The sequence below is a fragment of the Bradyrhizobium sp. Bra64 genome (assembly GCF_024519875.1).
In the GTDB taxonomy this organism is placed as follows: Bacteria; Pseudomonadota; Alphaproteobacteria; order Rhizobiales; family Xanthobacteraceae; genus Bradyrhizobium; species Bradyrhizobium japonicum_G.
Genome location: NZ_JALJRD010000009.1, coordinates 153,306 through 210,123 on the forward strand (window position 1 = coordinate 153,306; position 56,818 = coordinate 210,123).

Sequence of the window (56,818 nt, forward strand, 5' to 3'; positions counted from 1 at the left end):
ACCCCCGCCGATCCGGTCGTAATGATCGCGGGCGATCAAGAGTCCCTGATCGCCGAACGGGCCGACCAGCTTGCGCGTCACGGCCTGGAGGATGTCGCGGAATCCGGTATTGGCGTATGGCGAGCGTGCATAGCGAAATACCGCCGCACGGTCCCTGCCGCTGCTCGAGACGCTCTGGATGAACTGGGTGGTCTCATCGATCCAGCCGGTTTCCAGCACGGCGCCTGCGGGCAGGAACATCAGCCAGGGTGAACGGGCCTGGAGCGCGCCGGCGGCGAGCGCGGCACCCTGCGAGGATCCCTCGAAGCCGATGAAACGGCAGCCTGCGACGTCGGCAACCCGCTCGATGACGCCGTTGCGGGTGCCGTCGACCAGGAGCACTTCCCGGATGATGCCCGCAGCGGCACCGGGCACCAGCGCGGCCAGAGTTGCGACCGCCGTCTGCTCGACGCCTTCGGTCGGAATGATGACGCTCAGCATGATTACGGCTTCGATGTCTGCACTTCGGGAGAAGCGTAGCTTGTTATGATGTTGTCATAAACACGAGGCGTCGCCGAGTGCAACTTTTCGGCCGTGCTTCGGTATTCGATGGTAAACCGCTCGAGCCATCGCATCCAAATATGTCTCGCGCGGGGTGGCGATATTTCCGAATGTTTCGGCGCCCAACGCGTCCTGACCGTATTAATCCGGAGATTTGCCGCGATATTGCGCGCCGCCCGGGGCCGTTCGCAATCCTGCAAAGCGAGGATGCGATAGAGAACGAGCACCGGATCAGGAAAAACGTGCAATCAGACGAGGCTTCGAATGAACGCCGATCAACTTGCTGTCAATGTGCCGGCCGCGTCTCCCAAGCCGGATGGTGCGCCGACCCTGCGGATTCGGGCCGTGATGCTCGGCGAACGCATCAATCCCTCCGGGCTCGAGATCGGTCCGCCCATCTCCTCGACGCCGGCTGCCTTTCGCGTCCATGCCGGCCTCGTTGTGATCTTCCGCTACGGCGTCGTCGTCCTGATCGGTCTCCTCCCTTCGGAGGAGAAGGTGCTGATCGACAGCCTGAAGCCCCGCGTCATCGGCGAGTTCAGCCCCCATGAGGAGGAGATCGCGCAGGCGCAGCTCTGCAAGGACGAAAGCAGTGAGGCGATCCAGCCGGGCGGCCCGATCCGCCTCGCCAAATTCTCCGACGACCGGCTGCTGCTGATCGCGGACGCACTCGCCAAGAGCACCTCGCTCGCGCGCGACGAGCGGCGCGTCGCCGCGGTCTTCGACGTGATCGAGCCCTTTGCGCGCACGCTTGCCGAGCAGGGCCGCACGCCGCCCCGGCGCAAGGGCATTCTGCAACTGATCGGCAATGCGCTTCTGGTCCAGCAGCGCGTCGCCGGCCGTGTCGCGGTGGCCGAGAAACCCGACGTGCTCTGGGAGAAGCCCGAGCTCGACCGGCTCTATGCCCGTCTCGAAGACGAGTACGAATTGAAGGAGCGCCTCGACACGCTCGAGCGCAAGCTCACGGCCGTGTCGGAAACCGCCAACGCGCTCACCGACATCATCGACACCCAGCGCTCGCTCCGCCTCGAAATCGCGGTGGTGGTGCTGATCGTGATCGAGGTCGCGATCGGCTGCTTCCAGATCTATACCGGCATTCACTGAGCCTGCTGCAGCGCCGCCGCGCAATGGCGCGCGATCATCAACTCCTCGTTCGTTGGGATGACGAAGATACCGACGGTGCTGTCGCCCGTGCTGATGCGCTCGCGCGACGCGTCGTTCGCCGCAGCCTCGATGCGGACGCCGAGCCATGCGAGCCGCTTGCCGATCTCGCTGCGGATTTCCTTCGCATGCTCGCCAATGCCGCCGGTGAAGACCAGGCAATCCAGTCCCTGGAGCGTGTTCGCCATCACCGCGACCTGCTGCGCTGCGCGGAAGGTGAAGAGATCGATAGCCTCGCGCGCGGCGGGTTGGCTGCTTGCGAGCAGCGTGCGCATGTCGGAGGAAAGCCCGGACACGCCGAGCAGGCCGGACTCGTGATAGAGCAGGTGCTGCACCGCCTCGGCCGACATCTTGTCGTGCTGTTGCAGATAGAGCAGCACGCCGGGATCGATCGTGCCGCAGCGTGTGCCCATCATGAGGCCATCGAGCGGCGTCAGTCCCATCGTGGTGTCGACGCTGCAGCCATCGCGCAGCGCGCACAGGCTCGCGCCATTGCCGAGATGTGCGATGACCGTGCGGCCGGCTGCGAGGTCCGGCGCGATCCCGGCGAGACGGCCCCCGACATATTCGAACGAGAGCCCATGGAAGCCGTAGCGCCGGATGCCGCGCGCCTCGAAGCGCCTCGGTATGGCGAAGCGGCTCGCGGGCGGCGCGAGGGGGTGATGAAAGGCGGTATCGAAGCAGGCGATCTGCGCCAGCGCAGGTTGGATCGCTCTGATGGTGCGGACCGGCGCGAGGCAGCGGGGCTGATGCAATGGCGCCAGCGGCGTCAGCGCCGCCAGCTGCGCGGTGACCTCTTCCGTCAGCTCGACTGGCCCTGAATAATCCGGTCCGCCATGGACGATGCGATGGCCGACGGCACGCAAGCAGCCTTTGCCAAAATGGTCCTCGATGAAGCCGAGCACGTCGGCGAACAGATGACCGCTGTCCGTGTCCGACGCTTCCCTCAGCTTCTGGAACAGGACTTCGCCTGCCGGATTTTTCACGACGAGCCGGGGCTTGGCCTCGTGCTCGTCGAGCAGGCCGCTGCAGAGCAGGACGGGCTCGGCCGCCGAGATATCGAACAGGCCGAACTTGATACTCGACGATCCGGAGTTGAGGACGAGAACTGAGGCCGACGCCGGCATGATGTCAGCCCGTCTTGCCCGGCCAGGCCCAGTCGCGGATCTCGGGCATGTCCTCGCCATGCTCGCGTATGTAGCGCGAATGCTCGATCAGCTTGTCGCGGAACTGCTGCTTCACAGGCGCGGCTCTGGTCGCAAGGCCCGGCACGCGTTCGATCGCCTCGATCGCGAGGTGATAGCGGTCGAGCTCGTTGAGCACGACCATGTCGAACGGCGTGGTCGTGGTGCCTTCTTCGATGAAGCCGCGGACATGCAGGCCGGCATGGTTGGTGCGGTTATAGGTCAGCCGGTGGATCAGGTGAGGATAGCCGTGATAGGCGAACACCACCGGTTTGTCGCGCGTGAACAGGCTGTCGAAGTCGCGATCGGAAAGACCATGAGGATGCTGCTCCTTGGGCTGAAGCGTCATCAGGTCGACGACGTTGACGACCCGGATCTTCAAATCGGGCAGCGTCTTGCGCAGAAGGTCGACGGCGGCGAGCGTCTCCAGCGTCGGCACGTCGCCGGCGCAGGCCATCACCAAATCGGGCTCGCTGCTCGCGTCCTCCGTGCCGGCCCAGGTCCAGATGCCGATGCCGGCATCGCAATGGGGGGCCGCTGCTTCCATCGAGAGCCATTGCGGCGCGGGCTGCTTACCGGCGACGATCACGTTGACGCGGTCATAGGTGCGCAGGCAGTGATCGGCGATCCAGAGCAGCGTATTGGCATCCGGCGGAAAATAGATGCGGACGATATCGGCCTTCTTGTTGGCGACGAAGTCGACGAAGCCGGGATCCTGATGGCTGAAGCCGTTGTGGTCCTGTCGCCAGACATGCGAGGTCAGCAGATAGTTGAGCGAGGCGATCGGGCGCCGCCACGGCAGATGCCGCGTCACCTTCAGCCATTTGGCGTGCTGGTTGAACATGGAATCCACGATGTGGATGAAGGCCTCGTAGCAGGAGAAGAAGCCGTGCCGGCCCGTGAGCAGATAGCCTTCCAGCCAACCCTGGCAGAGATGCTCGCTCAGGACTTCCATCACGCGTCCGTCCTGCGCGAGATGCACGTCGTAGGATTCGATCGGCTCCATCCAGACGCGTTCGGTCGCCTCGAACAGCGCGTCCAGCCGGTTTGACGCGGTCTCGTCCGGGCCCATGATACGGAAGTTACGCGCCTCGGCGTTGAGGCGGATGACGTCACGCAGGAATTTGCCGAGTTCGCGGGTTGCTTCGCCGGTAACGGCGCCGGGCTGCGGTACCTCGACCGCAAAGCTGCGAAAATCCGGCAGCTTCAGCTCCTTCTTCAGGAGGCCGCCATTGGCGTGCGGGTTGGCGCCCATGCGGCGGATGCCTTCGGGCGCCAGTGCCTGGAGCTCGGGGATGAGTGCGCCGCCGGCATCGAACAGCTTTTCCGGCTCGTAGCTGCGCATCCAGTCTTCGAGGATCTTCAGATGCGCCGGATTCTCGCGGCAGCCTGCGACCGGCACCTGATGCGCACGCCAGAAGCCTTCGACCTTCTTGCCGTCGACCTCTTTCGGGCCCGTCCAGCCCTTCGGGCTGCGCAGCACGATCATCGGCCAGCGCGGCCGCTCGACGCTGTTGCGGCCGTCGCGGGCGTGCTGCTGGATCGAGCGGATGCTGGCGAACGCGACATCGAGCGCATCGGCCATGGCCTGGTGCATCAGCCTGGGATCGTCGCCCTCGACGAATAGCGGCTCGTGGCCGAGCCCGCGGAACAGGTCGCGGATTTCTTCGTCGCGCATCCGCCCGAGCACAGTCGGGTTGGCGATCTTGTAGCCGTTGAGATGCAGGATCGGCAGCACCGCGCCGTCATGGACGGGATTGAGGAATTTGTTGGAGTGCCAGGAGGCCGCGAGCGGGCCGGTCTCGGCCTCGCCGTCACCGACGACACAGGCGACGATCAGGTCGGGATTGTCGAATGCCGCGCCATAGGCGTGCACCAGCGCGTAGCCAAGCTCGCCGCCTTCGTGGATCGACCCCGGCGTTTCCGGCGCTACGTGGCTCGGAATGCCGCCGGAGAAGGAGAACTGCCGGAACAGCTTGCGCAACCCGTCCGTATCGCGCGCGATATCAGGATAGATCTCGCTGTAGCTGCCCTCGAGATAGGTGTTGGCGACCATGCCCGGCCCGCCATGGCCGGGGCCACAGACATAGAGCACGCTCAGGTCCAGCGCGCGGATGGCGCGGTTGAGATGGACGTAGATGAAGTTCAGGCCGGGCGTCGTGCCCCAATGGCCGAGCAAACGCGGCTTGATGTGCTCGGGCCGCAAGGGCTCGCGCAGCAGCGGGTTGTCGAGCAGGTAGATTTGCCCGACGGAGAGGTAGTTCGCGGCGCGCCAGTAGCGATCGAGCAGATCGAGGTCGCCGCTCGCCGCGGCCGATTGTCGTTGATTTGTCATGTTCTTGCCGACCTTCACCCAGCGATTGTCACCAACATTGATCTGCGGCGATTGATCCCTGGCCTGCATCAAACGAAATCGACACGACGGGCGTGTTGCGTGAGGTCAAGGACGCCCGCCGCAAATTTAGGCGGCTACTGTGCATGGGGTTGTTTTGCAGTTTTTTGTTTACGTTCTTGATTTGTTCCTTCGGCGTGCTATCTTGGCTTCATGAGTCCAGCATCCTCTCATGCTCTCAAGCACCCGCCGGTCACGGCGCCCTCCGAGCCGGCGGGTGCGCTTTCCGATTTTCCCGAGCTCGCTGTTGCCATCGACAAGCAGCGCAGGCGAGGGCGGGGCGCGCAGTCCAACGCCAGCGGCCGCTATGAGGCCGAGGCCCGCGTCGCCTTCGACGACGGCTGGCAGAGCCTGGAAGAGCTGCCGCCGTTCAAGACCATTGTCGGCGTCGACACCTCGCGCAAGGTGATCACCCGCAACGAATCCCCCGACATCGGCTTCGACCGCTCGATCAATCCCTATCGCGGCTGCGAGCACGGCTGCGTCTATTGCTTCGCGCGGCCGACCCATGCCTATCTCGGCCTGTCCCCGGGGCTCGACTTCGAGTCGAAGCTGTTCGTGAAGCCCGAGGCGCCTTCGCTGCTCGAGAAGGAGCTTGCGGCGCCCGGCTACGAGCCGCGGATGATCGCGATCGGCACCAACACCGATCCCTATCAGCCGATCGAGCGCGAGCGCAAAATCATGCGCAGCATTCTCGAGGTGCTGGAGCGCGCCGGCCATCCCGTCGGCATCGTCACCAAGTCGGCGCTGGTCGTGCGCGACATCGATATTCTCGCGCGCATGGCCAGGCGCAACCTCGCCAAGGTCGGGATCTCCGTCACCTCGCTCGATCCGAAGCTGGCGCGCACCATGGAGCCGCGGGCGTCGACGCCGCCGAAGCGGCTGGAGGCGCTGAAGCAACTCTCCGAGGCCGGCATCCCGACAACGGTGATGGTCGCGCCCGTGATCCCCGCGCTGAACGACTCCGAGATCGAGCGCATCCTGGATGCCGCCGCCCATGCCGGCGTCAAGGAAGCTTCCTACGTGCTGCTGCGGCTGCCGCTGGAGGTGCGCGACCTCTTCCGCGAATGGCTGATGGCCAACTATCCGGACCGCTACCGCCACGTCTTCACCCTGATCCGCGATATGCGCGGCGGCCGCGACTACGATGCGAAATGGGGCGAGCGGATGAAGGGCACCGGACCGATGGCCTGGACCATCGGCCGCCGCTTCGAGATCGCCTGCGACAGGCTAGGTCTCAACAAGCGGCGCTCTAGGCTGACGACGGACCATTTTGCCAAGCCGCAGCGGAACGGCGATCAGCTCAGCCTGTTCTGAGCGGGAAGTGGACGGAGGCTCAGCGTGAGTCAAAAACTTCCGGCCCCGGTGCCGCGGCTCACCGTCATCACGCTCGGCGTCGGCGACATCCGCGCCAGCATCTCCTTTTACGATGCGCTCGGCTTCTCGCGCCGACTGAAGGCAACTGGCGATGCCGTTGCGTTCTACGATACCGGTGGCCCCGTGCTCGCGCTGTTTCCGTGGTGCGAGCTCGCGGCCGATGCCGAATTGCCGGACCAGCCGAGGCCATCGACCTTCCGAGGCATCACGCTCGCCTGGAACTGTCGCGCGCGCGACGAGGTGGACAGCGTGCTGGCCTTCGCCGTCGACAAGGGAGCGGTGCTGCTGAAGGCCGCACATGAGACCGACTATGGCGGCTATTCCGGCTATTTTGCCGATCCCGACGGCCATCCCTGGGAGGTCGTGGTCGCGCCCGGCATCGAGGTCGGCGAGGACCGGCGGGTGCATCTGGCCGAGTAGGGCGGCTGATCTGAATAACGGGAATTGTCCGAGGTTCCCGGTTGCGCAGGCCATGTCGCTTGCGCACGATCCCGGCCATGATTCGGGACAAGTCCGCCAACAAGCCAGTCAAGAAGGCCGCGCCAAGCTTCCGCCGCGAGCGGGCGCTGATCAAGCGCGGCGTCTGGCCGGTCGCCGGCTGCGACGAGGCCGGCCGCGGGCCGCTCGCCGGTCCCGTGGTGGCGGCCGCGGTAATTCTCGACCCCGACCGCATCCCGCGCGGCATCGACGATTCCAAGCGGCTGACGGCGGAGCAGCGCGAAAGGCTGTTCGACAAGATCTGCGCCACCGCGCAGGTCTCGGTCGCCGTCGCCTCGCGCTCGCGGATCGATCGCGACAACATTCTGCGCGCCTCGCTGTGGGCTCTGAAGCGTGCCGTGGGAGCGCTGCCCGAACCGCCTCGTCACGTCTTCGTCGACGGCCGCGACCGGCTCGACACCTCCTGCGACTGTGAGGCCGTGATCGGCGGCGACGGCATCGTGCTGTCGATCGCAGCGGCCTCGATTATCGCCAAGGTGACGCGGGACCGCCTGATGTGCGCCCTGGCGCAGGACTGCCCCGGCTACGGTTTCGAGCAGCACAAGGGCTACGCCGTTCCCGAGCACCTGGACGCGCTCGACCGCCTCGGTCCCACCGTCCACCACCGCAGCTTCTTTGCCCCGGTCGCGGCGGCGCGTGCCAAGCATATGCCCTGGACGGTCGAGCCCGTGCAGGACCTGTTCACCGTCACCGAAGTCGAGGTGCAGGTGGAGACGAGCGTGGAAGCCGACCTGCCGGCGAATCTCTAGACGAGACGCGGTTGCCACGACGCGCAGCGCCCTTTATCAAAACAGACATGAGCGAATAGAGCCGGCTGGACGGGTTGGCTGCATCTTTCAGGCAATGCATGCGGTTTACCTCCCTGGTCATCGAGCTCATTCGCGCCCGGCCGCGGCTGATCGTGTGGATCGCCGTGCTGCTCCAGGCCGCGATGTGGCTGTTCGTGGCGCTGGTGTTCTACCGCAGCCCGCCCGGCACCCTTGCGACGCTGCTGGCGTTCGGCCGGGAATACCAGGTCGGTACTGATCTGGGCCCGCCCTTGCCGGTCTGGCTCGCCGACATCGCCTATCGCGCCGCCGGTGGCCATATGTTCGGCGTCTATGTCCTGGCCGAGCTCTGCGAGATCGCGACCTTCGTCACGCTCTATCATCTCTCCCGCGCCGTGGTCGGTTCGCAGCAGGCGGTGCTCGCCGTGCTGCTGACCATGACGGTGCTGGCCTTCTCCTCGCCCGCGCTCGACTTCGGCCCCCTGGTGCTGGCGCGGCCGCTCTGGGCGCTGCTGCTGCTGCATTCCTGGCAGATCATCGGCCAGCGCCGCGGCAACGCGTGGTTCGCCTGGTCGATCGAGGCGGGCCTGTTGCTGCTGACGACGCCGGCCGCGATCTTCCTCCTGCTGCTGGTCGCCGTCTTCGCGCTCTCGACCGCCGGCGGCCGGCGGACCCTGCGCGCGCTCGATCCGCTGTTCGCGCTGATCGTCGTCACCGTGCTGGCGCTGCCCTATGCGGTCTGGCTGATGCGCGCCGAGACGCTCGTGATGCCGAGCTTGCCCGAGATTGCCGAGCTGAACGCCCGCGCGCTGCACGCGGCCTGGCTGCTCGGCGGGCTCGCGCTCGGCGCCGCGGCGATCCCGGCGCTGACTTTCCTCAACACCGGGCTGTTCGTTCCGAAGAGTGAGGAGGCGCCGATCATCTACCGCCCACCGGTCGAGCCGCTCGCGCGCAACTTCGTCTATTTCTTCGCTCTGGCGCCGGCGCTCGGTGCGGTCCTGATCTCCGGCCTGCTCGGTCTCGAATCCGTCGTTGGCGGCGCCGGCGTCGTGCTCGTGATGTCGGGACTTGCCGTGGTCGTAATGGCCGGCGATCTCATCGCGATGCGCCGCGCGCGCATGCTGCGGATGGTGTGGGCCGCCGCCGTCGTCGCGCCCGCCATCGGCGTCGTGCTTGCCGTGCTGTTTCTGCCCTGGACGGGCGCCAATGAGATCGCGACCTCGATGCCGGCGCGCGCGATCTCGGATTTCTTCGACGAGAGCTTTGCCCGCCGCACCAACCATCGCCTGCGCGCGGTCGCCGGCGAGACCCAGCTTGCGAGCCTGATCGCGCTGCATTCCGGCCGACCGCATCTCTTCATCGATGCCCAGCCCGCGCGCACGCCGTGGATGAATCAGGCCAAATTCAGCGAGACCGGCGGCGTCGTGGTCTGGCGTGCCTCCGACACGGCCGGTACTCCGCCGCCCGAAATCCTCGCGCGCTTTCCCGGCATCGTCCCGGAAGTCCCCCGCGCCTTCGAATGGCTGGTGACCGGACGCCAGCAGCTCCTGCGCATCGGCTGGGCCATCGTGCGGCCGAAGGGGACCTGAGCCGCTCGCGTGCTCTCTCGCCCGCAATGACGGGGACAGGGCATACTGCCCCTCACGCGCCCGCCATCACCTTCGCGACCGCGCGCAGATCCTGCCAGGCCAGCCGCTTGTACGAAGGCGAGCGCAACAGGTAGGCGGGATGGAACGTCGGCAGTGCGCGAATGGTGCGCCCGCCCGTCTCGTAGTCGAACCAGCGTCCGCGGGTGCGCATGATGCCTTCGCGCGTTCCGAGCAGCGTCTGCGTCGAGGGATTGCCGAGCGTCACCAGCACGTCGGGATTCACCAGCTCGATCTGGCGCTGGATGAAGGGCAGGCAGATTTGCGTTTCCTGCGGTGTCGGCGTGCGGTTGCCCGGCGGCCGCCACGGAATGACGTTGGCGATATAGGCGGTGGTGCGGTTGAGGCCTATGGCTCCTATCATCAAATCGAGCAGCTTGCCGCTGCGTCCGACGAAGGGAAGCCCCTCGATGTCCTCGTCGCGCCCCGGCGCTTCGCCGACGAACATGATGCGCGCCTGCGGATTGCCGTCGGCGAATACCAGCCGCGTCGCGGTGTGCTTCAGCGCGCAGCCCTCAAAACCTTGCATCAGCTCGCGCAGCGCCTCCAGCGTCGGCGCCGTGCGCGCAGCCTCGCGTGCGGACGCAATGGCGACGTCGGGCGCAGGTGCGGCCTCGCCGCGCATCACCGCCGGAGCCGCAACCGGCCGCGGTGCCTCGGCCGGCGGTGCCGCGCGCTGAGCCGGAGGCGGGGTATCCAATTCCGCCAGGCGGTCGAGCGGTTCCTCCGTGAGCGCGCAATCGACGCCGGCCTCCAGATAGAAGGCAAGAAGCTCGCGGACAGTGGGGGCGGGTTCTGGGATCATGGGAAAGTCCGACTTTTATATCACCTTGGGCCGCCTTGCATCCCAGTGAAATGCATTTCCGAGGTTGTCCTACCCGGAAAAATCGGAAACAAGAGGGCGCAATCGACCAAGGACCGTCTCAAGGGCTGAGATCAGATGAGCACCGAAGAACTTCCCCCGCGCGAATCCATGGAATTCGACGTCGTCATCGTCGGCGCCGGCCCGTCGGGCCTGTCGGCCGCGATCCGGCTGAAGCAGCTCAATGCCGATCTCAACGTCGTCGTGGTGGAGAAGGGCTCCGAGGTCGGCGCGCATATTCTCTCCGGCGCCGTGATCGATCCGGCCGGTCTCGACAAGCTCGTTCCGGACTGGCGCAAGGATTCCGACTGCCCGCTGAAGACGCAGGTCAAGGAGGATCGCTTCTACTGGATGACCGCGGGCGGCGCGATCAAGCTGCCGGAATTCATGATGCCGCCGCTGATGCACAACCATCACTGCTATATCGGATCGCTCGGCAATGTCTGCCGCTGGCTGGGACGAAAGGCGGAAGCGCTCGGCGTCGAGATCTATCCGGGCTTTGCCGCGGCCGAGGTGCTCTATGACGAGGAGGGCAAGGTCAAGGGCATCGCCACCGGCGACATGGGTATCGGCCGGGACGGCAAGCCGAAGGACTCTTTCACCCGTGGCATGGAATTGCTCGGCAAGTACACGCTGTTTGCGGAGGGCGCACGCGGCAGCCTGACCAAGCAGCTCATCGCCAAGTTCGCGCTGGATTCCAACAGCGAGCCGGCGAAGTTCGGCATCGGCCTGAAGGAAGTCTGGCAGATCGATCCCGCCAAGCACCAGAAGGGTATGATCCAGCATTCCTTCGGCTGGCCGCTTGACCTGAAGACCGGCGGCGGCTCGTTCCTCTATCACTATGACGACAATCTCGTCGCCGTCGGCTTCGTCGTGCATCTGAACTACGACGATCCTTATCTGTCGCCGTTCGACGAGTTCCAGCGCTTCAAGACGCACCCTTCGATCCGCGGCACCTTCGAGGGCGCCAAGCGGCTCGCCTATGGCGCGCGCGCCATCACCGAGGGCGGCTATCAGTCGGTGCCGAAGCTCAGCTTCCCCGGCGGTGCGCTGATCGGCTGCGCGGCCGGCTTCGTCAACGTGCCCCGCATCAAGGGCGTGCACAATGCGATGGGCACCGGCATGCTCGCCGCCGAGCATGTCGCGGCGGCGCTCGCCGCCGACCGCGCCAATGACGAGATCGTCGAATACGAGAACGCGTGGCGCTCGTCCTCCGTCGGCAAGGATCTGTTCCTGGTCCGCAACGTCAAGCCGCTGTGGTCGAAGTTCGGCACCGTGCTCGGCGTCGCGCTCGGCGGCTTCGACATGTGGTGCAACACGCTGTTCGGCGCTTCGCTGTTCGGCACCCAGTCGCATGCGAAGCCCGATCGCGCCACGCTCGATCCGGCCAAAAGCCACGCGCCCAGGACCTATCCGAAGCCCGACGGCAAGATCTCCTTCGACAAGCTCTCGTCCGTGTTCCTGTCCAACACCAATCATGAGGAAGACCAGCCGGTCCATCTCAAGGTCACGGACATGAACCTCCAGAAGACCTCCGAGCACGACGTGTTCGCCGGTCCCTCGAATCGCTATTGTCCGGCCGGCGTCTATGAGTGGGTCGAGGAGGGGGCGAGCCCGCGCTACCAGATCAACGCCCAGAATTGCGTCCACTGCAAAACCTGCGACGTGAAGGACCCCAACGGCAACATCACCTGGGTTCCCCCGGAGGGCGGTGGCGGCCCGAATTACGAGGCGATGTAAGCCCGGGCAATCGGGCCAACGCGATCAGGCAGGCCCGATCGAGCCAGACCCAATGTGACCAAGATTGCGTGACCCAGGAATTGTGACGCACTTTCGCGTGAGAACCGGGCCGGGGGTGCGGCCCGTGGCCACGATAAGGCCATACTAGCAGCGTCTTGGGGCGCACTTGACCGGTCACTTGGCCGATTTGGGGCGTGCGGCGGGGAACGCCCGGTCCGAATCCTTGCGGTGAAGCGCCAAAAGCGGCATTGTCCGGCCCTGACGGTTCCGGTCCCGATGTCGCCGGCCGCGTTCGCATGCGAGACGGCCTTCTGCTGCAGACCCAGGCACCACCAACTCAAGGCGAGCCCTGATGCTTTCAAATCGTTTCAACCGCTGGACTGTTGCCGCCATCGCCCTCATGGGCACAGCGATCGCGACGGTCCCCGGCGCGGTCCTGGCGCAGACGCCGGATCATCCGTCCGACACGGCGGCGCAGTTTCCGACCCGGAACGATCTGAAGTCGCTGACGACCTCCGGCAGTTATCTCGCCGCCCGCCACGCCAGCGTCGAGCGCGACGCGGCCTCGGCCGCCGCGTTCTACCGCTCCGCTCTGCGCACCGATCCGAAGAACAACGAGCTGCTTGATCGCGCCTTCATCTCGTCGGTCGCGGACGGTGACATCGACGAAGCCGTCAAGCTCGCCGAGCGCATCCTCACCATCGACAAGACCAACCGCGTCGCGCGTCTGGTCGTCGGTGTGCACGATCTCAAGCTCAAGAAGTACGCGGCCGCGCAGACCAACATCAACCAGTCGATCCGCGGCCCGATTACCGATCTCGTCGCCACGCTGCTGTCGGGCTGGGCCGCCTATGGCGCCGGCGATGCCAAGGGCGGTGTCGCCACCATCGACAAGCTGGCCGGTCCGGAATGGTATCCGCTGTTCAAGGATCTCCACGCCGGCATGATCCTCGAGCTTTCCGGCAAGGAGAAGGACGCCGGCACCCGCTTCGAGCGGGCATACAAGCTCGACGATTCCATGCTGCGCGTCACCGAGGCCTATGCCCGCTGGCTCTCGCGCAACAAGGATTCCGCTGCCGCGACCGCCGTCTACCAGGCCTTCGACAAGAAGCTCGCCCGCCATCCGCTGATCGTGGAAGGCCTGCGCGACACCAAGGCCGGCAAGAAGATGCCGCCGCTGGTCGATTCCGCGCAGGCGGGCGCCGCGGAAGCGCTCTACGGCATCGGCGCTACGCTGACCCGCCGCGGCGGCGAGGATCTGGCGCTGGTCTATCTGCAACTCTCGCTTTACCTCCAGCCCACCCATCCGCTGGCGCTGCTCTCGCTTGCCGATCTCTATGAATCGGTGAAGCGGCCGCAGATGGCGATCAAGGTCTATGAGAGGGTGCCGGCGACCTCACCGTTGAAGCGCAACGCCCAGATCCAGCTCGCCATCGATCTGGATGCCGCCGACCGCACCGAGGAGGCGATCAAGATTCTCAAAAGCGTCACCACGGAGGACGCAAAGGACCTCGAAGCCATCATGGCGCTCGGCAACATCGAGCGCGGCCGCAAGAAGTTCGGCGACTGCGGCGCGACCTACTCGCGTGGCATCGACGTGCTGCCGGCCGGGGCCGACAAGGCCAACAGCGTCTGGTATTATTATCGCGGCATCTGCGAGGAGCGCTCCAAGGAATGGGGCAAGGCCGAAGCCGACATGAAGAAGGCGCTCGAGCTGCAGCCCGACCAGCCGCACGTCCTCAATTATCTCGGCTATTCCTGGATCGACCAGGGCGTGAACCTCGACGACGGCATGAAGATGATCAAGCGTGCCGTCGAGCAGCGTCCTGACGACGGCTACATCGTCGACTCGCTCGGCTGGGCTTATTACCGTATCGGCAACTACGAGGAGGCGGTGAAGAATCTCGAGCGTGCCATCGACCTCAAGCCCGAGGATCCCACCATCAACGATCACCTCGGCGACGCCTATTGGCGTGTCGGCCGTACGCTGGAGGCCAAATTCCAGTGGGCGCATGCGCGCGATCTCAAGCCCGAGCCGGAAGAATTGCCGAAGATCGAGGCCAAGATCGCCAACGGCATGACCGACGATTCGAACTCTTCGGCCGCGCAGGCGGACAAGAAGAAAGACGACGGCAAGGGCGGCTAAATTCTGAGTGCGTTTGGGGGTTCGTCGCCGATGCCGGCGTTGATTGAAGAGGGGCGCGCGAAGGTCAATCTGAGCCTTCGCGTCGTCGGCCGGCGTGCCGACGGCTATCATGATCTCGAAAGCGTGGTTGCATTCGCCGATTGCGCCGACCGGCTGACGCTGGAGCCGGGTGGCGAGCTCAAGCTCACCACCACGGGGCCGCTTGCGGCCGCTTGCGGCGATGCCTCCGACAATCTCGTGTTCAAGGCCGCCAAGCTTCTGGCCGAAGCCGTGCCGGGCCTGAAGCTGGGCGCCTTCGCGCTCGACAAGGTGCTCCCGGTGGCGGCCGGCATCGGCGGCGGTTCGGCGGACGCCGCGGCGGCGCTGCGGCTGCTGGCGCGTCTCAACGATCTGTCGCTCGGCGATCCGCGCTTGCAGAAGGTCGCACTTGGGACCGGCGCCGACGTGCCGGTCTGCCTCGTCTCGCGCGCCTGCGACATGACCGGCGTCGGCGAGCAGCTGCTGCCGCTCGCATTGCCGTCCATGCCCTGCGTCATGGTCAATCCGCGCGTGCCGGTCGCGACCAAGGACGTGTTCCAGGCGCTGGGCCTGCGCAACGGCGAACTCCTGGTTGGCGCCACGTCAGTCCTGAACTCCCCGGCCTGGCCGGACGAGGGCGCCTCCATTGCCGATTGGGTCGACATTCTCGAGACCGTCGCCAACGATCTCGAAGCTCCTGCGCTCCGCATCGAGCCTGTCATCGGCGGCGTGCTGGAGGCCTTGCGCGCTTCCGCAGGCGTCAAGCTCGCGCGCATGTCGGGCTCGGGTGCGACCTGCTTTGCGATCTATGGCGCGTCCACCGATGCCCATGCCGCCGCCGAAAAGATCCGGCGCGATCACCCCGGCTGGTGGGTGCATGCGGGAACGTTGAGCTAGCCGCCGTCCTCGCCGAGCTCGAGAAAGCGGCGGATCTCCCCCAGCACCTCTTGCGGCTTGTCGTGCTGCAGCCAGTGTCCGGCTCCGGCGATGGTCTCGACGCGCGCCTGCGGGAAATAGCGCTCCAGGCCAGCGGCCCTGGCGCCCGCGAGAAAGCTTTCGCCGGCATTCAGCAGCAGGGTCGGGCATGTGATGCGCGACCACAGCGCGACGTGGTCGTCCGGCCAGAGCCGGTGCGGCGCACTGGCGCGCTGGTAGGGATCGAACTTCCAGCTATAGGTGCCGTCCTCGTTCCGCCGCGCGCCGTGGGTTGCAAGATGCAGCGCAAGGTCGCGGGACAGCCGCTTGTTGTGAAGCACCATCTGCGCGGCCGCGTCCGCGAGGGTCGAATAGCGGCGCGGCGCGCGGTCGTGCAGCTTGTCGAGCTGCCCGATCCATTTGGCAATGCGCTCATGCGCCGGCGGCTTTGGCGTATCCGGCAGCATGGTCACACCATCGAGGACGACCAGCTTGGAGACCAGCTCGGGGAATGCTCCCGAAAAAATCAGGCTCACCATGCCGCCCATCGAATGGCCGATCAGCGTCACTTGCGGCGCTGCGATGGTCCGGACGAGCTGCGCGAGATCGTAGACATACTCGGTCAGCGCGTAGCTGCCGCCTTTGGTCCAGTCGGAATCGCCGTGACCACGCAGGTCGGGCGCGAGCACGTGAAAGTGCGGCTGCAGCGAGCGCGCGATGAGGTCCCAGCTTCGGCAATGATCGCGGCCGCCATGGACCAGGACTGCGACGGGCGCGCCCTCGTTGCCCCAGTCGGCATAGTGCAGCCGCAGGCCGTGTGACTCATAGAAGCGGCTTTGCGGGGCGTTATCCATTGACCGGCCGCCGCACCAGCGCAAGAGAGAGGCCGAGGCTCGCGATGAACACCCCGGAGCCTTGCGTGAGGCGCCGCATCAGATGCGGCCTTGCAATCAGCTGCATCCGTGTGGCGGACGCCATCAGCACCACGACGACGTGGGCGAGCGTGTTCAGCATCACCGAGATCGCACCGAGCGCGATGAACTGCAGAGTGGGGTTCGGTCCCGAGGGATCGAGGAACTGCGGAATGAAGGCGAGGAAGAAGGCGGCGGTCTTCGGGTTCAGCGACTCGACCAGCACGCCGTCGCGGAATACGCGCCTGTCGCCGACGGGCTCACTCCCCAGCGCAGGCGTGCGGCCGGCGCTGCGGAAGGTCTTGATGCCAAGCCAGACCAGATAGAGCGCGCCGACGAGTTTCACCGCGGCAAACAGCTCGGCACTCGCGAGAATGATGGCGGAGATGCCGAGGCTGCCCGCCACCACATGAACCAGCCCGCCCAGCGCCGTGCCCGCGGTCGAGGCAAAGCCGCTGGTGCGCCCTTCCGACAAGGTCCGCGCCGCGACGTAGAAGATGCCGGGGCCGGGAACGGCGGCAATGAGACAAGCGGCGGCCAGGAACAGCCAGAAACTGGTTTCGGTCATCCTGCTTTGGTAGCGATGCCCGGCGCGATTGCAAGCCTTCGCGTTTAGCCCATCCGGCGGAAGATCACGCTGGCATTCACCCCGCCGAAGCCAAAGCCGTTGGAGATGGCGTGCTGCATCGGCATCGGCCGCGCCGCGCCCGAGACGATGTCGATGCCGTCCGCACCCGGATCGGGATTTTCCAGATTGAGGGTCGGCGGCGCGATCTGGTCGCGCAGGGCGAGGACGGTAAAGATTGCCTCCAGCCCTCCGGCGGCGCCGAGCAGGTGGCCGGTGGCCGATTTGGTCGCGCTCACCGCAATGTTTCGATTGCGGCCGAACAGCGTGGCAATCGCGCCGAGCTCGCTCTCGTCGCCGGCGGGCGTCGAGGTCGCATGTGCGTTGAGGTGCTGCAAGTCGCCGGGCTCCAGCCGAGCCTGCCGGAGCGCGATCTCCATGGCGCGGCGGGCGCCGTCGCCGTCCGGTGGGCCCGACGTCATGTGATAGGCGTCCGCCGTCGTGCCGTATCCGACGATCTCCGCGATCGGCGTCGCGCCACGCGACAAGGCATGCTCCAGCTCCTCGATCACCAGGATGCCGGCGCCTTCGCCCATCACAAAACCGTCGCGGTCGCGATCGAACGGGCGCGAGGCGCGTGCCGGCTCGTCGTTGAATCCGCTCGACAGCGCGCGGGCCGCGGCAAAGCCGCCGAGGCTGACGATGTCGATGCAGGCCTCCGCGCCGCCGCAGATCGCGATGTCGGCTTCGCCGGCGCGGATCATCCGCGTGGCATCGCCGATTGCCTGGACACCGGCGGCGCAGGCCGTGACCGGCGTGCCCAGCGCTCCCTTGTAGCCGTATTTGATGGAGACGTGGCCTGCGGCGAGATTGGCGAGGAACGAGGGGATGGTGAACGGCGACAGCCGGCGCGGTCCGCGATGCTCGGTGATGCGCACCGCCTCTGCCATCGCCGGAAAACCGCCGACGCCGGAGCCGATAATCGTCGCGGTTCGCTCCAGCGCGGCCGCGTCTTGCGGCGTCCATCCGGCTTGTGCGACCGCTTCTGCCGTTGCGAGCAGCGCGAACAGGATGAAGCGGTCCATCTTGCGCTGGTCCTTTGGCGGGGCGGCCTGCGCGGGATCGAAGCCGCCATCTGCGTCCTCGGCCTTTCCAGGCACGAGCCCGGCAATGCGCGCGGGCAGCACTTGCGACCATTCCGGCAGCGGCCGAAGCCCACTCCGGCCGCCGAGCAGCCGGCGCCAGGACAGTTCGACACCGCAGCCGAGCGGCGACACCGCGCCCATTCCCGTCACGACGATACGACGCATGTCAGTCTCCAGCCGGCGCAAGGGCCGGGTTCATGGCCTTGAGCGAAGTGAGGCGGCGGCGCATCAAGCGGCTCGCTCCGGGACCTGCGATCACGACCGCGTTGGCGAGCGTGATCGGGCGCATGTCGGCGGCGTCGACCATGACCGGATCGAACGGACGAATATCGTCGCGGTTCGCCAGCAGAATGGCTTCGCCCTTCGGCGCGAGATGCTTGTTGCCCCAGGCCAGCAGCGCGACGATCACGGGAAAGAAATCCCGCGCCTTGTCCGTCAGCACATATTCGTAACGCGGTGGCCGCTCATGATAGCGGCGGCGAACGAACATGCCGCTCTTCGTGAGATGGGCAAGGCGCCGCGACAGGATGTTCGGCGCGATGCCGAGGCTTTGCGAAAACTCGTCGAACTTCGTTGCGCCCTGGAACGCATCCCGCAGGATCAGAATGCTCCACCATTCGCCGACCGTCTCCACGGCGCGGCCGACCGGGCATTCCAGGACGGAGGGCGATCTGGGCTGCATGGCAAGAAGGTAGGGTAGTGACTTGCAAAATGCAAGTAACTAGGAAAGCAGCTTCGTCGCAGGGGAGGACGAGGAGCGGGACTTGCGAAACTGCCTCTGTGATTTGAGATGCGAGTCGGGCGAACCGTACCTGCGCTCCATGCTCCGGCATTGCGAGCGCCGCGAAGCGAAGCAATTCAGAGTCTTGCCGCAGGGACAGACCGGATTGCTCCGCTGCGTTTGCAATGACGAGGTGGGAGCAGCGCCGCCCATCTATAACCGTCACCCTGAGGTGCTCGCCTCTTCGGCGAGCCTCGAAGGGCGGAGGCCCGGCTGCTCTCGGCCGTTTCCCCTTCGAGGCTCCCCATGGGACGCGTTGCGTCCATGCCTCGCGCCCCAGGATGACGGGGCTGATAGCGGAGCGCTAAGCCGCCGCCTAGTGCGACCGCGCCAGGCAGAACGCCACGACCTGCTCCAGCGCGCTCTTCATCGGCGACGACGGAAACAGGGCGAGCGCGTCGACCGCCATGGCGCCGTAGTGGTGGGCACGGCTGATTGTGTCCTCGAGCGCGCGATGCTTGTTCATCAGGCCGATGGCGTGATCGAGATCGGTGTCGCCGATCTCGCCGCGCTCGAGCGCACGGATCCAGAATGCGCGCTCGGTGTCGTTGCCGCGGCGGAAGGCGAGCACGACCGGCAGCGTGATCTTGCCTTCGCGGAAATCGTCGCCGGTGTTCTTGCCGAGTTTTGCGCTCTTGCCGCCGTAATCGAGCACGTCGTCGACGAGCTGGAAGGCGATGCCGAGGTTCATGCCGACCGAGCGGCAGGCCGTCTGCTCCGCCTTCGGGCGGTTGGCGATGACAGGGCCGACCTCGCAGGCGGCCGCGAACAGCTCGGCGGTCTTGCCGCGGATCACGGCGAGATATTCGTCCTCGGTGGTCGCGGTGTTCTTGGCGGCGGCGAGCTGCATCACCTCGCCCTCGGCGATGGTCGCAGCCGCCGCGGACAGAATGTCGAGCGCGCGGAGCGAGCCGACCTCCACCATCATGCGGAAAGCCTGGCCGAGCAGGAAGTCGCCGACCAGCACGCTCGCCTCGTTGCCCCAGAGCATGCGCGCCGAGAGCTTGCCGCGGCGCATCTCGCTCTCGTCGACGACGTCGTCGTGGAGCAGGGTCGCGGTATGCATGAATTCGACGGAGGCTGCCAACTTGATGTGGCCGTCGCCGGTGTAGCCGGCGAGGTTGGCCATGGCGAGCGTCAGCATGGGGCGCAGGCGCTTGCCGCCGGAGGAGATCAGATGGTTGGCAACCTCGGGGATCATGGTCACGTCCGAACCGGTCCGCGACAGGATCGTGGCGTTGACGCGCTCCATGTCACCAGCGACAAGGGCAACCAGCTCTTCGATCGACGCGCCGGGAGTTTCGAATGGTACGATGACGGCCACGCCGGTCTCCAATATTTGCCCCGGAAGGGCTATTCTGATGGAAAGACAATAGAAACTGGACGGGGATGCGGCAAGGGCCGTGGAACCATTGACATTGCCGCTTAACCCCGGTCAGGCAGGAGACCCGCATTGCGTGAACTGGTTCGGACCAACGATATGGTGCTGGTGTCGGCGATCGGTGCGCTGCTCGACGGTGCCAACATCCATCATCTGGTGCTGGACCAGAACATGAGCATCATCGAAGGCTCGCTCGGCATCCTGCCGCGGCGGATCCTGGTTCATGAGGACGACGCCCAGGAGGCCAGGCTGCTCCTCACCGAGGCCGGCCTCAGCCACGAGCTCCGCGGCGATGATTGACGCCCTGGCAGACATCACCGAGGACGCCTTTCTCGGCGGGCAGTTGCGGCTGAAGCAGAAGCGGTCCGGCCATCGCGCCGGGCATGACGCCATTCTGCTTGCGGCGGCGACGCAGGCGGGACCCGGCGACCGCGTGGTCGATCTCGGCGCCGGCATCGGCACGGCCGGGCTGGCGCTTGCCCGGCGCGTGGCGGGGATCAGGCTTGGCCTCGTCGAGATCGATCCGGAGCTGGCGGAGCTCGCCCGCGCCAATGCGGCGGCGAATGCGATTGCCGCCGAGACCATCGTGCTCGACGTCACGGCCGACGCGCCGGCGTTTGCGGCGAATGGCCTCGAGCCCGATAGCGTCGACGTAGTCCTGATGAACCCGCCCTTCAACGACCCCGCGCGCCATCGCGGCTCGCCGGATCAGATGCGCCACAGCGCGCATGTGGCGACGGATGAGACGCTGAATGCCTGGGTGCATGCGGCGCGGCGCATCCTCCGATCGAATGGCGCGCTGACATTGATTTGGCGCGCCGATGGGATCGCGGACGTCTTGGCGGCGCTGTCTCGCGGCTTCGGAAGTCTCGCGATTCTGCCGGTTCATGGTGAAGCCGGGCGGCCCGCGATCCGCGTGCTGGTGCGCGCGATCAAGGGCGGGAGGGCCCCAACGCGATTGTTGCCGGGCCTCATGCTCAACGGGGAGTCGCGCGTGCCTAGAAAAGAGGTGATGGATATTCTGGAAGGACGGGCGATTCTACCCCTGGTGGAACCGTGCTGACCTATTGCGGAAGCGATTCCGACTGCTGCTCCTGGGGAGTCGTCAAGCGGATCGCCATGAACAGCGCACCGACCAGCAGCATCAGCAGATAGATTTTCATGGTGTTCTCCGCTGCCTCATTGCAGCTTCCCAACGAGGAATCTGCAAAACACGTTCCGGGCACTTCCAATGACAGTCGCGTGATAAGAAATGGTTAATCAGAGGTAACGGCATGGCCGAACAATTGAACGATCGTGAGAGTTCCGGCCTGGCCGACAAGCTCATGCAATATCTGCCGGCGCGATTCCGGCCGGGCACGGCGGTCGTGCCCGTGGTGCGGCTGTCAGGCGTGATCGGCGCGGTGACGCCGCTGCGTCCGGGCATGTCGCTCGCGGGCGTCGCGCGGGTGCTGGAGCGTGCGTTTTCGTACCGGAATGCTAAGGCAGTGGCGCTGGTGATCAACTCGCCCGGCGGCTCGCCGGTGCAGTCGCGCCAGATCTATTTGCGCATCAAGCAGCTCGCCGCGGAGAAGAAGCTGCCGGTGCTGGTGTTCGTCGAGGACGTCGCGGCGTCCGGCGGCTACATGATCGCCTGCGCCGGCGACGAGATCATTTGCGATCCGTCCTCGATCCTCGGCTCGATCGGGGTGGTCGGCGGCAGCTTTGGTTTCCAGGAAGCGATCAAGCGGCTCGGCATCGAGCGGCGCCTCTACACGGCCGGCTCGCACAAGGCGATGCTCGACCCGTTTCTCCCGGAAAATCCGGACGACGTCGCCAAGCTGAAGGCGATCCAGCGCGAGATCCACCAGATCTTCATTGCGCTGGTGAAGGAGAGCCGCGGCGCACGCCTGAAGGGATCCGACGACACGCTGTTCACGGGCGAATACTGGGCCGGCGAGAGTTCGATCGCGCTGGGGCTTGCCGACAGCATCGGCGATCTCCGCTCAACTCTTCGTGCCCGCTATGGCGAGAAGGTTCTCACCCCTGTGATCGCGCAACCGAGCGGGTTGCTCTCGGGCCTTTTGGGGCGCAAATCGCCCGGCGCGAGCCAGCTTTCGGCCATGGAATCAATGGCCGGTCTTCCGGACGAGCTGATTTCGGCGGTCGAAACGCGGGCGATTTGGGCGAAATTCGGGTTCTAGGCGCGGTCCCTCCCGCGCCATTTGGTCCAAGGGGACTGGATGCCGAGCCAATTGCGGCGCGGCCCGGTCTGCGCAAGAATGGGCGTGGGGGCTGAGCATTGTGAACAAGGAACGACCGATGCCGCCGTTCGTCGCTTTCGCGGGCGTCCTGGGCGGGCTTGCCGTGGTCCGCTGGGCCTACAAGACCGCTGTCCGGATCAACCAGGAACTGGAGGAGATGCGCCTGTCACGCGTCGCCGAGGCCGCCCATATGGGGGACATCCAGACCCTGAAACAGGACCCTGCGACCGGAGCTTACCGGCCGGGTTAGCTGATGCCGCCGCACGCGCGGTGCACTCCCTCTCCCGCTTGCGGGGGAGGGTTGGGGAGGGGTATCTCCGCGGGCGAGACCGCCCCAGAGGACAGAGCCCTCACCCGCCCCTTCGGCGCGACCTCTCCCGCAAGCCGGAGAGGTAAGAAGCAGCCCCTTTGCCTTGATTCCCACCCCCGCCGTCGATACGGTCCCGCGCGATTCAAAACCCCCGCGAGAGCCTGATCTGACGATGGACGCCTCATTGCCCGCCCATATGCGCCCGGAACGTTCGTTCCAGGGCTTCATCCTCGCGCTCCAGAGGTTCTGGGCCGAGCAGGGCTGCGTGATCCTGCAACCCTACGACATGGAGATGGGCGCGGGCACCTTCCATCCGGCGACCACGCTGCGCGCGCTGGGTCCAAAACCCTGGAACGCGGCCTATGTGCAGCCCTCGCGCCGGCCCAAGGACGGCCGCTACGGCGAGAACCCGAACCGGATGCAGCACTACTACCAGTTCCAGGTGATCATGAAGCCGTCGCCGCCGAACCTTCAGGAGCTGTACCTGAAGTCGCTCGCCGCGATCGGCATCGATTCCGCCGTGCACGACATCCGCTTCGTCGAGGACGATTGGGAGAGCCCGACGCTGGGCGCCTGGGGTTTGGGGTGGGAGTGCTGGTGCGACGGCATGGAAGTGAGCCAATTCACCTATTTCCAGCAGGTCGCGGGCTTCGAATGCGCGCCGGTCGCGGGCGAGCTCACCTACGGGCTCGAGCGCCTCGCGATGTATGTGCAGGGCGTCGACCGTGTCTACGACCTCAACTTCAACGGCCGCGACGGCGACGCCAAGGTCACCTATGGCGACGTCTTCCTCCAGGCCGAGCGGGAATATTCGAAGCACAATTTCGAGATCGCCGACACCGCGATGCTGTTCGAGCAGTTCAAGATGGCCGAGACTGCCTGCAGGAAATATCTCGACGCAGGCTGGAAGGACGGCAAGCGCGAGACGCATTTGATGGCGCTGCCGGCCTATGACCAGTGCATCAAGGCGAGCCACGTCTTCAACCTGCTCGACGCCCGCGGCGTGATCTCCGTGACCGAGCGGCAGAGCTACATCTTGCGTGTTCGCGAACTGGCAAAAGCCTGCGGCGAGGCCTGGATCCATACCGAAGCGGGCGGAGCGGCCTGATGCCCGATTTGTTGCTTGAACTGTTCTCGGAAGAAATTCCCGCGCGCATGCAGGCCAAGGCGGCCGACGATCTGCGCCGCCTGGTCACCGACAAGCTCGTCGCCGAAGGCCTCGTCTACGAAGGCGCGAAAGCCTTCGCGACGCCACGCCGTCTCGCGCTCACCGTGCATGGCATCCCCGCACGCCAGCCTGACCTGAAGACCGAACGTCGAGGGCCGAAAATGGGCGCGCCCGACGCGGCCGTGCAGGGCTTTCTGAAGGCGACGGGTTTGACGTCGCTGGATGAGGCCAAGATCCAGCGCGACCCGAAAGGCGACTTCTACATCGCGCTGATCGAGAAGCCCGGCCGCGACGCGATCGACGTGCTCGCGGAAATCCTGCCGGTGATCATCCGCACATTCCCCTGGCCGAAATCGATGCGTTGGGGCGCGCGCTCCGGAAAACCGGGGTCGCTGAGCTGGGTGCGTCCGCTGCACGCGATCACGGCGACGTTCGGGCTCGAGACCGAAGAGCCCGATGTCGTCAAATTCTCGGTGGACGGCATCGAGACCGGCCAGACCACCTACGGCCATCGCTTCATGGCACCGGCTGCGATTTCCGTGCGCCGCTTCGAGGACTACGAAGCGAAGCTGAAGGCTGCAAAAGTCATCCTCGATCCGCAGGCGCGCAAGGATATCATTTTCGCCGATGCCAAGGAGCTGACGTTCGCGCAAGGGTTCGAACTGGTCGAGGATCAGGCGCTGCTGGACGAGGTGTCCGGCCTCGTCGAATGGCCCGTCGTCATGATGGGATCGTTCGAGAAGGAATATCTCGCGATCCCGGAAGAGGTGATCCGCGCCACCATCCGCAACAACCAGAAGTGCTTCGTCGTCAGGGATTCCAAGACGGGCAAGCTGACCAACAAGTTCGTCCTCACCGCCAATATCGAGGCGCCGGACGGCGGCAAGACCATCGTCTCCGGCAACGAACGCGTGATCCGTCCCCGTTTGTCGGATGCGAAGTTCTTCTACGAGACGGATCTGAAGACGAAGCTGGAAGAGCGGCTGCCGAAGTTCGATCAGATCGTGTTTCACGAGAAGCTCGGGACGCAGGCCGCGCGCATCACGCGCATCGAGCGTCTCGCCGCCGAGATCGCGCCGCTGGTCGGCGCCGACGTCGCCAAGGCCACGCGCGCCGCGCATCTGGCGAAGGCGGATTTGCTGACCGAAGTCGTCGGCGAATTCCCCGAGGTGCAGGGCCTGATGGGCAAGTACTACGCGCTGGCGCAGGGCGAGGATGCTTCCGTCGCCGCCGCCTGCGAGGAGCACTACAAGCCGCAGGGGCCCGCGGACCGCGTGCCGACCGATCCGGTCAGCATCGCTGTGGCGCTCGCCGACAAGATCGATACGCTCGTTGGATTCTGGGCGATCGACGAGAAGCCGACGGGCAGCAAGGACCCGTATGCACTGCGGCGCGCGGCGCTCGGCGTGATCAGAATCATTGTCGATAACGATCTGCGGCTCCCGCTTTGGAAGCTGCTGAGCGAACATGCAGTTCAGGTGATGTCCGCGATTTACAAGGACGACACCGATTTGATCGTCGAACTTTCGGATTGGATCGGAAGTGCCGGAAATGCGGAAGTTCCGAGCAATTCGTTTTCCAACCAGGCCGCGGAGTCCGTCTACAAGTTGCTGAAGCCTCGGGTTGAGGATCTGCTCGCCTTCTTCGCCGACCGCCTGAAGGTGCAGCTCCGCGAGCAGGGCGCGCGTCACGATCTCGTCGACGCCGTGTTCGCGCTCGGTGGCCAGGACGATCTGTTGATGATCGTCCGCCGCGTCGAGGCGCTCGGCAAATTCCTCGAGACCGATGACGGCAAGAACCTGCTCGCCGGCATCAAGCGCGCCAGCAATATCCTTGGCATCGAGGAGAAGAAGGACAAGCGCACGTTCGACGGCGCGCCCGACGCCGCGCTCTATGGCCTCGGTGAAGAGAAGGCGCTGGCCAAGACGATCGGCGAGGTGAGGGCTGAAGCGAGCGCCGCCGTCGCCAAAGAGGACTTTGCCGCCGCGATGAGCGCGATGGCAAAGCTGCGTCCGCCGGTCGATGCGTTCTTCGACAAGGTTCGCGTCAACGACGACGATCCGAAGGTGCGTGAGAACCGCCTGATGCTGCTCAACGAGATCCGCAGCGCCACGCGCGCGGTGGCGGACTTCTCGAAGATCCAGGATTGAGGCGCGGCCGCACGGCAAATACTTCCGTCATTCCGGGACACGCCGTGAGCCCGGAATCCATACTCACGATCGCGGTTATGGATTCCGGGCTCGCGCTCCGCGCGCCCCGGAATGACGGGCGCAAAAGAGCCCCGCCCGGCGGGGGGAAGACCGGGCGGAGCCTGATGTCCGACTACGCGATGCGCGCCAGCCTGAAGTGACGCGCCGGACATCGAGTTGAGCGTTGGAGTTGAACTGATTAGTCCATCACTTCGACGATGCGCCGCGAGCGCGGCTCGACCAGCACGGTCTCGCCGTTCACGACCGTGTAGCGATAGGTCGTGGCGCCGAAACGTTGCGGCACGTCATAATAGGTGATGCCGGTCTCGGGTAATGTAGAGCCGACCACCACGCGATCCGGGACACGGAAGGCCGGCACACGTTGTTCGACGACATAGTCTCGGAAGGCCGGCCGCTGTTCGACTGCAATGGTCGGGCCGCTCTCGACCACGACGGGCGCGCGTCCCACCGTGATTCCAGTTTGCGCCTGCGCCGCGATCGGCGCACCAAGCGCGACGCCAAGCACTGTGAGGGCGAGAATCCTGTTCCGCATAGGCAACTCCCTTCGAAGTGATTTCGAGCCGGCGCCAGTGGCGCGACTGGTTGCCAATGCTTGCGACTTTGCAATGTTCCGGGAAAAGCCCTGCCGTATCAGCGGCAATTTCGGGCAGATTTCGCGAAGGCGGGAACTCGTGCGGCGCTGGTGCGTCTCTACCCGCGGAACCTGGTCCGCTATGATCCGCCCGCGATTCGCCTCACGTCACGGAAAGACAATTCATGCACATCACCGTCGCCCACATCTCGCCGATCCTGTCGCTGCTTGCGGGCGTGCTCATCCTGATCATGCCGCGCCTGCTCAACCTGATCGTCGCGATCTTTCTCATCATAAATGGTGCGATCGGGCTCGGATTGTTGAAGTGGCTCCATCTCTAGGCCTCATTTTGCGGAACTCTTCGACTTGCGCGCGCCTGCCCAAAGTGGTGTAAGGCGCGCGATTTCCCATTCCTCTCGCAGGTTGTGTGCAAGCTATGGCCAAAGCCGCCTCGAAGCCTAAGAAAATACCAGCGAAATCAAAGCCCTCCGCCAAGGCGAAAGCTGCGCCGGCGGCCCGCAAGGCGCTTGCCAAGAGCGCCCCGAAGCTGGTCGCCAAGGCCGCTGCGAAGCCCGTGGCCAAGCCGGCTGCGAAGCGCGCCGCGAAGGCTGCGACCAAGCCGGTTGCCGCCAAGGTCGCTGTGAAGCCGGCCCCGGCCAAGGCTGCAACTGCCAAGGTTGCACCTGCCAAGGCTGCATCTGCCAAGCCAGCGCCGAGCGCTCCCAAGGCCGGCAAATGGGTGTTCACATTCGGCGACGGCAAGGCCGAAGGCCGTACCGAGATGCGCGACCTGCTCGGCGGCAAGGGCGCCAACCTCGCCGAGATGGCCAATCTCGGCCTTCCCGTGCCTCCCGGCTTTACCATCCCGACCTCGGTCTGCACGTATTTCTACGCGCACGACAAATCCTATCCGAAGGAGTTGCAGTCGCAGGTTGAGAAGGCGCTGGATCATGTCGGCAAGTTGACCGGCAAGATCTTCGGCGACACCAAAAACCCGCTGCTCGTCTCCGTGCGCTCCGGCGCGCGCGCCTCGATGCCGGGCATGATGGACACCGTGCTCAATCTCGGCCTCAATGACGAGACCGTGGAAGCGCTGTCGGAACTGTCGGGTGATCGTCGTTTCGCCTATGACAGCTATCGCCGCTTCATCACCATGTATTCGGACGTGGTGCTCGGCTTCGAGCATCATCACTTCGAGGAAATCCTCGACACCTTCAAGGACAGTCAGGGCTATACGCTCGACACCGATCTGTCGGCCGAGGACTGGGTCGATCTGGTCGGCAAGTACAAGGACGCGGTCGCCCGCGAGACCGGCAAGGACTTCCCGCAGGATCCGCACGACCAGCTCTGGGGCGCGATCGGCGCGGTGTTTTCTTCCTGGATGAACGCGCGCGCGGTGACCTACCGCAAGCTGCACGATATTCCGGAATCCTGGGGCACCGCCGTCAACGTGCAGGCTATGGTGTTCGGCAACATGGGCGAGACCTCGGCGACCGGCGTTGCCTTCACCCGCAACCCCTCGACCGGCGAGAGCAAGCTCTACGGCGAATTCCTGATCAACGCGCAAGGCGAGGACGTGGTGGCGGGTATCCGCACGCCGCAGGACATCACTGAGGAAGCGCGCAAGGAATCGGGCTCCGACAAGGCGTCGATGGAAGCGGCGATGCCGGAGGCCTTCAACGAGCTGACGCGGATCTACACGCTGCTCGAGAAGCACTATCGCGACATGCAGGACATGGAGTTCACGGTCGAGCAGGGCAAGCTGTGGATGCTCCAGACCCGCGGCGGCAAGCGCACCGCGAAAGCCGCATTGCGCATCGCGGTCGAGCTCGCCAATGAAGGCCTGATCACCAAGAAGGAAGCGGTGACGCGGATCGACCCCGCTTCGCTCGACCAGCTCCTGCATCCGGCTATCGATCCCGGCGCCAAGCGCGACGTGATCGCGACCGGCCTGCCGGCTTCGCCCGGTGCAGCCTCCGGCGAGATCGTGTTCTCCTCGGATGAAGCGGCCAAGCTTCAGGCCGATGGACGTAAAGTGATTCTCGTCCGCATCGAAACCAGCCCGGAAGACATCCACGGCATGCACGCCGCCGAAGGCATTCTCACCACCCGTGGCGGCATGACCTCGCACGCGGCGGTCGTTGCACGCGGCATGGGCAAGCCCTGCGTCTCCGGCTGCGGCACCATCCGCGTCGACTACGGCCGCGGCACCATGAGCATCGGCTCGCGCACCTTCAAGACCGGCGACGTCATCACAATCGACGGTTCGCTCGGCCAGGTACTCGCCGGCCGCATGCCGATGATCGAGCCGGAGCTCTCCGGCGAATTCGGCACGCTCATGACCTGGGCTGACCAGGTCCGCAAGATCGGAGTTCGCGTCAATGGCGATACGCCGGAGGATGCGCGCACCGCGATCAAGTTCGGCGCGGAAGGCATCGGCCTCTGCCGCACCGAACACATGTTCTTCGAGGAGACGCGCATCCGCACGGTGCGCGAGATGATCCTCTCCGAGGACGAGCAGTCGCGCCGCGCCGCGCTGGCAAAGCTGCTGCCGATGCAGCGCGCGGATTTCGTCGAGCTGTTCGAGATCATGAAGGGCCTGCCCGTCACGATCCGTTTGCTTGATCCGCCGCTGCACGAGTTCCTGCCGCACACCCATGCCGAGGTCGAGGAAGTGGCGCGCGCCATGAACACCGACCCGCGGCGCCTGGCCGACCGCGCCCGCGAGCTGTCGGAGTTCAATCCGATGCTCGGCTTCCGCGGCTGCCGGATCGCGATCGCCTATCCCGAGATTGCCGAGATGCAGGCCCGCGCGATCTTCGAGGCGGCGGTCGAGGCCGAGAAGCGCACCGGCAAGGCCGTCGGCCTCGAGGTGATGGTGCCGCTGATTGCGACCAAGATGGAGCTCGATCTCGTCAAGGCGCGCATCGACGCCACCGCGAAGGCGGTGATGCGCGACACCAACACCAAGATCGCCTATCAGGTCGGCACCATGATCGAGTTGCCGCGCGCCTGTCTGCTTGCTGCCGAGATCGCGGAGAGCGCCGAGTTCTTCTCGTTCGGTACCAACGATCTCACGCAGACCACCTACGGCATCAGCCGCGACGACGCGGCAAGCTTCCTCGGGACCTACGTGTCCAAGGGCATCCTCCCGATCGATCCCTTCGTTGCGCTCGACCAGGAAGGCGTCGGTGAGCTGGTCAAGATCGGCGTCGCGCGCGGCCGAAAGACCCGCCCGAAACTCAAGGTCGGCATCTGCGGCGAGCACGGCGGCGATCCCGCCTCCGTCGCCTTCTGCCACGATATCGGCCTCGACTACGTCTCGTGCTCGCCATACCGCGTGCCGATCGCACGCCTCGCTGCCGCGCAGGCCGCGCTCGGCAAGGCGATCGCGAGCCAGGCGTAAGGCGAAGCGCAGGATCGAGTCGAGAGAGGCGGGGCTTTGGCTCCGCCTCTTTTCATTTTGCGCAACGCTGTCTCCACTTCGCGTCGTTGCAGCACCGGGAACTCGCGCGCGTCCCGTAATGATACGTGCGCGCAAGAGTTCCTTCACCATTCGCGTTGACCAGTTGTTTACCCCGTCGCGTCAGTCCGCATTTACCACGCACGCAATCGCCGCGTGAAAACACCTGCGATTGCTTGAGTGTGCTCCGTGCGCAACGTCGATTAACGCCCCGGCAACCTAAATTAGATACTCACGATAAAGATCGAATTGCACGGATGTACTGCGGCTCGATTTTTCTGGCGTAAGCGTAGCGTGAGCGTGTCGATGTTTTTGTTGCGTAACCATCCGAAGGGCGCGCGGTTCGCGTCCTTCGGCATCGGTCTCTGCATCTTCGCATTGATGCCGAGAGAGACCGGCTATCAGGATATTGCCTCGCTGCTGGCGCGCCAGCCCGGCGTCGCAGAGCGCTGGCAGAAGCAGGTGTTTTCGGCGGCGTCCTCCATCCAGCTCGCCACCTACAGTTTTTCCCGCCCCATCGGCACGTCGGTTCCGCAGAGCGCGATGGTCCGCCTCGCCAGCCTCGACGGCCGCGATGTCACCGGCGCGATCAGCCGCAACCCCGCGCTTCAGGCACCCCCGCGCTACCAGGCCGCCGACTTCCCCAAGGTCGATCGCTCGATGAAGGGTGATCGCCTTGCAATCGTTGCGCCGACGGCGTCTCCCGAAACGGCCGCGCCCACCTCAGCACCGGCGCAGGAAAATCCCGCGACGTCGAATAGCTCGGTGTTCGGCGCCAAGACTGCCGCGTTGCCGCAGGCGATGTCGCCGGAGTCCGCGGCCGCGCTCGACCCCGAGCTCGCGGAGGCGCTGCGCGCACCGCCGCTACCGCAATATGCCAATCCGCCACGAGCCAGCGATGCGGCGCGCGCGTTCGCGGTCCAGCCGCTCGATGCGCTGAAGCAAGCGACCCTTCCGGCCGCACCGCCACGCGATCCTTTCCGGGTGAAGACCTCGAACCTGTTCTTCGGCAGCGCCTCGCTCGGCGGCAATCTCGAAAGCATGGAGACATGGCAGCCGGGCGCCGAGCCGTTGATCGTGATGCCCGACCCCGACATGAAGGTGACGGCGTCACTGTCGCCGCCGACGGAGGACATCGCCAGGGACATCGAGAGCGGCGAGAGCGTCGCGCCGAAGGGCGAGGTCAACGCCGATAACCAACGCGCCAGATCGCCGGCGGAGCGGCTCGCGCTCGACGACAAGTCGCGCGCGAAGTCTGAAAAATGCCTCGCGGAAGCCGTCTATTTCGAGTCCCGCGGCGAGGCCGTGCGCGGCCAGATAGCGGTTGCGCAGGTCGTGATGAACCGCGTGTTCTCCGGCAAATATCCGGATAGCGTGTGCGGCGCGGTCTATCAGAACAAGCATCGCCATCTTGCCTGCCAGTTCACTTTCGCCTGCGACAACAACGCCGACGTGATCCGCGAGCCCGAGATGTGGGAGCGCGCGAAGAAGATTTCGAAGGCTATGCTCGACGGTCAGATCTGGTTGCCCGAGGTCGGCAAGTCCACGCATTACCATGCCTATTGGGTGCGCCCGTCCTGGGTCGCCGAGATGAAGAAGATGTACAAGACCGGCGTCCACACCTTCTATCGGCCGCGCGCCTGGGGCGACGGCAGCGAGGAACCGAGCTGGGGAACGCCGGCGCAGACCGCCGCGCTCTCCGCCGAGCTCGCCCAGGAAGCCAAGAGCTCCGCCGAGATGGGCGTGACCGAGCGGCGGTAGCCGCTCATGCCTCGATATCCAGCGCGCAGTCGAAATTCGGCGCCGAGTGCGTCAGTGCGCCGGATGATGCGTAGTCGACGCCTGTCGCGGCGATTGCCGCGATCGACTCCAGCGTGACGCCGCCGGACGCTTCCAGCTTGAGGCGTCCTTCGTTGAGCCGCACCGCCTCACGCAACGTCGCAAAATCCATGTTGTCGAGCAGCGCGGCGTCCGCAAGGCCGGTGTCGTGCACTTCGCGCAGTTGCGCCAGCGTATCCACCTCGATCTCGATCTTGACGAGGTGTCCGGCATGGGCGCGGGCGCGCTCCAGCACGGGGCGGATGCCGCCGGCGACCGCGATGTGGTTGTCCTTGATCAGGATCGCATCGTCGAGCCCGAAGCGGTGGTTGAAGCCGCCGCCGCAGCGCACCGCGTATTTCTCCAGCGCGCGCAGCCCCGGCGTGGTTTTGCGCGTGCAGCAGATCCGCATCTTCGTGCCTTCGGTGCGCGCGACGTAGTCCGCCGTGAGCGTCGCGACGCCCGACAGCCGGCCGACGAAATTCAGCGCGGTCCGCTCCGCCGTGAGAATGGCGCGTGCGGGACCCGAGATCGTCAATATTTGCTGTCCGCGTGCAGCCCGCGCGGCGTCGCGTACATGCGCGCGCACCTCGATGTCGGGCGAGAGCTTTTGCAGCGTCGCCAGTGCCAGCGGCAATCCGGCGATCACGCCGGACTGGCGCGCGACCAGGATCGCTTGCGCGTTCGTTGCTTCGGGGATCGTCGCCAGCGAGGTGATGTCGCCGGCGCGTCCAAGATCCTCGTCGAGCGCGCGGTGCACGGCCTCGTTGATCGCGAGCGGAGACAGGAAGGCATCGGGATAAAGCAGTGAGGTCGGAGTGATCATGGGGCTTCCTTCAGGCGATCATGGGTTGGGCAACGCGTGGCAGCGGGCGCTCTCTCAGGCTTTCCGCGACCACGCGCACTGCGGCGAGCGTCGTCATTGTTCGCTGGGCCAGCGCGGGAACATCGGCGGGATGGTCGGAGCGGAAATGCGCGCCGCGGCTTTCGCGCCGGTTCCAGGCCGCAGTGGCGACGAGCAAGGCCGCCGACGCCATGTTGCGGACCGCGATGTTCGTTGCGTCTCGTTCGAGAGCCGCAAAGCTGCGAACCGCTTCTCTAAGCCCGTCGCCGTCGCGAATGACGCCGACATGGGCGCTCATCGTCGCCCGCAGCCGCTTCACGGCCGCAGCATCCGGCGCGCTGCCACGCGGCGTCACCAGCGCATCGGGAAGCCGGGCAGGCGGAGGGATCGCGCGACCGGCGATGTCGTCCGCGATGCGCGCGGCATAGACCACGGCCTCCAGCAGCGAATTCGACGCGAGGCGGTTGGCGCCATGCGCGCCGGTGGACGACACCTCGCCGCCGGCCCAGAGCCCGTCGATCGAGCTGCGGCCGCGATCGTCGACCGCAATGCCGCCCATGTGGTAATGCGCGGCCGGCGCGATCGGGATGGCCTGCGTCTCGGGATCGATGCCGACGGCGATGCAACTCGCATGCACCGTTGGAAACCTTTCGGCAAAGCGCGTGCCCAAAGCCTCCCGCGCATCGAGAAAGGCACCGCGTCCGGCTGCGATCTCGGCGAACACGCCGCGGGCCACGATGTCGCGCGGTGCGAGCTCTGCAAGCGGGTGGTGCGCCGCCATGAAGCGTTCGCCGCGACCGTTGATCAGCGTTGCGCCTTCGCCGCGCAGCGCTTCAGTCGCGAGCGGTGCGGGATCGCGCCCGACCATGATGGCGGTGGGATGGAACTGCACGAATTCAGGGTCGGCGATGACAGCGCCGGCGCGTGCGGCGATCGCAAGCCCCGATCCGCTGGCCTCGAGTGGGTTGGTGGTGACGGCATAGAGATGGCCGATGCCCCCGGTGGCCAGCACCACCGTGCGTGCTGCGAGCAGGATCGGCTGTGCGGCGACCTTGCCGGCTTCGCGCAACTGAAGGCCGGCGACGACGCCGTCCTCGGTCAACAGCGCTTCGGCGACCAAGCCTTCGATCAATCGAATTGATGGCGTGCGCCGCACGGCATCGCTCAAGGCCGCAATGATCGCGGCACCGGCGCCATCGCCGCGCACATGCACGATGCGCCGCGCCGAATGTGCGGCTTCGCGCCCGACTGCGAGCTTGCCTTCGAGATCGCGGTCGAACGGCACGCTATAGGCGAGCAGGTCGTGGATCCGTGGGCCGGCCTCGCGCGCGATCCCGAGTGCGACCGCTTCATCGACGAGGCCGCCGCCAACGGCAATCGTGTCCGCGGCGTGCGCTTCCGGCGTGTCGCCTTCGGCCACCGCGGCGGCGATACCTCCTTGTGCCCATGCGGACGACGCGCCTTGTCCGAGCGGCGCGGCGGAGATCAGCGTAACCGGCCGCGGCGCGAGCTTGAGTGCACAGAACAATCCAGCAAGTCCGCCACCGACGATGACGACGTCGTCGGTGCTGCTGGTGAGATTGTGGATGTTGTTTGTCATGGCTCGCTCTCAATTCTTCAGATTGATCATGCGCTCGACCGAACGCCGTGCACGCACTGCAAGCTCGGGATCGATCGTCACTTCGTCGCCAAGCGTCAGCAGGCTCTCCAGGATGTTGGCGAGCGTGATCTGCTTCATGTGCGGGCAGAGATTGCAGGGGCGCAGCATCTCCACGTCAGGCAGCTCGGCCCGCACATTGTCGGCCATCGAGCATTCCGTGATCATCACGAGCCGCCGCGGCCGCTTTTCGCGCACCCAGTTGATCATGTGGGCGGTCGAGCCGGTGAAGTCGGCCTCCGCCAGCACATCCGGCGGGCATTCCGGATGGGCGATGATCTGCACGGTGGGATCGGCCTCGCGATAGGCGCGCAGCTCGGCGCCCGTAAACCGCTCGTGCACCTCGCAGGCGCCCTTCCAGGCGATGATCTTCACGTCGGTTTTCGAGGCCACATAAGTCGCAAGGTACCGATCGGGCAGGAAGATCACGCTTGGCACGCCCAGGCTCTCGACCACCTGCACCGCGTTCGACGAGGTGCAGCAGATGTCGACCTCGGCCTTCACATCCGCCGAGGTATTGACATAGGCGACCACAGGCACGCCGGGAAATCTTTCGCGGAGCAGGCGAACGTCGGCACCCGTGATGCTGGCGGCAAGCGAGCAGCCGGCGCGAGAGTCGGGGATCAGCACCGTCTTGTCCGGATTGAGAAGCTTTGACGTCTCCGCCATGAAGTGAACGCCGCACTGGACGATGATGCCGGCTTTCACCCTGGTGGCTTCGACCGCGAGCTGGAGCGAGTCGCCGCCGATGTCGGCGACGCAGTGGAAGATCTCCGGCGCCTGGTAATTGTGCGCGAGGATTACCGCGCCCCGCGTGCGCTTCAGCTCGTTGATCGCCTTGATGGTCGGCGCCATCAGCGGCCACTCGATCGGCGGGATCACGTGTTTCACGCGGTCATAGAGCGCCGCGGTGGCGCGCTCGACCTCCGGTGTCCATTCCAGCGAGGGCCCAGGCAGTATGGGTCCCGTTCGCGCGGGTGCAGCGCGCGGTGAGCTGACGACCCGGCCCTGCGGCCGGCTGGCGAAATCGTCGGGACCGTAAATTCCAGTGATCGGCATCGAAGCCTCCCGTGCATACCAAATATGCTCAATAAGAGCATATTTGAAGCCTGAGAAATCCGGCCGAGAGGGCCGGGGAATCGTCGAGGTCAATATGCTCAATATGAGTAAATCGAAGATATCACGCAGTGCCGCGGGCCGCTAGATGCCGCCGCACACATTTCCGTCAAGTCGACCCGCGCCTGGCGCGTCAGATGAGGCGGCCAGAAATGCAATGCTCCCGCCTCAGCCCTTCTCGAAATGCAATTGTTTTCGACTTGGGATTTTCATGCAGATGCATTAAACGAGCGGGCTCCCGGCGGCCTTTTGCGAATCCGCCGACGAACATGAGGAACAGCATGTCGACACAAATGGGCGAGCTCGGTTCGGTCTCCCGTTCCTCCAACTGGCGCACGCCGGCTGTCATCATCCTCTGCGGCTGTGCGATCGGCATGCTCGGCTTCGGCCCGCGCTCGGCGCTGGGCTTCTTCGTGCAGCCGATGAGCCGTGAATATGCCTGGGGCCGCGACGTGTTCGGCCTCGCGATCGCCTTTCAGAATTTGCTGTGGGGACTGGGCCAGCCTCTCGCCGGCGCGGTCGCCGACCGCTTCGGCCTGTTCCGCGTGATGTGCGTCGGCGCTCTGCTCTATGCCGGCGGCCTGCTGCTGATGCGCTATTCCTCGACGCCGCTGTCGCTGAACATCGGCGCCGGCGTCATGGTCGGCTTTGGTCTCGCCGGCTGTTCGTTCAACCTGGTGCTGTCGGCGTTCAGCAAACTGTTGCCGCCCGAGAAGCGGGGCCTTGCGCTCGGTGCAGGCACCGCGGCGGGATCGTTCGGCCAGTTCCTGTTCGCGCCGATCGGCGTCGCACTGATCGACAATTTCGGCTGGCAGCAGGCGCTCACCGTGTTCGGCTTCCTGATGCTGCTGATCATCCCGCTGTCGCTGGCGCTCTCGACGCCGCCAGTTGACAGCTCCGCGAGCAAGGCGCCCGCGGACGACCAGACCTTCAAGAAGGCGCTCGCCGAAGCCTTCGGCCATCGCTCCTATGTGCTGCTGGTGCTCGGATTCTTCACCTGCGGCTTCCAGCTCGCCTTCATCACCGTGCATCTGCCGGCCTTCCTGGTCGATCGCGGCATCTCGACGCAAACCGGCGGCTGGGTCATCGCGGCGATCGGCCTGTTCAACATCATGGGATCGCTCAGCGTCGGCTATCTCCAGAACTCGTTGCCCAAGCGCTACATCCTCTCGGCGATCTATTTCACCCGCGCGCTCGCCACGCTCGCCTTCATCTCGTTCCCGATCACGCCGTTCTCGGCGATCGCATTCGGCGCAATTTCCGGTCTGACCTGGCTGTCGACGGTGCCGCCGACTTCGGCGCTTGTGGCACTGATGTTCGGCACGCGCTGGCTTGCAACCCTCTACGGCTTTGCCTTCGTCAGCCATCAGGTCGGCGGCTTCCTCGGCGTCTGGCTCGGCGGCATCGTGTTCGAGCGGTTCGGTTCCTACACGCCGATCTGGTGGCTCTCGATCCTGTTCGGCGTGCTTTCCGCGCTGATCAATCTTCCGATTGTGGAAAAACCGGTCCAGCGAGCGGTTGCGCAGCCGGCCTGATCGGCTAAACATCCCGGCAAACAAGCCAGGGAGGTTTGCTGTGGCCACGTTCAAGGCGATCCGGATCGACAAGGCGGACAAGGGCACCACCGCGCAGCTCACGCAGTTCGACGAAGCCGAACTGATGGAGGGCGACGTCACCGTCCGCGTGGAATGGTCGACGCTGAACTACAAGGACGGTCTCGCGCTCACCGGCAAGGCGCCGGTGGTGCGCCGCTTCCCGATGATCGCCGGCATCGATTTCGCCGGCACGGTCGAGCAGTCCTCCCATCCGCAATGGAAGGCGGGCGACAAGGTCGTCTGCACCGGCTGGGGCATGGGCGAGACCCATCTCGGCGCCTATGCCGAGAAGGCGCGGGTGAAGGGCGACTGGCTGGTCGCATTGCCGCAGGGCCTGTCGGCGCGCGATGCCATGGCGATCGGTACCGCCGGCTTCACCGCGATGCTCTCGGTGCTCGCGCTGGAGAAGCACGGGTTGTCGCCGAAAAGCGGCCCCGTCGTGGTGACGGGCGCGGCCGGTGGCGTCGGCTCGGTCGCCACCGCCGTGCTGTCGAAGCTCGGCTACCACGTCATCGCCTCGACCGGCCGCGCCACGGAAGCGGACTATCTGAAAGGGATTGGTGCAGCCGAAGTGATCGACCGCAACGAATTGTCGGGGACGGCCAAGCCGCTTGCCAGGGAACGCTGGGCGGGGGGCGTGGACAGCGTCGGCTCCAACACGCTCGCGAATCTCCTGTCGATGACGAAGTATGGCGGCGCGATCGCGGCCTGCGGCCTGGCTGCCGGCATGGACCTGCCGTCGTCTGTCGCACCTTTCATTTTGCGCGGGGTGTGCCTTCTCGGCATCGATTCCGTGATGTGCCCGATCGAGCCGCGAAAGGCCGCCTGGCAGCGGCTGGCTTCCGATTTGGATCGGACGAAACTATCTGAAATCACTCATGAAATTGCGCTCTCCGAAGTTTCGGCGTGGGGCGCGAAAATCCTGGCGGGTCAGGTCCGGGGTCGCATCGTGGTAAAAATTGTCTAACGGCGTTCAGACTTTGCCAACCAAGCTGCTTCAATGTCGCCATGGTTAGTATGGTAAGCAGCGGGTAAAGAGATAAGGCATAGCCCGCTGCGGGGTTGGTTCGGAGTTGAGCATGCTTGCGCGTATTGTGTTGGGGGCTGTCACGGCGGCAGCGACGTTGGCGCCGGCCATTGCAGGAAGCATGAACGCCGACGAGGCGCGGCGCTTCGTGGCCGGCAAGGTGTTCGCCTTCACGTGTTTCGATGGCACGCGCGGCGCGGGCCGCATCCTGGACGATCTCGGCGCCGCCGGCGCGGTGCAGTTCTCCGGCGCAGGCCCGGTGAAACATCTCCGCCTGCCCGGCAACACGCTCCAGATCCGCGGCCAGAACGTTTGCGCCTCGATCAAGGGCATTCCGTTCGAGCCCTGTTTCAACCTTGAAAAGACCGACGATCGCAGCTTCCGCGGCTCGGTGTCGGGGATGGGCTTTGCCTATTGCGACTTCCACCACCAGGGCGGCAACCAGATGCTGATGGCGCGCGCTGCGGCGCGTCCGCGCTCGCTGCGCACCTCGGAACACACCGGTTCGGTCGGCGCGTCCAACACCGAGGTCGCCGCGCGAGTGGAGACCCCGCGGGTCGAGAGCAGCCGGCTCGAGCCGGTGAAGCCGGAAGCCAAATCGGAGCCCGCCGGCAACGAGGGTCCGCTGGAGCTGCGCCGCTCGACCCAGTGAGTTGGCTGCGCGGGACGGTCCGCGCACTTTGTCGTTGAGAGCTGCCGTCGAAACACGAAGCCGCCGCGCCGTAGTCATACGGACGGCGGCTTTCATGCGTTGGTAGCGACTCGCGCCCCAGTTTGCGTACGGCCGGGGGGCGCGGCCCGATAAAGGGTTCAACGATGTCGCTGTACTTCTTCCGTATCAGCACTGGCCGCTATTCCGGCGCTGCCGACCAGCCATATGAGTTCGAGGATCGCGCCGCGGCCTGGACCGAGATGACCGAAGTCTGCGCCAATTTGCTCGGCGGCATCGCGCGCAGCCTGAAGCCGAACGCCGAGTGGCGCATGGAGCTGCTCGACGAGAACAAGAAGCCGGTCTTCTGTATCAGTCTCGTCGGCGAAAGCCATCCGCTTCCCAACCGCATCGATTGATCTCCGCGCCGCCAGGCGCGTTCGCGCGGCATCGATGTTCGCGCTGCTACGACTCGATTTGTTGAGGAGCTCGGAATTGTTCGGAGGGATGTTCTTCCGAAATGTGAACTCCGCCGGGTTGGTCCTCCGAACGGAAGCAATACATTTTCTCAGTCGCATTCGCCTCCCGGCGCCTGCCCCCCCACAGCCCTATCACTGCGTGTGATTAACTTGTTAAGCGCGCATTCCGTGCTGGATTTCAAGGGGTTTCCGCGCTCATGCAGTATTTCCACGGGGGCCGTTGTTAACCAGATTGGAATGGCAATCGCTCATTTTTTGAGCAAGGGCGATCAACGCCGAGGGCGGCCGACAATGATTTGGCTGCGCATTTCCCCAAGGAAAGCATGCCCATGTTGAGCCTCGTTCAGAATTTGCGGATCGGGACCAAGCTGGCGATTGCGTCGGCCCTCGGTATCCTTCTGGTCCTTTCCATGATCGCAAGTCAGCTTGCCGGCAACGGCAGCGTGCGCGGCTCGAACCAGGCCGCATTCGCGCAGCTCGAGCTGGCGCGGGACGCGATCGAAGCCAAACTCTTGTTGCGCGGCATGCAGCTCGCCGTCCGCGATATCCGGCTCGCCAGCAATTCGGGTGAATTGCAGAAGGCGAGCGAGACTCTGGTGGAGCGGTCGAAAGCGCTGAACGGCGCCGTCGACGCCATGCTCAAGCTGACGCATTCCGCGGAAAATCGTGCGCGCATCGAAAAGGTCAAGGGCCTGTCCGCGGACTACTCGAAAGGCGCACTCCAGAACGCCTCGGTTCGCAGCGAGGCCATCGCCCTGGCGGGCACCGACCCTGTCCGCTCTGCCAAGATGGCCGAGGAAGGCGTGCGCCTGGCCCGTGAGGTGACGCTGCCGATCGCTGCGCAGCTCGACACGCTGACGGACCAGATCGCCGATTTCGCCAGACACAGAAGCGGCGAGGAGATCAGCGCAGCGACGCAGGAAACGGCTGCGAGCGAACGTCTCGGCATGGTGGTCGGTGCGTGCGCCGTGCTCGTTCTTGTCGGTTCGTGGCTCATGTCCTTCCTGACCATCGCGCGGCCGATCCGCGCGCTCACGGTCGCGATGGACAAGCTCGCCGGTGGTGATTTCTCCGTGGTGCTGCCGGGCCTCGGCCGCAAGGACGAGGTCGGCGGAGTCGCGGCGGCCGTCGAGAAGTTCAAGATCGTGTCGGAGCAGAAGGCACGCGAGGAGGCCGAGGCCAAGATGCGGCAGGATCAGGCCGCGGCCGAGCAGCGCAAAGCCGAGATGCGCAGGCTTGCCGACGGCTTCGAAGGAGCCGTTGGCGAGATCGTCGATACCGTCTCCTCCGCTGCGACAGAGCTCGAAGCTTCGGCGTCGACCTTGACCTCGACGGCCGAGCGCGCACAGGAATTGACGACGATGGTGGCTGCGGCCTCCGAAGAAGCGTCCACCAACGTGCAGTCGGTGGCGTCGGCGACGGAGGAGCTATCGTCTTCCATAACGGAGATCAGCCGGCAGGTGCAGGAATCCGCGCGTGTGGCAAGCGAGGCGGTCAGCCAGGCCCGCACCACGACCGACCGCGTCGGAGAATTGTCCAAGGCGGCGGCGCGGATCGGCGACGTGGTCGAGCTGATCAACACCATCGCCGGCCAGACCAACCTGCTGGCGCTCAACGCCACGATCGAGGCGGCGCGCGCCGGCGAGGCCGGCCGCGGCTTTGCCGTGGTCGCCTCCGAGGTGAAGGCGCTTGCCGAGCAGACCGCGAAGGCAACCGGCGAGATCGGCCAGCAGATTTCCGGCATCCAGGCGGCGACGCAGGACTCCGTCAGCGCCATCAGCGCCATCAGCGACACCATCGAAAAGCTGTCCGAGATATCGTCCACCATAGCCGCGGCGGTCGAGGAGCAGGGCGCGGCGACGCAGGAAATCTCCCGCAACGTACAGCAGGCGGCGGAAGGCACCCATCAGGTGTCGTCCAACATCACCGACGTGCAGCGTGGCGCAGGCGAGACCGGCTCCGCGTCCTCGCAGGTGCTGGCGGCGGCACGGTCACTGTCCGGCGACAGCAATCGCCTCAAGCTCGAAGTCGGCAAATTCCTCGACACCGTGCGCGCCGCCTGACGGCGGCCGTCCTCGCCGATCATCGGCCGACTTCCCCATCGCTTGCGCAGGATGGCAACTGGCTGACGAGCGAGGTCGCGCGCTTCCTGGCGGCGGTGCAGACGGCGTGAGGGCCGTCCGCCTCGGTCGGATGCTGCCACGCAGGCGCGGCGCGCTCGCGCCGCAGCACGAATTCGCGCAGCTGCAACAGACGGTTGCAGAGAAAATAACGACGGCCGGGAGCGTCCCGTAGTTTTACGTAGGTTCCTGTTAACGCCTGTTTGCAACTATGAGAGCAATCTTACCGGATAAGAACCAGCCAGCATTGTTGGAATGACCACGCCCTGTCGTCCGTCGTGACGATTGCGGGCGCAGGTAAGTCGTGCGTTGCCAGCTATCATCGGGATTTGTCGTGATGTCGAAATTGTCGATCGTCTTCAAGCTTCTGGCCGTGTTATCGGTCCTCGTTCTGTCGCTCGCCGGCGTCGGCGTGACCGCGATCGGTACCATGCAGAGCATCAACGCGCACACGGTCGAGATCGCGGAGAGTTGGCTGCCCAGCGTGCGCGCGCTCGGCTCGCTGCGCGCCGACATCAACGAGCTGCGCGTCGCGCTCCGCCTGCATCTGATGCAGGACACCGCAGAGGGCAAGGACGCTGCCGAGAAGCGCCTCGCCTCGTTGCGGGAGCGCATCGAGAAGACCCGCAAGGTCTACGAACCACTGATCACCGTTGCCGAAGAGCGTTCGCTCTATGGGCAATGGACCACGGCGTGGGGTGAGTATCTGAACGGCGTGCAGGAGGTGATGGCGCTGTCGCGCAAGAGCGTCGGCCGCTTCCCGACGGAAGCCAACGAGCTGTTGCAGACCAGGGTCGCGAAGATGGCGCAGGCCGCCGATCCGCTGCTCCAGAAAGGCATCGAGATAAATAATCGCGGCGCGGAACTGGAGACCAAGCAGGCGGCTGACAGCTACGCGATGATCTTTCGCGTGCTGGTCGGCATCATCGTGCTTTCGGTCGTGATCGCGATCGGCGCTGCTTATTATCTCGTGCGCGACGTTTCCCGTGGTATCGCCTCGATCATCCGGCCGATGCAGTCGCTCGGCGAGGGCGATCTCTCGGCCGAGGTGCCGCATCGCGGCGAGAAAACCGAGATCGGCTCGATGGCGGATGCGCTCCAGATCTTCAAGGAAGCGCTGATCGCCAAGAAAGCCGCGGACGAGGCCGCCGCAGCCGACGCCGAGGCCAAGATCGAGCGCGGCCGCCGCGTCGACGCCATCACCCGCAAGTTCGAAGCCATGATCGGCGAGGTCGTCGGGACCGTGTCGTCGGCCTCGACCGAGCTCGAGGCTTCCGCGTCGACGCTGACCAGCACGGCGCAGCGCGGGCGCGAGCTCGCGACCGTCGTTGCCGCAGCGTCCGAAGAGGCCTCCACCAACGTGCAGGCCGTGGCATCCGCTTCGGAAGAGCTGTCGTCCTCCATCACCGAGATCAGCCGCCGCGTGCAGGATTCGGCACGGATGGCGGCGGAAGCCGTCGAACAGGCGACGCGGACCAACGCGCGCGTCAACGAGCTGTCGCAGGCGGCCGCCCGCATCGGCGACGTCGTCGAGCTCATCAACACCATCGCGGGCCAGACCAATTTGCTGGCGCTGAACGCGACCATCGAGGCCGCGCGTGCCGGCGAAGCCGGCCGCGGCTTCGCGGTCGTCGCCTCCGAGGTCAAGGCGCTGGCCGAGCAGACCGCGAAGGCGACCGGCGAGATCGGGGCGCAGGTCGCGGGCATTCAGGCCGCGACGCAGGAATCGGTCAGTGCCATCCAGGAGATCGGCGGCACCATCGAGCGGCTGTCCGAGGTGTCCGCGGCCATCGCCGCCGCCGTCGAGGAGCAGGGCGCGGCGACGCAGGAAATCTCGCGCAACGTGCAGCAGGCCTCGGTCGGCACCCAGGAGGTCTCGTCCAACATCACCGACGTGCAGCGCGGCGCGATCGAGACCGGCGAGGCCTCGACGGAAGTGCTGTCGGCGGCGAAATCGCTCGCGACCGACAGCACGCGCCTGAAGGTCGAGGTCGCGCAGTTCCTGGATTCGGTCCGCGCGGCCTAGCTGCTCGTCTGCTGAGCCGGCGGCGGTGCGACCTGCCGCCGGAACAGGATGCGCTGGTAGAGCCAGCCGATCGCGACCAGCACGATGCCGAGGCACATGAACGACAGCGCGCGGTAGACGCCTGTCAACGTCGACATGTCGATCACGAAAGCCTTCAGGATCGTCAGAGCGATGACGACGGCCGACGCCAGCCGCGCCCGCTCCGAATTGACGAGAATGCCGACGCCGAGCAGCACCACGCCGAAGCCGAGCCAGCCGATCGAATAGGTGTATTGCTCGGCGCCCGTGGTGCCGCCGCTAGTGAGGATCGGGCCGTGATAGAAGCGGCGGATCTCCAGCGTGACATAGGCAAGCGCGAACACGAGCGCGCCGCCCGCGATGGTGTTGGCGTAGGCCTTGCCGCGCTCGCCGACCACCGCATAGGACAACAGCAGCAGCAACACCGCCGGCAGTGCGTAGCCGAGCAGCAGCAGGTTGAACACCGCGCCGCCGACGTCGACCCGCCACAGCATCGGGTTCTCCAGGATGAAGAGTCCGAACACGCCGACGAGTCCGCCAATTGCCGTCAGCACGACGGCGCCGACATTGTGCACGATGCTGCGGCTGCGTAGCCGAAGCCGCTCCAGTCCGATCGCCATGGCGAACGCGACGCAGGCCTGCAACGCGCATTCCAGCAGCGACGGTGCCGATGTCATGCCGCCGCCGGTCGCGAAGTGGCGAATCTCCATAAAGGCGAGCAGCGCGGTGAACAGGATCGCGGCGGCCTCGACCACGCGCAGCGGCGCGTCGTCGCCGCGCCGGCGCAGGAACAGGCTCGCCGCCCAGAACGATGCCGCCGGCAGGCCGTAGCCCCAGAGCAGCCAGTTGAAGATCGGCGTGGTACCGACGGCGTCGCCAACGATACGCGGATCGTAGCCGATGCGCGCGGTGACGATCGCGGCGAAGATGGCGGCGAGCCGGCGCAGAACCGGGATCGGCCGCTGCAACGAGATCCAGGCGGTGCCGAGCGACATCAGTGCGAGCGCAATGGTGAGCCAGCCCTTCTCCAGCGCAAACGTCAGCGCCAGCGCCAGCGCACCGAGCGTGCCGGTCGCGAACAGTGCGGTCGAGGTGGCGACGCCCGGCCGGGTCTCGCGACGCATCAGGGCTTCGGTCGCAGCACCAAAGGCCGCGGCCAGCAGCACCGCAAGGATCGCGAACGGGATCGAGCGATCGAGATGGGCAATGCGCGCGTAGAGCGCGACCAGGATCGCGATCGGCGTTGCAACCCCCGCCGCCGACCACACGACCGGAATGATCGCCGAATTCGAACGGCCCTGCGCGAAAAAGCCCGCGAGGCCGAATCCGGCGGCAAAGACCGCGGCCATCACCAGATGCAGTGTCACCGAGCTGTCAGTCGCAACCGGTCCGACGCCGACCATGGGCCCGCCCGGCAGCACCAGCATGTCTGGGTTGGCGAGCACCGCCCATTCGGCGAACACGATGAAGACGGTCGCTGCAGCCGCGCCCAGCGCGCCCGTCGCCGCCGGGGCCCGCCAGGCGACGAACAGCGTGGCTCCCACGAGCAGCGTGAAGGCGATCAGCGCCAGATCGGCATGCGCGCTCGACAGCACGATCAGCATCGCGCCGAACAGATAGGCGCCGAGTGAGCTCGACGACACCGGTTCGATCTCCCCGTCCTCGATGCTGGGGCCGAACATGAACCCGCAGACCACGAGCAGCGCGGACAGCACGAAGCCGGCGATGACATGGAACGCGTGCGGCGCAACCTGCAAATCGCTAGTGTCGAGACCAGGGAAGATCCAGAGCACCGCGAAGGCGATGGTTGTCACCGCAAGCCAGCGCCACAGCCGGATGCGGGCGAGGCCGAAGCTCGCGGCGGTGACGATGGCGAGATAGATGTAGAGCGCCCAATAATCCGGCTTGCTGCTGGAGACGAGGATCGGCGTCACGAACGCGCCGACCACGCCGAGGCCCGCGAGCGCGGGTCCGTGCAACAGCGCCGCGGCCAGCGTGCCCAGCGCGACGAGGCCGAGCAGCACGAAGGCGGTCGCAGGCACGAGGAAGCCGTAGAGCGCATAGGCCGCGTAGATGGTGGCAAACGCCACCGCCGTTCCGGCCGCGGTGAGGATCGCGGGGATGTTGGCGATCGGCAGCGCGGCGATGTTGGAGATGCTTTCCTTGCGCCGCGACCATTCGCCGGCACCAAGGAGCGCAAGCGCGAACACGCCGCCGAGGAACACGCGCACGCCGGGGCCGACGAGGCCGGCCTCGATCGAATAGCGCACCATGAAGAAGCCGCCGAGCGCCAACGCAAGGCCGCCGATCCACACCACCCAGCGGGTGCCGAGCCGTTCCTCAAAGCCGGGCGCGGGCGCGGGCAATGGCGGCGGCGCATCCGCGCCGGGTTCGAGCGGGGGCGGCGAAACCTCTTCGGTCACGGGCGGAGGCGGCGCGGCCTCGGCTGCGGCTTCGGGCGCAAGCGGCGGCGGTTCTGCGGAGGCTGTCGCGGGCGCTTCAGCCTGCACCGCTGCGGGCATCAGCGGCGGCGGCTGCACGGGCCGCTGCGCGTAAAACATCTCTTCGAGCGAGTTCAGCCGGCGGCGCAACTCGGCCGCCTGGCTGGACGCCTTGATCGCGATCAGAAAGGCGATGATCGCAATGATCAGCGCAAAGACGTCAAACGGGCCGTCGAGCATGAAGCCTCCAGGCAACCGGCGGGCAGAGGCCGATCGCGCATGTGTCGGGTTAGCGTCGGGAGCGGACGCGCAAGCCCGGCGCGGGCCGCTCCTGGAGCACGTCGCGGCGGAAGCGGTAGAGCGCCGCCGGGCGTCCGCCCGTCTGTGTCGACATCACCCCGGTCGGTTCGACCAGGGCTTCGGTTTCGACCAGGCGGCGAAAATTCTGCTTGTGCAGGTGCCGGCCGGAGATTGCCTCCACCGTATACTGCAGTTCCGTAAGTGTGAACTCGGCGGGCAAAAGTTCAAAGACGACAGGACGATACTTCAGTTTTGCACGCAGCCGCGCGATCGCAGTCGCAAGAATCCGGCGGTGGTCGAAGCGCATGGACGTGCCGAGCGCGGGAAGTGTCTTGCGCGCTAATGCCGCAGGGCGGCCGTCGCGCCGCGCCTCCTCGATCAGCCCGGCCTCGTACAGGAGCTCGTAGCGGTCCAGCACGCGCTCCTCGTCCCAGGGCGCGCCGTCGAGGCCGAAATAGAACCGCACGCGATCCTTGCGCGGCAGCGCGCGCGTCGTCTCCGGGGTCTCCTGCTCGGCCCATGTCATCAGTGCCGGGAGGATGTCGCGCGCGATGATCGCGGGCGGCGCTTCGCGCCAGTCTTCCCATGGGAGGAAGCGATACCACGGCTCGAAGCTCGCACCGGTCGCCGCGAGTTCGCCGCCGACGGCGCGCGTCAGCGCGAGATATCCGATCGAGACCATGTGCGCGCCGGTGTCGCCGGCCTCGGCATGGCGGCCGCGATCGCCGAACGTATAGAGCTGCTCGACGTAGCCGAGCCGCAGGCCCGCCTGCTCCTCGACCCAGGCGCGCAGGCCGATCTCGAAGGTGCGATGGCTCAGCGCATCGAACGGGCCGAACGGCAGGCCGGCCAGCCCGTCGCTGCTACGCGCGGTGAGGATCAACGGCTCGTGGTTCTCGATCGCGACGATCGCCGCGGTCAGGCCGATCTCGATCGGCGTCAGGAGCTTGTCGCTCATGCGATGATGATCGCAGCGGTCATTCGAGCTCGATCACGAAGGGGCGGCCCTCGACCATCATCGCGCCCGGGCCCATCTCGTCGAGCGCGCGCAGCATGCGGCCGTTGCGTCCCAGCGCCCTGTCGGCAAGGGCGACGATGCGCCGGTTCGGCGAGGCGATCGGGGAGGCCGCGCGAATCTTCTTCGCGATCTCGACCTCGTCGCGTTCCGGATTGAGCGCGCAGACGGCCGCAAAGGCGCTCGCGGTGGAGCGGCTGATGCCGGCATAGCAATGCACCACCAGCGGCGCGCCGCGGTCCCAGCCGCGCACGAAGTTCAACACCTGCTCGATATGCGTTTCGGATGGCGCGACGAAGCCGTCCATCTCCTCGGTGATGTCGTCCATCGACACCTTGAGATGGTTGGCCGGCAGCACCGACACCGGTCGCGCCACCTGCTCGACATTGGCCATCACGGTCAGCACGTGGCTGGCCTTGGTGAGGCGGACGGTTTCGGGAAGGGCGGCGAGGGAGCAGACGTGGATCATGGCAGACCTTTTTGCCGCTGATTATAGCGAGCGTTCGCAGGGTGGGCAAAGGCGCATCGCGCCGCGCCCACCGCTTCGCGGCTCGCACATCTTGCCTAGTTTGGTGGGCGCATTTCGCTTCGCCCACCCTACGAAGTGATGATGCTACGCAAACACCGCCTTGAACCGCTCCAGAAACTGCTTCTCCGCCCGGGCCGCCGTCCAGGGCGTGAGGTAGTCGCGCCGGACGCTGTCGGACAGGCCGGGGTCGCGACCGAACAGGCGCCTCGCCTCGCTTTCGCTGAAGCCGGCAAGCTCGGTCGCCTCGAGGTAAGCCGCGCCGCGATCGGCGGCCTTGATGGCGAGCGTGATGTCGTCGGAGAGCACCGGCGGCAGGCCGAAACGGATGTGGATGGCGCCGAGCAGGCGCTTCTCGACCGCCTTGTAGTGACCGTCCAGCACAGCCTTGAACGGCGAGATCATGTCGCCGATCACATATTCGGGCGCATCATGCAGAAGCGCGGCAAGCCGCATGCGCTGGTCGGCGCGCGGCATCTCGTTCCGCATCACTGTTTCCATCAGCAGCGTGTGCTGCGCGACCGAGAAGATGTGCGCGCCGGTGGTCTGCCCGTTCCAGCGCGCGACCCGCGCCAGCCCATGCGCGATGTCGGCAATCTCGATATCGAGCGGGGAGGGATCGAGCAAATCGAGCCGCCGGCCCGACAGCATGCGCTGCCAGGCGCGGGACGCCAAGTCGGACTCCGTCTTCTTCGCGCTCATTTGAGCTTGAGGCGCGGCTTGCGCTGAGTCTTGCCGCAGTTCGCGTGGCAATGGCAGTCGACGAGATGGTCGTTGACCATGCCGGTCGCTTCCATGAAGGCATAGACGATGGTGGGGCCGACGAACTTGAAGCCGCGCGAGGAGAGCTCCTTGGAGATTTGCACGGACAGCGGCGTCGAGGCCGGCACGCTTGCGGTGGTCTTGAAATGATTGATCTTGGGCCTTCCGCCCATGAAATCCCACAGCAGCTTTGAGAAGCCGGGGCCCTTCTCCATGATGTCCAGATAGGACTTCGCGCTTAGGATCGCGCCGTCGATCTTGGCGCGGTTGCGAACGATGCCGGCATCGTTCATCAGCGCGTGGACTTTCTTTTCGTTGTAGCGCGCGATCTTCTCCGGCTGGAAGTCGTCGAAGGCTTTGCGGAAATTGTCGCGCTTGCGCAAAATCGTGATCCAGGACAAGCCGGCCTGGAAGCCGTCGAGGATCAGCTTTTCATAGAGCGCACGGTCGCCATATTCCGGCACGCCCCATTCGGTGTCGTGATAGGCGACATAGAGCGGATCTTCGCCGGGCCACGGGCAACGCGTCAGGCCGTCGGGATGCAGGCGGGGGGCGCGGCTCATGCGGTGGGCTGCTTGGCGGGAATACGGACGATTTCAGGTTCGGCGAGTGTCAGGGCAAGGCCGCCGGCGGTGAGCGGCTGGCCGGCGTCGAGCGCGTCGGCAACGCGGTCGATGCGCACCAGCGCGATGCCCTTGCCCTGCGCCGAAGAACCCATCGTGCCCACCGGCTTGTCACCGGCCAGAATGCTGACGCCGGCCTCCGGCGAGAGGTCATCGAGCAGCACCTTGACGCTGCGGGTGCGCGCGGTGCCGCGATGCTGCATCCGCGAGACGACCTCCTGGCCGACATAGCAGCCCTTGTCGAAATCGACGCCGGCAAGCCGGTCCATGTTGGTCTCGTGCGGGAATGCGTCGCTGTACGTGAAATCGAGCCCGCCGCGAGGCACCCCGAGCGCGATTCGGTGGGCTTCATAGGCGGCGGCATCGACCAGTTCGGCGCCAATGAGATCGGAGAGCTTCTCCTTGAGCTGTTCGGGGATCAGGATGCGATAGCCGAGCTCGCCATGGCGCGGATCGGCAAAGGCAAGGTCCGGTTGCGCGGCCGGCTGGCCGTCCCAGGCAGCGAGCACGCCGAGATCGTCGGAGAGGTTTTCCACGATGACCTTGGCGCGCAGCTTGTAGAATTTCAGCTTGGTGGCGAGGCCCTCGGCGAGCGGCTTCGGGCAGTCGATCAGGAACCCGCCGCCATGGCCGGCAGGTGCTTCCGTGATCAGGAAATCGACGATGATCTTGCCCTGCGGCGTCAGCAGCGCACCGAATCGCCCCAGGCCCGGCTTGAGCCTGTCGAGATCGGTGGTGACGAGGCCGTTGAGGAAGTTGCGCGCATCCTCGCCCGCGACCTTGACCACGCCCCGGTCGGGAAGAAACGCTGATTTCATGCGAAAATCTCTTGCGACATGTTGCTCCGGAACGTAAGCCCGCAAGGATTAAACGACAAGACCTCGAGCCCTGCGCTTGGGGATGAGAGAGGCCTTCAGCCATGACCCAGCGTTTCGATGTGATCCTCAGGGGTGGCACCGTGGTCAACCAGGACGGCGAGGGTGTTCGCGATATCGGCATCACCAACGGCCGGATCGCCGAATTGGGCCCGCTGTCGCAGGCGTCTGCCGCGGAAGTGATCGACTGCAAGGGCCTGCACATCCTGCCCGGTGTGATGGACACGCAGGTGCATTTCCGCGAGCCCGGGCTGGAGCAGAAGGAAGACCTCGAGACCGGCTCGCGCAGCGCCGTGATGGGCGGCGTCACCGCCGTGTTCGAGATGCCGAACACGTCTCCGTTGACCGTGACGGAGGCCACCTTCACCGACAAGGTGAAGCGCGCCCATCACCGCATGCATTGCGATTTCGCATTCTTCATCGGCGGTACCCGCGAGAACGTGCAGGACCTGCCGGTGCTCGAACGCGCGCCGGGCTGCGCCGGCGTCAAGGTGTTCATCGGCTCCTCGACCGGCGCGCTGCTGGTGGAGGACGACGAGAGCCTGCGCCGTATCTTCCAGGTGATCCGCCGCCGCGCCGCCTTCCATGCCGAGGACGAATACCGCCTCAACGAGCGCAAGCCGCTGCGCATCGAGGGCGATACACGCTCGCATCCGGTGTGGCGCGACGAGACCGCGGCGCTGACGGCGACGCAGCGCCTGGTCAAGCTCGCGCACGAGACCGGCAAGCGTATCCACGTGCTGCACATCTCGACCAAGGAAGAGATCGAGTTCCTGCGCGACCACAAGGACGTCGCGTCCTGCGAGGCGACGCCGCACCATCTCACGCTGGTCGCGCCCGAATGCTACGAGCGGCTCGGCACGCTGGCGCAGATGAACCCGCCGGTGCGTGGCGCCGATCACCGCGCCGGCATCTGGCGCGGCATCGAGCAGGGCATCATCGACGTGCTCGGCTCCGATCACGCCCCGCATACGCTGGAAGAGAAGCAGAAGACCTATCCCGCTTCGCCCTCGGGCATGACCGGCGTGCAGACGCTGGTGCCGCTCATGCTCGACCACGTCAATGCCGGCCGGCTGTCGCTGGCACGGTTCGTCGACCTCACCAGCGCCGGCCCCGCGCGCCTCTACAACATGGCCTGCAAGGGCCGCATCGCCGCGGGCTACGACGCCGATTTCACCATCGTCGATCTCAAGCGCAGCGAAACCATCACCAACAAATGGGTGGCTTCCAAGGCCGGCTGGACGCCGTATGATGGCGTGCGTGTGACCGGTTGGCCCGTCGGCACCTTCATCCGCGGTCGCCGCGTGATGTGGCAGGGCGAACTGGTGACGGCTTCGCAAGGCGAGCCCGTGCGGTTTCTGGAGACGCTGAAGCAGTAGGGCAGGATGCAGCCTCGTCATTGCGAGGAGCGAAGCAATCCAGAATCCCTCCGCGGCGGCAGTCTGGATTGTTTCGCTGCGCGCAAAGACGAGGGGAGAAAGCTACACTCCCTCGATAGGGAGAGCAGTCAGATGTCCCAACCGACACCCCTCATCACCACCGACCAACTCGCCGCTATACTCGGCGATCCCAACCTGCGCCTCTACGACTGCACGACCTACAACGAGCCGGTGCCACCGGGCAGCGATTTGCCCTATCGCGCAGTGCCCGGCGACAAGACCTTCGCGGCCGGCCACATCCCGGGCGCCGATTTCCTCGACCTGCAGGGCGAGTTCTCCGACACCTCCGCGCAGCAGTTCTTCATGATGCCCGGTATCGCGCAGCTGGAGGCCGCGTTCGGCCGCCATGGCGCGGATGCGTCAAAGACCATCGTGCTCTACAGCATCGGCACCATGATGTGGTCGACGCGGTTCTGGTGGATGCTGCGCTCGCTCGGCGTCGATGCGAAAGTGCTCGATGGTGGTTTCGACAAATGGAAGGCCGAGGGGCGGCCGGTCGTAACGGGCGCATCGAAGGGCTATCCCGCCACGACCTTCAAGGCCGCGCCGCGCGCGGGCTTCTTCGTCGACAAGAACGCCGTAAAGGCGCGGATCGGTGATCCCTCCACGGCAATCGTCAACGCACTGGGACCGCAGTTTCATCGCGGCCTCGAGCCGAGCCGCTACGGCCGGCCCGGCCGTGTTCCCGGCAGCGTCAACGTGTCGGCTGCAACGCTCGTGAATGCCGACAAGACCCTGACCTCGCTTGCGGATGCCGAAGCGAAGTTCGCCGCGGCAGGCGTCACGCGCGACAAGGATGTGATCCTGTATTGCGGCGGCGGCATCTCGGCGACGATCGACCTGCTGATGCTGACGCAACTCGGCTACGACAAGCTGACGCTGTACGACGCCTCGATGGGTGAGTGGGCGAGGGACCCGGCGCTGCCGATCGAGACGGACTAGAGACAACATTTCCCGACCGCAGCGGGAACATCTCCCGGCCGTCGCGAGACTAATGCTTGTCCGGGTAAGGCGGCTTCCGTGCGATAAACGCAGCAGACTTCGCGAACTCGTTCGCAAAATCCTGTTCGCAAAGTCATTCATCCGTAGACTGGCCCCGCCCGCGTGGCGGGGTCATTTTCGAACAGCGGTTACTGCCGGGAGATGTCGACGGAGAATTCGCCGTTGCGGATGCGGCCGGGAAAGCCCTCGACGAATTTCGCCACCGCGTCCTCGCCATAGGTGCCCACGAGCTCGGCCAAGGCCGCAAACAGGCTCGCCTGCGCCAGGCAGTCGCCGTCGACGCCATCGTGGCGCGCTTCGGCCCAGGCCTCGTTGAGATAGCTCAGCGCGGCCTGTTTCTGCTCGTGATCGGGTAGCGGCGCGCGGGCGGGGGCATAGGACACTGGATGGCTCATGAAACTCGACAGGGCTGGGGCGCGATCCACGGCGATGCGCTGTGCGAGAGGTGTAGCACGCGCATTAACGCCCGCTAGGCCACATCTTTAGGAACGGTTAACGGCTGTGAACAAAGACGATGACAGGGTTCCTGCGACGCGTAGGATGAGGGACTTGCGTTCGGATGAGGGGGGCGGGCGCTCAGTTCGCGTAACGCGCCGTGAGATCGCGCGAGATTTTCGAGCCTTCCTCGATATAGCGGCGGATCGCCACCGTCGCGGCGGGCGTGCAGCTCCGGTAGGTCTGCTGGAAGCCGTTATAGCCGCGGTTGAAGCCGGCGATCATGCGGGTGCGGCGTTCGCCGGAGGGGGTTTCCGCATCGATCAGCGCCTGCATCTCGTTGCGCCATTTGTTGCCTTCGTTGGACCCGCAGATGCCGCGCAGATAGTGCAGCCCGCCGAGAATCTCCGCCAGCCGCTGCAAATCGGCGTCGAACGGCGCCGCCACGTCCTGGGCCCGGGCGGGCGCGGAGGCGCAGGCGAGAATCAGGGCGAAAATGGCCAGAAATCGCGTGGACATCGGCGGGGTGTATGCCTCTTCACGCCGGTGGAAGCAAGGCGAGGCGGTCAGGGCCCGATCAGCCGGGCGGCGGCCTGAATGACCTCCTCCAGCCCCCCGGTCAGCTTGAGGTCGCCGAGGCTCGCCAGGGCGTCCGGGGCGATCCAGCGGTAGTCGTCGAGCTCATCATTCAGGGCCGGCTCCCGGGCCACCCAGCGGGCGGCAAAGGACATGATCAGGTAATGGCCGGCGCCGGCCGTGGCCGGCAGCACTTCGCGCCAACCGGCGAGACCGATGATCTCGATGGCGAGCCCGGTCTCCTCGTCGACCTCGCGCGCCAGCGCCTGGTGCAGCGATTCGCCGAACTCGACCCGGCCGCCCGGCAGCGAATAGAACCCTTTGGCGGGCGAGCGGGCGCGGCGGGTCAGCAGCACCTTGCCGTCGCGGAAGATCGCGGCACTGACCGCGACCTGGGGATGGCTGGGCTGGGCGACCGCAGCCACGGTTCAGTTCGCCATGATGGTATCGACGTCGGCTTCCGCGCCGCCATTGATGATGCCGCCGCAGGCCGCGATCAACGGCTTGACCCAGGCCGTCGCCTGCTCGGCGAGGCGGACGCGGGTCGTGTCCTTCTCGACCTCGCGCATGGCCGATCCGACCGCGGTCAGGATCGAGGTCATGGTGTCGGTGATGTGGTCGAACTGTGTGCGCAGGTTCGGATCGGCTTTTTCATAGGCCTCGATCGCCAGATCGCGGGCCTTGAAATTCGACGCCGTGAAATGCTCGGCATAGGACAGCGGCGACCAGGTCAAAAAATCTTCCGCGCATTCCGGCATGTCCGGGACCATCTCCAACAGCATCACGGCTTCATTGAAATGGTTGAGATAGTCGGTGGCAAGCCCGGTCCGAGGGTTGATGTTGGCCACGCGCAGCCGCTCGGCCCAGGCGGCGGCCTCGGGGCCCGTCTGTGCATGCGTCCGCGCGGGTTGGGAGGCCGTTGAGCTCATCCGCCGCAGTGTTAACGTTCGGGGTTAAAAGGACCTGAACAGACCCTATATAGACGCCCTAGGATGTGTGGACGCTTCGTCATAACTTCGGCCCCCGCGGCTTTACGGCAACTGTTCGGCTACATCGAGCAGCCGAATTTCCCGCCCCGGTACAATGTCGCCCCGACGCAACCGATTCCGGTTGTTCTGGTCGAGAACGGCGCGCGGCATTTCCGTCTGATGCGCTGGGGGCTGTTGCCGAGTTGGGTCAAGGATCCCAAAGGGTTTACGCTCCTGATCAATGCCCGCTCGGAAACGGTGCTGGAGAAGCCCGCGTTCAAACGCGCGATTCGCCGGCGGCGGGGCCTGATCCCGGCTGACGGCTATTACGAATGGAAGGCCGAAGGTGGCCGCAAGCAGCCCTTCTTCATCCACCGCGCCGACGGCACGCCGCTCGGCTTTGCCGCGATATTCGAGACCTGGGCCGGGCCGAACGGCGAAGAACTCGATACGGTCGCAATCGTCACGGCGGCGGCAGGCGAGGATCTGGCCGCGCTGCATGACCGCGTGCCCGTCACCATCAGCCCGCGCGATTTCGAGCGCTGGCTCGATATAAGGGGCGACGAGGTCGATACGATCCTGCCGCTGATGACGGCCCCGCGCATCGGCGAATTCGCCTGGCACCCGGTCTCCACCCGCGTCAATCGCGTCGCCAATGACGACGAGCAGTTGCTGCTGCCGATCAGTGCGGAGGAGATGGAGGCGGAGGTAGAGGCCGCGAAACCGAAGAAGGCCGCGCGGAAAACGGTGGCCGGGCCGGAGGATGGCGGACAAGGGTCGTTGTTCTGATCACCGGCGCCGTAGGGTGGAGTGAGGCTACGCGCTCACACGATCTCCCTTGCCCTGAGCGCCGCGATCTCCGCCGCATCGAAACCCAACTCTCCCAGCACCGCGTCCGTATCCGCGCCCAGTTCCGGCGCCATCCGGTCCAGCTTGCCGCCGCCATGCGCGAGCTTGAATCCGCTGCCGGCGAAGCGCAGGAGGCCGTAGGGCGTATCCAGCTCCTGGATCGCGCCGCGGGCCTTGATCTGCGGATGATCGATCACTTCCTCGACCTTCCAGATGCTGGAACAGGGCGCGCCGGCGTCCTCCAAAATCCTCTCCCATTCGCGCGCGGGCCTGGCCGCGAGCGCCTCTTCGATGACGGCGCGCAGGGCCGGCTCGTTCTCGTTGCGCGAGAACCAGTCGGCGAAGCGCGGATCGGAGAGCGTGTCCTCGCGGCCGAGCGCGCTCATCAGCGCGCGATACTGCTTATCGTTGTTGACGGCGAGCAGGATGTGGCCGTCGCCGCATCTGAACAAATTCGCCGTTGTCCGGCGGCTGACGGCCTGATTGCCTGACAACTGTTGGCGATGGCCGGCAACCGACCAGTCCGCGATTTGCCCGGAGAGAAACGCCATCGTCGCCTCCAGCATGGAGACGTCGATGAGCTGCCCCTTGCCGGTGCGGTCGCGCTGGTACAGCGCGCTCGACACGCCGAACGCAGCCGTGGCGCCCGAAAGCACGTCGCAAACCGCAAAGCCGGCGCGGGTCGGACCCGTTTCGGGATGGCCCGTGATCGCCATGATGCCCGACAGCGCCTGCATCTTGCCGTCATAGCCGGGCCGCAAGCGATCCGGGCCGGTCTGGCCGAAGCCTGAGACGGCGCAATAGATCAGCTTCGGATTGATCGCCGAGAGCGCCTCGTAGCCGATGCCGAGCTTGTCCATCACGCCGGGGCGGAAATTCTCCATGACGACGTCGACCTGGCTCGCGAGCTTCTTCACGATCGCGATCGCATCGGGCTTCTGCAGATCGAGCGTCAGGCTGCGCTTGTTGCCGTTGATGGCCTGGAACGCCGGCGCAAGGCCGCGCTCGGCCCATTCGCGCGACAGCGGCGTGCGGCGCATGTCCTCGCCCTCGCGCCGCTCGACCTTGATGACGTCGGCACCGAGCAGCGCGAGCTGGTAGCTCGCATAGGGGCCGGCCAGCACTTGGGTGAAATCCAGGATCTTCACGCCCTCGAACGGTCGCGTCACGTCTCTCTCCCTTTTTGTTCTGGTTGTCGGAGGACGTCAGGCGGCGCGATTGCCGCGCGCGATCTCCTTCTGCTTGTCGAATTCGGCGCGGCGGCGCGCGAGCTCTTCAGGCGAGAGCTGCGCGACGTTGTTGTAGTCGAGCTTCCAGGAGGCGTCCTCGCTCCAGCGCAGCGGCGACTGCATCGTGGTCTGCGGGCCGCTTGCGGTCTCCAGCAGTGTCAGCGCCAGCTCGAGCGTCTGCGCCTGCGAGCCGACGTCCTGCGGCCTGCCGGCGGAATTGCCGAGCGGGAAGTCGGAGAACAAGAAGCGCGGCACGGCGGCGTGCTCGATGATGTCCTTGGCACAGCCCATGATCACGGTCGAAATACCGCCGGCCTCGAGATGCCGCGCCACCAGCGCCGTGGTCTGGTGGCAGACCGGGCAGTTCGGCACCAGCACCGCGACGTCGACCTGGTCGGCAAGGCAGCGCGCCAGGATCTCGGGCGCGTCGGTGTC

50 protein-coding genes and 1 pseudogene (1 of these 51 running past the window's edge) are annotated in these 56,818 nt (G+C 65.8%); 26 read left to right on the forward strand and 25 right to left on the reverse strand.

Going from position 1 to position 56,818, the window contains the following annotated elements:
- Positions 1-480 (reverse strand): annotated as a pseudogene (locus NR187_RS24420) (glycosyl transferase); the annotation flags it as partial.
- A gap of 324 nt (positions 481-804) precedes the next feature.
- On the opposite strand from NR187_RS24420, the gene NR187_RS24425 reads away from it, so the two are divergent.
- Positions 805-1,644: an RMD1 family protein gene (locus tag NR187_RS24425; RefSeq protein ID WP_211386789.1), complete on the forward strand. Its 840-nt coding sequence runs from the start codon at positions 805-807 to the stop codon at positions 1,642-1,644.
- Here NR187_RS24425 and NR187_RS24430 read toward each other — a convergent pair.
- Both NR187_RS24430 and NR187_RS24435 read right to left on the reverse strand, forming a co-directional pair.
- Positions 1,638-2,828 (reverse strand): acetate/propionate family kinase, encoded by a 1,191-nt coding sequence (locus NR187_RS24430; RefSeq protein ID WP_211386788.1) that lies wholly within the window; start codon positions 2,826-2,828, stop codon positions 1,638-1,640. The two genes, NR187_RS24425 and NR187_RS24430, sit on opposite strands and share 7 nt — an antisense overlap.
- A 4-nt stretch (positions 2,829-2,832) precedes the next feature.
- Entirely contained in the window at positions 2,833-5,220 is a 2,388-nt protein-coding gene (locus tag NR187_RS24435; protein ID WP_256807961.1) for a phosphoketolase, read from the reverse strand.
- A gap of 210 nt (positions 5,221-5,430) precedes the next feature.
- Between NR187_RS24435 and NR187_RS24440 the strand changes: the two genes are divergently transcribed.
- The 4 genes from NR187_RS24440 (at position 5,431) to NR187_RS24455 (ending at position 9,508) form a co-directional block, all read left to right on the forward strand.
- Positions 5,431-6,594, forward strand: a complete 1,164-nt coding sequence (locus tag NR187_RS24440; protein ID WP_211386787.1) for a PA0069 family radical SAM protein — start codon at positions 5,431-5,433, stop codon at positions 6,592-6,594.
- Between the two features lie 24 nt (positions 6,595-6,618).
- On the forward strand, positions 6,619-7,074 hold the full coding sequence (locus NR187_RS24445; RefSeq protein ID WP_211386786.1) for a VOC family protein: 456 nt from the start codon (positions 6,619-6,621) through the stop codon (positions 7,072-7,074).
- Positions 7,075-7,151: 77 nt separating this feature from the next.
- Entirely contained in the window at positions 7,152-7,901 is a 750-nt protein-coding gene (locus tag NR187_RS24450) for a ribonuclease HII (protein ID WP_211386785.1), read from the forward strand.
- Between the two features lie 98 nt (positions 7,902-7,999).
- Positions 8,000-9,508, forward strand: coding sequence for a glycosyltransferase family 39 protein (locus NR187_RS24455; RefSeq protein ID WP_211386784.1), 1,509 nt, complete (start codon positions 8,000-8,002; stop codon positions 9,506-9,508).
- A gap of 52 nt (positions 9,509-9,560) precedes the next feature.
- Here NR187_RS24455 and NR187_RS24460 read toward each other — a convergent pair whose 3' ends face one another.
- Positions 9,561-10,370 (reverse strand): uracil-DNA glycosylase family protein, encoded by an 810-nt coding sequence (locus NR187_RS24460; RefSeq protein WP_211386783.1) that lies wholly within the window; start codon positions 10,368-10,370, stop codon positions 9,561-9,563.
- Positions 10,371-10,505: 135 nt separating this feature from the next.
- Here NR187_RS24460 and NR187_RS24465 point away from each other — a divergent pair, with 135 nt between their 5' ends.
- The 3 genes from NR187_RS24465 (at position 10,506) to NR187_RS24475 (ending at position 15,228) form a co-directional block, all read left to right on the forward strand.
- Positions 10,506-12,167, forward strand: a complete 1,662-nt coding sequence (locus NR187_RS24465; protein WP_211386782.1) for an electron transfer flavoprotein-ubiquinone oxidoreductase — start codon at positions 10,506-10,508, stop codon at positions 12,165-12,167.
- A 352-nt stretch (positions 12,168-12,519) separates the two neighbouring features.
- Positions 12,520-14,313, forward strand: coding sequence for a tetratricopeptide repeat protein (locus tag NR187_RS24470; RefSeq protein WP_211386781.1), 1,794 nt, complete (start codon positions 12,520-12,522; stop codon positions 14,311-14,313).
- A 30-nt stretch (positions 14,314-14,343) separates the two neighbouring features.
- On the forward strand, positions 14,344-15,228 hold the full coding sequence (locus NR187_RS24475; RefSeq protein WP_211386780.1) for a 4-(cytidine 5'-diphospho)-2-C-methyl-D-erythritol kinase: 885 nt from the start codon (positions 14,344-14,346) through the stop codon (positions 15,226-15,228).
- Here the strand turns inward: NR187_RS24475 and NR187_RS24480 are convergent.
- From NR187_RS24480 to NR187_RS24500, 5 genes are all read right to left on the reverse strand, one after another.
- Positions 15,225-16,100, reverse strand: coding sequence for an alpha/beta fold hydrolase (locus tag NR187_RS24480; protein WP_211386779.1), 876 nt, complete (start codon positions 16,098-16,100; stop codon positions 15,225-15,227). The two genes, NR187_RS24475 and NR187_RS24480, sit on opposite strands and share 4 nt — an antisense overlap.
- Positions 16,093-16,725: a LysE family translocator gene (locus NR187_RS24485; protein WP_211386778.1), complete on the reverse strand. Its 633-nt coding sequence runs from the start codon at positions 16,723-16,725 to the stop codon at positions 16,093-16,095. The genes NR187_RS24480 and NR187_RS24485 overlap by 8 nt, the downstream gene beginning before the upstream one ends.
- Positions 16,726-16,769: 44 nt before the next feature.
- Positions 16,770-18,032, reverse strand: a complete 1,263-nt coding sequence (gene fabF, locus NR187_RS24490; protein WP_211386777.1) for a beta-ketoacyl-ACP synthase II — start codon at positions 18,030-18,032, stop codon at positions 16,770-16,772.
- 1 nt (position 18,033) lies between these two features.
- A complete protein-coding gene (locus tag NR187_RS24495) occupies positions 18,034-18,549 on the reverse strand; it encodes a helix-turn-helix domain-containing protein (RefSeq protein WP_211386776.1) in 516 nt (171 codons plus the stop codon).
- Positions 18,550-18,964: 415 nt separating this feature from the next.
- Positions 18,965-19,972: a polyprenyl synthetase family protein gene (locus tag NR187_RS24500; protein ID WP_211386775.1), complete on the reverse strand. Its 1,008-nt coding sequence runs from the start codon at positions 19,970-19,972 to the stop codon at positions 18,965-18,967.
- 129 nt (positions 19,973-20,101) lie between these two features.
- Here NR187_RS24500 and NR187_RS24505 point away from each other — a divergent pair, with 129 nt between their 5' ends.
- From NR187_RS24505 to glyS, 6 genes are all read left to right on the forward strand, one after another.
- A complete protein-coding gene (locus NR187_RS24505; RefSeq protein WP_211386774.1) occupies positions 20,102-20,329 on the forward strand; it encodes a DUF2007 domain-containing protein in 228 nt (75 codons plus the stop codon).
- Complete coding sequence (locus tag NR187_RS24510; RefSeq protein WP_211386832.1) at positions 20,322-21,092, forward strand: tRNA1(Val) (adenine(37)-N6)-methyltransferase; 771 nt, start codon at positions 20,322-20,324, stop codon at positions 21,090-21,092. Before NR187_RS24505 ends, NR187_RS24510 begins: the two co-directional genes overlap by 8 nt.
- Before the next feature lie 211 nt (positions 21,093-21,303).
- A complete protein-coding gene (locus NR187_RS24515; RefSeq protein ID WP_211386773.1) occupies positions 21,304-22,212 on the forward strand; it encodes a S49 family peptidase in 909 nt (302 codons plus the stop codon).
- 118 nt (positions 22,213-22,330) lie between these two features.
- Positions 22,331-22,522, forward strand: coding sequence for a hypothetical protein (locus NR187_RS24520; RefSeq protein ID WP_211386831.1), 192 nt, complete (start codon positions 22,331-22,333; stop codon positions 22,520-22,522).
- A 232-nt stretch (positions 22,523-22,754) separates the two neighbouring features.
- Positions 22,755-23,690 carry a glycine--tRNA ligase subunit alpha gene (locus tag NR187_RS24525; RefSeq protein ID WP_256807942.1) on the forward strand — a complete coding sequence of 312 codons (936 nt, stop codon included), beginning with the start codon at positions 22,755-22,757 and terminating at the stop codon, positions 23,688-23,690.
- Positions 23,690-25,900 carry a glycine--tRNA ligase subunit beta gene (gene glyS / locus NR187_RS24530; protein ID WP_211386771.1) on the forward strand — a complete coding sequence of 737 codons (2,211 nt, stop codon included), beginning with the start codon at positions 23,690-23,692 and terminating at the stop codon, positions 25,898-25,900. Before NR187_RS24525 ends, glyS begins: the two co-directional genes overlap by 1 nt.
- Positions 25,901-26,138: 238 nt before the next feature.
- Here glyS and NR187_RS24535 read toward each other — a convergent pair whose 3' ends face one another.
- Positions 26,139-26,492 carry a DUF1236 domain-containing protein gene (locus tag NR187_RS24535; RefSeq protein WP_211386770.1) on the reverse strand — a complete coding sequence of 118 codons (354 nt, stop codon included), beginning with the start codon at positions 26,490-26,492 and terminating at the stop codon, positions 26,139-26,141.
- Between the two features lie 224 nt (positions 26,493-26,716).
- Between NR187_RS24535 and NR187_RS24540 the strand changes: the two genes are divergently transcribed.
- The 3 genes from NR187_RS24540 to NR187_RS24550 all read left to right on the forward strand — a co-directional run bounded on the left by NR187_RS24540 (position 26,717) and on the right by NR187_RS24550 (position 31,755).
- A complete protein-coding gene (locus NR187_RS24540) occupies positions 26,717-26,872 on the forward strand; it encodes a DUF3096 domain-containing protein (protein WP_007594951.1) in 156 nt (51 codons plus the stop codon).
- A 95-nt stretch (positions 26,873-26,967) separates the two neighbouring features.
- Entirely contained in the window at positions 26,968-29,937 is a 2,970-nt protein-coding gene (ppdK, locus tag NR187_RS24545; RefSeq protein WP_211386769.1) for a pyruvate, phosphate dikinase, read from the forward strand.
- Between the two features lie 363 nt (positions 29,938-30,300).
- The gene (locus NR187_RS24550) at positions 30,301-31,755 is read left to right on the forward strand and encodes a cell wall hydrolase (protein ID WP_211386768.1); all 1,455 of its coding nucleotides are present in this window, start codon (positions 30,301-30,303) and stop codon (positions 31,753-31,755) included.
- Positions 31,756-31,759: 4 nt separating this feature from the next.
- Here NR187_RS24550 and nadC read toward each other — a convergent pair whose 3' ends face one another.
- From nadC to nadA, 3 genes are read right to left on the reverse strand one after another with little or no spacing between them, the layout of a single operon-like run.
- Positions 31,760-32,638, reverse strand: a complete 879-nt coding sequence (gene nadC, locus NR187_RS24555) for a carboxylating nicotinate-nucleotide diphosphorylase (RefSeq protein WP_211386767.1) — start codon at positions 32,636-32,638, stop codon at positions 31,760-31,762.
- 10 nt (positions 32,639-32,648) lie between these two features.
- Positions 32,649-34,256 (reverse strand): L-aspartate oxidase, encoded by a 1,608-nt coding sequence (locus NR187_RS24560; RefSeq protein ID WP_211386766.1) that lies wholly within the window; start codon positions 34,254-34,256, stop codon positions 32,649-32,651.
- Between the two features lie 9 nt (positions 34,257-34,265).
- A complete protein-coding gene (nadA, locus tag NR187_RS24565; protein ID WP_211386765.1) occupies positions 34,266-35,372 on the reverse strand; it encodes a quinolinate synthase NadA in 1,107 nt (368 codons plus the stop codon).
- Positions 35,373-35,710: 338 nt separating this feature from the next.
- On the opposite strand from nadA, the gene NR187_RS24570 reads away from it, so the two are divergent.
- The 6 genes from NR187_RS24570 (at position 35,711) to NR187_RS24595 (ending at position 43,325) form a co-directional block, all read left to right on the forward strand.
- A complete protein-coding gene (locus NR187_RS24570) occupies positions 35,711-36,964 on the forward strand; it encodes an MFS transporter (protein WP_211386764.1) in 1,254 nt (417 codons plus the stop codon).
- Positions 36,965-37,004: 40 nt separating this feature from the next.
- Positions 37,005-37,991 carry an MDR family oxidoreductase gene (locus NR187_RS24575; protein WP_211386763.1) on the forward strand — a complete coding sequence of 329 codons (987 nt, stop codon included), beginning with the start codon at positions 37,005-37,007 and terminating at the stop codon, positions 37,989-37,991.
- A gap of 112 nt (positions 37,992-38,103) precedes the next feature.
- Complete coding sequence (locus NR187_RS24580) at positions 38,104-38,703, forward strand: hypothetical protein (protein WP_211386762.1); 600 nt, start codon at positions 38,104-38,106, stop codon at positions 38,701-38,703.
- Between the two features lie 164 nt (positions 38,704-38,867).
- Positions 38,868-39,119 carry a hypothetical protein gene (locus NR187_RS24585; protein ID WP_211386761.1) on the forward strand — a complete coding sequence of 84 codons (252 nt, stop codon included), beginning with the start codon at positions 38,868-38,870 and terminating at the stop codon, positions 39,117-39,119.
- Between the two features lie 389 nt (positions 39,120-39,508).
- Positions 39,509-41,242, forward strand: a complete 1,734-nt coding sequence (locus tag NR187_RS24590; protein ID WP_211386760.1) for a methyl-accepting chemotaxis protein — start codon at positions 39,509-39,511, stop codon at positions 41,240-41,242.
- A 394-nt stretch (positions 41,243-41,636) separates the two neighbouring features.
- Positions 41,637-43,325, forward strand: a complete 1,689-nt coding sequence (locus NR187_RS24595; protein ID WP_211386759.1) for a methyl-accepting chemotaxis protein — start codon at positions 41,637-41,639, stop codon at positions 43,323-43,325.
- Here NR187_RS24595 and NR187_RS24600 read toward each other — a convergent pair.
- The 6 genes from NR187_RS24600 to NR187_RS24625 form a co-directional block, all read right to left on the reverse strand.
- Positions 43,322-46,024, reverse strand: coding sequence for a DUF2339 domain-containing protein (locus NR187_RS24600; RefSeq protein ID WP_211386758.1), 2,703 nt, complete (start codon positions 46,022-46,024; stop codon positions 43,322-43,324). The two genes, NR187_RS24595 and NR187_RS24600, sit on opposite strands and share 4 nt — an antisense overlap.
- Before the next feature lie 49 nt (positions 46,025-46,073).
- Positions 46,074-47,042, reverse strand: coding sequence for an NAD regulator (locus tag NR187_RS24605; protein WP_211386757.1), 969 nt, complete (start codon positions 47,040-47,042; stop codon positions 46,074-46,076).
- A gap of 19 nt (positions 47,043-47,061) precedes the next feature.
- On the reverse strand, positions 47,062-47,568 hold the full coding sequence (locus NR187_RS24610) for a tyrosine phosphatase family protein (protein ID WP_211386756.1): 507 nt from the start codon (positions 47,566-47,568) through the stop codon (positions 47,062-47,064).
- Positions 47,569-47,712: 144 nt separating this feature from the next.
- On the reverse strand, positions 47,713-48,327 hold the full coding sequence (locus NR187_RS24615; RefSeq protein ID WP_256807945.1) for an HD family hydrolase: 615 nt from the start codon (positions 48,325-48,327) through the stop codon (positions 47,713-47,715).
- On the reverse strand, positions 48,324-48,950 hold the full coding sequence (locus NR187_RS24620) for a DNA-3-methyladenine glycosylase I (protein ID WP_256807946.1): 627 nt from the start codon (positions 48,948-48,950) through the stop codon (positions 48,324-48,326). Before NR187_RS24620 ends, NR187_RS24615 begins: the two co-directional genes overlap by 4 nt.
- A complete protein-coding gene (locus tag NR187_RS24625; RefSeq protein WP_211386753.1) occupies positions 48,947-49,828 on the reverse strand; it encodes a folate-binding protein YgfZ in 882 nt (293 codons plus the stop codon). Before NR187_RS24625 ends, NR187_RS24620 begins: the two co-directional genes overlap by 4 nt.
- A gap of 101 nt (positions 49,829-49,929) precedes the next feature.
- On the opposite strand from NR187_RS24625, the gene NR187_RS24630 reads away from it, so the two are divergent.
- A complete protein-coding gene (locus NR187_RS24630) occupies positions 49,930-51,264 on the forward strand; it encodes a dihydroorotase (protein WP_211386752.1) in 1,335 nt (444 codons plus the stop codon).
- A 132-nt stretch (positions 51,265-51,396) separates the two neighbouring features.
- On the forward strand, positions 51,397-52,266 hold the full coding sequence (locus NR187_RS24635; protein ID WP_211386751.1) for a sulfurtransferase: 870 nt from the start codon (positions 51,397-51,399) through the stop codon (positions 52,264-52,266).
- Positions 52,267-52,454: 188 nt separating this feature from the next.
- Here the strand turns inward: NR187_RS24635 and NR187_RS24640 are convergent, their stop codons facing one another.
- From NR187_RS24640 to NR187_RS24655, 4 genes are all read right to left on the reverse strand, one after another.
- Positions 52,455-52,721 (reverse strand): hypothetical protein, encoded by a 267-nt coding sequence (locus NR187_RS24640; RefSeq protein WP_007594892.1) that lies wholly within the window; start codon positions 52,719-52,721, stop codon positions 52,455-52,457.
- 181 nt (positions 52,722-52,902) lie between these two features.
- Positions 52,903-53,280, reverse strand: coding sequence for a TIGR02301 family protein (locus tag NR187_RS24645; protein WP_211386750.1), 378 nt, complete (start codon positions 53,278-53,280; stop codon positions 52,903-52,905).
- Positions 53,281-53,327: 47 nt separating this feature from the next.
- Positions 53,328-53,762, reverse strand: coding sequence for an NUDIX hydrolase (locus NR187_RS24650; protein WP_211386749.1), 435 nt, complete (start codon positions 53,760-53,762; stop codon positions 53,328-53,330).
- A 3-nt stretch (positions 53,763-53,765) separates the two neighbouring features.
- Positions 53,766-54,266: a hypothetical protein gene (locus NR187_RS24655; RefSeq protein ID WP_211386748.1), complete on the reverse strand. Its 501-nt coding sequence runs from the start codon at positions 54,264-54,266 to the stop codon at positions 53,766-53,768.
- Between the two features lie 63 nt (positions 54,267-54,329).
- On the opposite strand from NR187_RS24655, the gene NR187_RS24660 reads away from it, so the two are divergent.
- A complete protein-coding gene (locus NR187_RS24660) occupies positions 54,330-55,094 on the forward strand; it encodes an SOS response-associated peptidase (RefSeq protein ID WP_211386747.1) in 765 nt (254 codons plus the stop codon).
- Positions 55,095-55,129: 35 nt separating this feature from the next.
- Here the strand turns inward: NR187_RS24660 and NR187_RS24665 are convergent, their stop codons facing one another.
- Positions 55,130-56,323, reverse strand: coding sequence for a CoA transferase (locus NR187_RS24665; RefSeq protein ID WP_211386746.1), 1,194 nt, complete (start codon positions 56,321-56,323; stop codon positions 55,130-55,132).
- Positions 56,324-56,359: 36 nt separating this feature from the next.
- Positions 56,360-56,818, reverse strand: the 3' end of a protein-coding gene (locus tag NR187_RS24670; RefSeq protein WP_211386745.1) for a glycine reductase. Its footprint extends 471 nt past the window's final position; the window shows 459 of its 930 coding nt (coding positions 472-930); its start codon lies off the right edge, out of view; its stop codon occupies positions 56,360-56,362.

Excerpts from the sequence above, each read along its gene's own strand:
- NR187_RS24535 (WP_211386770.1), bottom strand. The coding sequence starts at position 26,492 with ATGCGGAACAGGATTCTCGCCCTCACAGTGCTTGGCGTCGCGCTTGGT.
- NR187_RS24455 (WP_211386784.1), top strand. The coding sequence starts at position 8,000 with ATGCGGTTTACCTCCCTGGTCATCGAGCTCATTCGCGCCCGGCCGCGG.
- NR187_RS24450 (WP_211386785.1), top strand. The coding sequence starts at position 7,152 with ATGATTCGGGACAAGTCCGCCAACAAGCCAGTCAAGAAGGCCGCGCCA.
- NR187_RS24585 (WP_211386761.1), top strand. The coding sequence starts at position 38,868 with ATGTCGCTGTACTTCTTCCGTATCAGCACTGGCCGCTATTCCGGCGCT.
- NR187_RS24615 (WP_256807945.1), bottom strand. The coding sequence starts at position 48,327 with ATGAGCGCGAAGAAGACGGAGTCCGACTTGGCGTCCCGCGCCTGGCAG.
- NR187_RS24550 (WP_211386768.1), top strand. The coding sequence starts at position 30,301 with ATGTTTTTGTTGCGTAACCATCCGAAGGGCGCGCGGTTCGCGTCCTTC.
- NR187_RS24630 (WP_211386752.1), top strand. The coding sequence starts at position 49,930 with ATGACCCAGCGTTTCGATGTGATCCTCAGGGGTGGCACCGTGGTCAAC.
- NR187_RS24655 (WP_211386748.1), bottom strand. The coding sequence starts at position 54,266 with ATGAGCTCAACGGCCTCCCAACCCGCGCGGACGCATGCACAGACGGGC.
- NR187_RS24625 (WP_211386753.1), bottom strand. The coding sequence starts at position 49,828 with ATGAAATCAGCGTTTCTTCCCGACCGGGGCGTGGTCAAGGTCGCGGGC.
- NR187_RS24465 (WP_211386782.1), top strand. The coding sequence starts at position 10,506 with ATGAGCACCGAAGAACTTCCCCCGCGCGAATCCATGGAATTCGACGTC.
- NR187_RS24660 (WP_211386747.1), top strand. The coding sequence starts at position 54,330 with ATGTGTGGACGCTTCGTCATAACTTCGGCCCCCGCGGCTTTACGGCAA.
- NR187_RS24440 (WP_211386787.1), top strand. The coding sequence starts at position 5,431 with ATGAGTCCAGCATCCTCTCATGCTCTCAAGCACCCGCCGGTCACGGCG.
- NR187_RS24470 (WP_211386781.1), top strand. The coding sequence starts at position 12,520 with ATGCTTTCAAATCGTTTCAACCGCTGGACTGTTGCCGCCATCGCCCTC.
- NR187_RS24520 (WP_211386831.1), top strand. The coding sequence starts at position 22,331 with ATGCCGCCGTTCGTCGCTTTCGCGGGCGTCCTGGGCGGGCTTGCCGTG.
- NR187_RS24510 (WP_211386832.1), top strand. The coding sequence starts at position 20,322 with ATGATTGACGCCCTGGCAGACATCACCGAGGACGCCTTTCTCGGCGGG.
- NR187_RS24610 (WP_211386756.1), bottom strand. The coding sequence starts at position 47,568 with ATGATCCACGTCTGCTCCCTCGCCGCCCTTCCCGAAACCGTCCGCCTC.
- NR187_RS24570 (WP_211386764.1), top strand. The coding sequence starts at position 35,711 with ATGTCGACACAAATGGGCGAGCTCGGTTCGGTCTCCCGTTCCTCCAAC.
- NR187_RS24640 (WP_007594892.1), bottom strand. The coding sequence starts at position 52,721 with ATGAGCCATCCAGTGTCCTATGCCCCCGCCCGCGCGCCGCTACCCGAT.
- ppdK (WP_211386769.1), top strand. The coding sequence starts at position 26,968 with ATGGCCAAAGCCGCCTCGAAGCCTAAGAAAATACCAGCGAAATCAAAG.
- NR187_RS24595 (WP_211386759.1), top strand. The coding sequence starts at position 41,637 with ATGTCGAAATTGTCGATCGTCTTCAAGCTTCTGGCCGTGTTATCGGTC.
- NR187_RS24525 (WP_256807942.1), top strand. The coding sequence starts at position 22,755 with ATGGACGCCTCATTGCCCGCCCATATGCGCCCGGAACGTTCGTTCCAG.
- NR187_RS24580 (WP_211386762.1), top strand. The coding sequence starts at position 38,104 with ATGCTTGCGCGTATTGTGTTGGGGGCTGTCACGGCGGCAGCGACGTTG.
- NR187_RS24480 (WP_211386779.1), bottom strand. The coding sequence starts at position 16,100 with ATGGATAACGCCCCGCAAAGCCGCTTCTATGAGTCACACGGCCTGCGG.
- NR187_RS24425 (WP_211386789.1), top strand. The coding sequence starts at position 805 with ATGAACGCCGATCAACTTGCTGTCAATGTGCCGGCCGCGTCTCCCAAG.
- NR187_RS24635 (WP_211386751.1), top strand. The coding sequence starts at position 51,397 with ATGTCCCAACCGACACCCCTCATCACCACCGACCAACTCGCCGCTATA.
- NR187_RS24560 (WP_211386766.1), bottom strand. The coding sequence starts at position 34,256 with ATGACAAACAACATCCACAATCTCACCAGCAGCACCGACGACGTCGTC.
- NR187_RS24460 (WP_211386783.1), bottom strand. The coding sequence starts at position 10,370 with ATGATCCCAGAACCCGCCCCCACTGTCCGCGAGCTTCTTGCCTTCTAT.
- NR187_RS24600 (WP_211386758.1), bottom strand. The coding sequence starts at position 46,024 with ATGCTCGACGGCCCGTTTGACGTCTTTGCGCTGATCATTGCGATCATC.
- NR187_RS24430 (WP_211386788.1), bottom strand. The coding sequence starts at position 2,828 with ATGCCGGCGTCGGCCTCAGTTCTCGTCCTCAACTCCGGATCGTCGAGT.
- glyS (WP_211386771.1), top strand. The coding sequence starts at position 23,690 with ATGCCCGATTTGTTGCTTGAACTGTTCTCGGAAGAAATTCCCGCGCGC.
- NR187_RS24475 (WP_211386780.1), top strand. The coding sequence starts at position 14,344 with ATGCCGGCGTTGATTGAAGAGGGGCGCGCGAAGGTCAATCTGAGCCTT.
- nadC (WP_211386767.1), bottom strand. The coding sequence starts at position 32,638 with ATGATCACTCCGACCTCACTGCTTTATCCCGATGCCTTCCTGTCTCCG.
- NR187_RS24495 (WP_211386776.1), bottom strand. The coding sequence starts at position 18,549 with ATGCAGCCCAGATCGCCCTCCGTCCTGGAATGCCCGGTCGGCCGCGCC.
- fabF (WP_211386777.1), bottom strand. The coding sequence starts at position 18,032 with ATGCGTCGTATCGTCGTGACGGGAATGGGCGCGGTGTCGCCGCTCGGC.
- NR187_RS24485 (WP_211386778.1), bottom strand. The coding sequence starts at position 16,725 with ATGACCGAAACCAGTTTCTGGCTGTTCCTGGCCGCCGCTTGTCTCATT.
- nadA (WP_211386765.1), bottom strand. The coding sequence starts at position 35,372 with ATGCCGATCACTGGAATTTACGGTCCCGACGATTTCGCCAGCCGGCCG.
- NR187_RS24605 (WP_211386757.1), bottom strand. The coding sequence starts at position 47,042 with ATGAGCGACAAGCTCCTGACGCCGATCGAGATCGGCCTGACCGCGGCG.
- NR187_RS24590 (WP_211386760.1), top strand. The coding sequence starts at position 39,509 with ATGTTGAGCCTCGTTCAGAATTTGCGGATCGGGACCAAGCTGGCGATT.
- NR187_RS24515 (WP_211386773.1), top strand. The coding sequence starts at position 21,304 with ATGGCCGAACAATTGAACGATCGTGAGAGTTCCGGCCTGGCCGACAAG.
- NR187_RS24540 (WP_007594951.1), top strand. The coding sequence starts at position 26,717 with ATGCACATCACCGTCGCCCACATCTCGCCGATCCTGTCGCTGCTTGCG.
- NR187_RS24620 (WP_256807946.1), bottom strand. The coding sequence starts at position 48,950 with ATGAGCCGCGCCCCCCGCCTGCATCCCGACGGCCTGACGCGTTGCCCG.
- NR187_RS24645 (WP_211386750.1), bottom strand. The coding sequence starts at position 53,280 with ATGTCCACGCGATTTCTGGCCATTTTCGCCCTGATTCTCGCCTGCGCC.
- NR187_RS24435 (WP_256807961.1), bottom strand. The coding sequence starts at position 5,220 with ATGACAAATCAACGACAATCGGCCGCGGCGAGCGGCGACCTCGATCTG.